The organism is Arthrobacter sp. YAF16 (assembly GCF_052113385.1).
GTDB lineage: Bacteria > Actinomycetota > Actinomycetes > Actinomycetales > Micrococcaceae > Arthrobacter.
This window is the reverse complement of record NZ_JBFRDC010000001.1, coordinates 1133524-1191194: the sequence shown is the minus strand read 5'-3', so window position 1 is coordinate 1191194 and position 57671 is coordinate 1133524. Positions and strand designations below refer to the sequence as shown.

The window sequence follows — 57671 nt, the reverse complement described above, 5'->3', positions numbered from 1 at the left end:
CGGGGCGCGGCCTGCCGGCAGTTCGTCCAGCACCGAGGTCTCCAGGTCGCCGAACACCGTCATCGCCACGGTGCGCGGAATGGGGGTGGCGGTCATGACCAGCAGGTGGGGCGGCTTGCTGGCCTTGGACCGGAGCGCGTCGCGCTGTTCGACGCCGAAGCGGTGCTGTTCGTCCACCACGATCAGTCCGAGGTCGTAGAAGGAGACGTTTTCACTGAGCAGGGCGTGGGTGCCGATCACGATCCCGGCGGTCCCGGAGGCGGCGTCCAGCATGGCCTGTTTCCGTGCTGCGGTGGGCATGGAGCCGGTCAGCAGGGTGACCTGGACGGAATCCGGACCCAGGCCGCCCAGCAGCCCGTCCCGGGAGAGCGGTCCGAGGGTGCGCCGGATGGAGTCGAAGTGCTGCGCCGCGAGCACCTCGGTGGGGGCCAGCAGCGCGGCCTGCCCCCCGGCGTCGACCACCTGCAGCATGGCGCGCAGGGCCACGATCGTCTTGCCCGAGCCCACCTCGCCCTGCAGCAGTCGGTTCATCGGCGAGTCCAGTGCCAGTTCCTCGGAGAGGGTCTTGCCGACGGCGGCCTGGCCAGCGGTCAGGGTGAAGGGCAGTTGCCGGTCGAACGCCGCCAGCAGGCCGTCGGCGGCGGGACGGCGCGCCGTTGCCTCCTCCGCTGCGAGCTGGGCGCGGCGCCGGGCCAGGGCGGACTGCAGCACCAAGGCTTCCTGGTAGCGGAAACGGTCCCGGGCACGCTGCCAGTCCGCGGGGGTCTGCGGGGCATGGATCAGCCGGTAGGCGTCCGCGACGGGCAGGAACTTCTCCCGGGACGCGATCTCGTCGGGAAGCGGGTCCTCGAGGCTGTCCAGCTCGAGCGTGTCCAGCAGTGTGGAGATGACCTTCTGGATGGACCAGCTGGTCAGCTTGGCGGTGGCCGGGTACACGGGGATGGGCATCGCGGCGAGCTTTTCCGGGTCCATCCCGGGCGTGTCCGGATCCTCGTCGAGGAGCAGGAAGTCGGGGTTGGTGAGGCCGAGCGATCCGCCGTAGCGGGTGACCTTGCCGGAGAACATGGCGCGCCGGCCCGGCTGGAGCTCGGCCTTGGCCCGGAAGCCGTTGAAGAAGCTCACCTTGAGGGTGCCGGGAAGGCCGGTAGCCGGGGAACCGGCGTCGTCGGTAATCACGACGTCGGTCAGCGAACCCCGGCGGGCGCGCATGGGCCGGGTGCTGTTGGAGATGACCCGCGCAATCAGGGTCACCTCCTCGTCCAGCGGGACCTCGCTGATCGGGGTCAGCTCGCCGCGGCTCAGGTAGCGGCGCGGGAAGTAGTTCAGCAGGCCGCCGACGGTGGTGATGCCGAGGTGTTTTTCGATGACGGCCGCGGACCGTTTACCGATCCGGCGTTCCAGGCCCAGTTCAAGTTCAGCGTTCATGTCCGTCGAGGTCCGTGGTGCGGGGGCCGGCGTCGGGAACTGCTTCCAAGGGAAGGTCATCCGGGTTACGCGGCAGGGCCAGCTCACTGACGTTGATGTCCGAGGGTTCGCCGAGCGAGCGGATCAGGGCGACGGCGGGCGCGGGGTCGGGCACGTGGACGTGGACCCGCCACCGGTAGGCGCCTTCTTCGTTGGCTTCGCCGCCCACCTGGCTCATGATCACGGACTCGCCCATCTCGTCGAGCCGCTGCCGCATGGTGGCCGCGTCAAGCGGCGAGAGCGTGATGGTGCACATAACTTCCACGCCGTCGTCCCGCGGCATGTCCACGTGGATGTGCGGGGCCTGGACGTCATAGCCGTGCAGCCCGTCGAGCAGCTGGTCCTGCAGCTCCTCGCCGAGCACGGCGGAGCGAAGGCAGTCCAGGATCAGGAGCATCCCGACACCGCCGGCGTCCACCACGTGGGCGGTATGCAGGGCCTCGAGCTGGTCCTCCGTGTGCACCACGGCGGCCAGGGCGGCCTCGACGGCGGCGTCGAGCGCCAGGCCCAGGGTGTGGTTGCTGTCGTCTCCGTCGTGCTCGGCGTCGACGGCGGCAGCAGCGCGGGCTGCCGCTTCCATGACGGAGAGCATGGTGCCGGGCACCGGGTCGCTCAGCGCGGACCAGGCCCGGATCTGGGCCCGGTTCAGGGCGGTGGCGAGCAGGGGTGAACTGAGCCGGGGGTGCCCGGCCAGCGGTTCCGCGGCGGCGCACAGGAAGACGGCGAAGAGCGTGCCGGAGTTGCCGCGCGCCTGCTCCATGGCGGCCTGGCCGGCTTTGGCCAGGACGGCCCCGACGTCGTTCTGGGCCGGGTTGGGCGGGCCCACCACGTGCAGCGCCGCGTCGGCGTCCAGCTGCGGCAGGGCGGCGGTGTCGGTGGCGACATCCTGTAGCGCCCGGGCGGCGGCGCGGACCGTGAGGTAGAGGTTGGTGCCGGTGTCGCCGTCGGCTACCGGAAAGATGTTGATGGCGTTCAGGCGGTCGCTGTGGTTTCCAAGCGTTGTTTCCGCCTTGCCCAACCACCGCTTCATCGCTTGCGCGTTGGCGGCAATCTTAGTCTGCAAAGTGATCCCATCCCACAGTGTCAGCGGGCCTGCCCGCTATGGTGACGCCTGTGCTGTCCGTTGGTGCAGAGGCCTCTACCGAGCCTATCGCAGTGAAACCGTGAGGCAGCTGAACGCCGGCCGGGAAGGCTGCGAGCAGGCCGTGGTCCTCGCCGCCGGCAAGGACCCAGTCCATCGGCTCCGCGCCCAGCAGGGAGGCGGCCGGCTGCAGCGGCACGCCGAGCTCCTTGAGGGCCACTGGGTCCAGGTCCAGCACGGTGTGGCTGGCCGCGGCCATCCGCGCGCCGTCCCGGACCAGGCCGTCGGAAATATCCATCAGGGCGGTGGCGCCGGCCTCCCGGGCCAGCGGCCCTGCCGCGAGCGGCGGGCGGGGGCGGCACTGGGTGTCCATCAGGGTGCGCTGTTCCGAGTTCAGGCCGTCCACGGGGGTACCGGATTCCAGCAACGCCAGGCCGGCCGCAGCGTATCCGGCGGTGCCTGCGAGCGCCAGGGTGTCCCCTGGACGGGCGCCGGAGCGCAGTACCGGGGCCTGGCCGTCCAGCGTGCCGAGGATGGCTACGCTGACGGCGAGTTCGCGTCCGCGGCCGAGGTCCCCGCCGGCCACGGCGCAGTCCGGGGCGCCCAGCTCGCGAATCCCGGAGCTCATCCCGTCCGCGAAGTCCTCCACCCAGGACACAAGGGTGTCCGGGGGCATGGTCAGGCTGACCACCATCGAGGTGGCCCGGGCGCCCATGGCGTTGATGTCACTGAGGTTCTGGGCCGCGGCCTTCCAGCCGACGTCATAGCCGGTGGTCCGGTAGCCGTTGTTCCATTCCAACCGAAAATCCTGGTCCACCACCTGCGTGTCGATGCTCACCACCGTGCGGCCGTCCGGCGCCGCCACGATCGCGGCGTCGTCGCCCGGCCCCAGCAGGAGGGCACTGCTGTCCCCGCCGTGGAGCCGCGGAAAGATCCGGGCAAGGAGTTCGGACTCGGAGAGTTCACCCACGGTCAGGGACTCCGGATTTTGGGGCACGGGCTGCAGCGTTTCAGGCACAGCCCTACGCTACCGCGCAGGGGTGACAACGGCATTTCATGGTTGGAAAGCCACATGCCAGACTCATAGGCATGCCTCGACCGATGCCCCGTGTGCCGCCCGCCCTAGTGCAGGCCCTTGGCTTCACTCTTGGGGCAGTCATACTGTGGCTCATCATCGCGGTCCAACTCTTCGTCAATGTCGACCCGCTGAGCGTGCACCGCACGGACGCCGTCATCATGCTGGGCGGGGCCAGTTCCGAACGGTTGCCGGTGGCCCAGCAGGTCCAGCAGGAAATCGGTGCGCCGATCCTGGCGCTCTCCCATACGGACACGCCTGGGAACAAGACGGCGGACGATTTGTGCAATACGGAGCAGGTCCCCGGCTCGAACCTCGTCTGTTTCCGGCCCGGTGAATACGACACCCGGGGCGAGGCGGAAGCGATCGGCAAGCTCGTCCGGGCCAACGGCTGGAAGTCCATCACGGTGGTGACCTCCAGCTACCACGTCGCCCGCGCCGGCCGCCTGATGGAGCAGTGCACGACGGCGGACGTCCAGATGGTGCCCTCGCACCCTGACTTGTCGCCGAGACAGTGGTTGCGGCGCTTTGTCATCGAGACGGGCGGCCTGCTGGATGTGTCACTGCGGCCGGAGTGCCCGCCGGACGCCCGGTGAGCCCTGGAGGCCCGGTGACACCCGAATGCACGGACCCGGGGCCCGGCGCGTCGCGTCGCGGCGCGTCGCGGGCAGCCTGACCGGACTCGCTCGGGCAGGCCACTCCCGCTACAGCTCGGCGGTGTATTCCTTGAGGCGTTGCCGTGCCGGTGCGGGGTTGAAGCCCGCGGCCGTGATCCGGGATAGGTCCAGCACGCTGTTCTCCGGCCGCGGTGAGACAGATTTCCCGCGGAAGTACTCCTCGGTACTTACCCCGGTGATGGCGTCCCGGGATTTGCCTCGCAGCTCGTAGACCTCGGCAGCGATGTCCGCCCAGGACTGGGGCTCACCGGTGTTTGTGAGGTTGTAGGTGCCGTAGGCCGCGCGGCTCTCCAGCAGGTGCCGGATCCCCGCCGCGATATCTTCCGTGAAGCTGAGGCGTCCGATTTGGTCGTTGACCACCGACGGTTCGATGCCGCGGTCCGCCAGCGACGCCATGGTCCGGACGAAGTTGTTGCCGTCGCCCACCACCCAACTGGTGCGCACGATGTAGTGCCGCGGAACGACGCTGACGACGGCGTCGCCGGCGGCCTTCGACTGCCCGTAGACTCCCAGGGGAGACACCGGTTCGGATTCGTCGTGCGTGCTACGGCTGCCGTCGAAGACGTAGTCGGAAGACACATGGACCAGGGTCAGGTCGTGTTCGACGGCGACCCGGGCGAGCCGGGCGATGGCGGTGACGTTGACCGCCCACGCAGCGGCGCGGCCCTCGGCCGACTCGGCAGCGTCGACCGCGGTGTAGGCGGCGGCGTTGATGATGGCGGAGTAATTCCTCCAGTTCCGCCCGCTGAACGAGTCCTCGCTGCCGAGGTCGAATTCGCTGCGGCCGACGAATTCCACGGACGCGTCGCGGTAGTACTCGCTCCGCAGCGCTTTTCCAAGCTGTCCGTCGGCGCCGAGGATCAGGACCTTCTTTGGCGGCATCGGCGTGACGTCGGCCAGCCGCGGGTGTGCCTTGTCCTTGTCCGAGAGCTCGGCCTCTTCCAGCGGGACCGGCCAGCTGATGGCCGCGGTCTCATCGGCAAGGTTCAGGAACGTGTATTGGCCCTGCGCGTCGGCGGACCAGTGGTCGTTGACCAGATAGGCGTAGGCGGTATTGTCTTCCAGTGTCTGGAAGGCGTTTCCCACTCCCCGGGGAATGAAAATGGCCTGGCTGGGATCCAGCTCGGCGGTGAAGACGGCCCCAAAGGTAGGGCCTTCGCGCAGATCCACCCATGCGCCGAAAATCCGCCCGGTGGCCACGGAAACGAACTTGTCCCATGGTTCGGCGTGGATGCCGCGGGTGGTTCCGGCCGACTCGTTGAACGAGATGTTGTTCTGCACGGGACGGAAGTCCGGCAGGCCCAGCGCCACCATCTTTTCCCTCTGCCAGTTCTCTTTAAACCAGCCCCGGTTGTCACCGTGGACGGGAAGGTCGTAGAGGACGACGCCGGGAATCGGCGTTTCGTGGGCGGTGAGCTTTTTCGAGAACTCGATCGACATGTCCTACTGGCCCTGTTCCTTGTATTTGGCTTCGGTGGCGGCCTTCTGCGGACGCCACCAGTCCTCGTTGTTCCGGTACCAGGCGATGGTGTCTTCGATTCCCGCCTCGAAGTTGGAGAACTGCGGCTCCCAGCCGAGTTCGTCGCGCAGCTTGGCGGAGTCGATCGCGTACCGCAGATCGTGGCCGGGCCGGTCCACCACGTGGTCGTAGGCGTCGGGCGTCTCCCCCATGTGCTTGAGGATCAGCTCGACGACGTCCTTGTTGTTCTTCTCGCCGTCGGCGCCGATCAGGTAGGTCTCGCCAACCCGGCCCTTGGCAATGATCGCCAGGACGGCGGACGAGTGGTCATTGGCGTGGATCCAGTCGCGGACGTTCTCACCCTTGCCGTACAGCTTGGGGCGGATGCCGTCGATCACGTTGGTGATCTGGCGCGGGATGAACTTCTCCACGTGCTGGTACGGGCCGTAGTTGTTGGAGCAGTTGCTGATGGTCGCCTGCAGGCCGAAGGACCGCACCCAGGCCCGGACCAGCAAGTCCGACCCGGCCTTGGTGGAGGAATACGGGCTGGAGGGGTTATACGGGGTATCTTCGGTAAACCGCTCGGGGTCGTCGAGTTCCAGGTCGCCGTAGACCTCGTCGGTGGAGATGTGGTGGAAGCGCTTGTTGTGCTTGCGTGCCGCTTCGATCAGGGTGTACGTCCCGATGATGTTCGTGTCCAGGAACGGGCGGGGGTCGTGCAGCGAGTTGTCATTGTGCGATTCGGCCGCGTAATGAACCACGACGTCGGCGTTGGCCACCAGGCTGTCCACCACTGCGGCGTCGCAGATGTCTCCCTGCACAAACCGGAAGCGCTCCTCCGGCAGGCCTTTGAGGGATTCCAGGTTGCCGGCGTAGCTGAGCTTGTCCAGCACGGTGACATGGCCGTCGGTGTTTTCCATGACGTAATGGACAAAGTTCGAGCCGATAAAGCCGGCGCCGCCGGTGACAAGGAGTTTCTGCATCCGTACAGCCTAACGCGCGCGAAGGGCCGGTTTGCTGGTGGACAAATTGCAGGCAATGATAAGTGCCATGCGTGGAATAATCCTGGCCGGCGGTACCGGCTCCCGACTGCACCCGATCACTCTTGGCTCAAGCAAGCAGCTGGTGCCGGTCTATGACAAGCCGATGATTTATTACCCGCTCTCCACGCTGATCCTCGCCGGCATCCGCGACATTCTCATCATCACCACCCCGCACGACGCCGACCAGTTCCAGCGGCTGCTTGGCGACGGCAGCAAATTCGGGGTGAACATCACCTACAAGCAGCAGCCCAGTCCCGACGGGCTGGCGCAGGCCTTCATCCTTGGCGAGGAGCACATCGGCAACGAGCCGGTAGCGCTGGTCCTGGGCGACAACATTTTTTACGGCCAGGGCATGGGGACCCAGCTCCGCCGCTTCGAAAACATCAAGGGCGGCGCGGTGTTCGGCTATTGGGTCTCAGACCCGGGAGCATACGGCGTTGTCGAGTTCGATGAGAACGGCAAGGCCATCTCGCTTGAGGAAAAGCCGCTCCAACCCCGCAGCAACTACGCAGTTCCCGGCCTGTACTTTTACGACAACAACGTCATAGAGATCGCCAAGAACCTCAAGCCCTCGCCCCGCGGCGAGCTCGAGATCACAGACGTCAACCGCGTCTACCTGGACCGGGGCGAACTCCACGTGGAGATCTTGCCTCGCGGCACTGCCTGGCTTGATACCGGGACGTTCGATTCCCTTAACGACGCTTCGAACTTCATCCGGACGGTGGAGCACCGCCAAGGCCTCAAGATCGGTGCTCCGGAAGAAATTGCCTGGCGCTTGGGATTCCTCAGCGACGGCGAACTCTACGAGCGCGCTGCGCCGCTGGTGAAGAGCGGCTATGGCGCCTACCTTCTGGGCCTGCTCGAAGAGCCTGCTGGCGTCGCAGCGGCGAGGTAGGCCGCAGGATCCGGAATTCGGTTCGAATGCAGATCCAACCGCTGGTGATGTAAGAATTGAGGATGGCCCGGTAGACGTCGTCGACCAAGGCGAGAACGAAACGAGCGAGGAGGACCGACGTTGGAGCATGACGCCGAACAAACTCCGCCGCTCGTTGCGGCGCCCAGGCACCTCCGCCGGAAGCGATTTCGTGCCGACATCCCCGATCCGCTGCTGGTCCCGGACGCCGAGCCATTCCCGTGGGGCCCCCGGCCAGCCGCAAGCGACAAGCCCCGCACTCCCCCGGGTGCCGCGCGCAAGACCAACTACCAGCGTAAGCGGCTCGTCGCCCTTGTCGCTGTCATCGCTGTCTGTCTGGCTGTGCCCGCCCTCGTTGCTACCCTGCTGCTTGCCAGCTAGGAACCATCGGGCCGTCAGCGATGCGATCAAGCACGGCTGCTCGGTGCCATCGATTCCTCGAATCGCACGCATTCCCGTAGCATCGTTGCCGACGTCAACACAAAACTTTGGGGGAATTTTTCATGCTCAAGATCATGCCGATCTTCGGAACCAGGCCCGAAGCCATCAAAATGGCCCCCATCGTAGCTGAGTTGCAGGAATCCCCCCACTTTGACTGCGTTGTCACCGTCACAGGCCAGCACCGCGAGATGCTGGACCAGGTCAACGAGCTTTTCGGCATCGTGCCGGACCATGACCTCGATATCCTGCAGCAGCGCCAGTCTCTCTCCGCCATCATGACGCGCACCATCGACGGCCTGGACCGGCTCTTCACGGGTGACAAACCGGACGCCGTGATCGTTCAGGGCGACACCACGACGTCGACGGCCGGCGCGATCGCGGCTTTCTACCACGGCATCCCCGTCGTCCACGTCGAGGCAGGGCTTCGCAGCGGCGATCTCTTCTCTCCGTTCCCCGAGGAGGCCAACCGGAAGATCACCAGCCAGATCGCCAGCCTGCACCTCGCCCCCACGCCGGTAAGTAAGGCGAACCTGCTGGCCGAGGGCATCAGCGCGGACGACGTGGTGGTCACCGGGAATTCCGTAATCGATGCCTTATTAGCCACTGTAGGCAAGGAGATCCCCTTCACCGACCCGCAGCTCGAAGAACTCGCAGCCTCCGGCCGGCGCATCCTGCTAGTCACCACCCACCGGCGGGAGAATCAGGGCGACGCCATGCGCGGGGTCGGCCGGGCCCTCGCCCGGCTCGCAGATTCCGAACCGGAACTGGTAATCGTCCTGCCGGTGCACAAGAACCCGGCGGTCAGGGAGGCCGTCCTGCCGGCGGTGGAGGGCAAGTCCAATGTAGTGGTGACAGAGCCGCTCCCCTATGGCGAGTTCACCCGGATGCTCTCGCTGGCCCACGTTGTCCTGACCGACTCTGGCGGCGTGCAGGAAGAAGCGCCCAGTCTGGGCAAACCGGTCTTGGTGATGCGGGACAACACCGAGCGGCCCGAGGCTCTCGAGGCAGGCACGGTCAAGCTGATCGGCACGGACGAGGAGCAGATCGTCATTGAGGTGACCCGGCTGCTGCACGACGCTGGCCACTTCGCGGCGATGGCGAACGCGGTAAACCCCTACGGCGACGGCAAAGCCGCCGCCCGGACCGTCGCCGCCATTGAAGAACTGCTGGGCGTCGGCTACCGGATCGCCGAATTTAGCTAGAGGCAGCCTCAACGCTAGGTTGGCTCGCAGGCCCCGCAGGAGCGGCTGCCGGCGACTGGGTGAGTAACCTACGGTTCAGGATCCACGCGCGGTCCCGGATGGCGGCCCAGATTCCACTCAACAGACGGTACCAGCCAAGCAGCGGGTCGCTGGGCTCGCACTCCGCGGCCAGTTGCCGGTAATGCCCGTGCAGTCGCTCGGCGCCCTTGGGCCCGCCTCCATAGGCATACCCAGCCCAGGCCCTGTAAGCCAGCGGGCCGGGGTGAACTAGCGACTTCCGCAGTTCCAATGATGTTTGCGCCAGCGGATCGACGGCGGGACCGGTCTTGGTGATGAGGGCGTCGAACCGGTCGAGCATGTTGTGGGAGAACACGAACATCCTCCGATGCGTTCCTCCGGGCGAATATGTGAATTCCCCAAAAACGGGCCCGGTCGGGCTGTCAAACATGTCGATGCTCACAAACGGCGAATCGACTTCGCGTGAAAGCCGCTGCGCCCACCACAGCATCTCCGGGGCGTGAAGTGGCACTACCGGTGTACCGGGCTTCGTAGTGCCATTCAGGAGATAGTCCCGCCCAAGCCGGAGCGGCCGGAACGACCCATCGAAAAGCACAATTCGCACCGGGCCGGAGTTACGGTCGATCTGCACCACAAGCCCCACGTCGCCGTCGAAGCAGTAGAACTTGTAGTCGAAGGGTATGGCCCCTACGCCCAGCGTGTGAACCACAAGTTCTTCCACAATCCAGCAGCCTTGCTGGTGCCCGAACGATGCAGCCGCCGCGTCCTGGACGCGGACGATTGATTCAACATCCAGGACTTGGAGATTCATGTGGTCAAAATAAGCGCCGGGTCCGGTGCGCTCAAGGATCATGACTCCACGGGAGGACCAGCCGTTGGCCAGTTTCAGCACAAATAAGTCCGGAAGGCCCATCTGGCTGAGGTCCTCCAGGCTGTCCAGCACGGCGAGACGTTCGGGGACCCGCATCCCCAATTGCTCGACGAAAGGATGCGAAATTATCTTCTGCGCCAATTCCTTACGGCGTTCCGTCCCGCGAAGCTTGAATTCCTTTGCTACAAAGGCGAGGAATGGTGATTCTTCATCTACGCGGTCGAATCCTGCCGGATAAGTCTTGTTCAAGTTTTTGCCCCCAATAGCAACTGATAGCCTTGATCGAAGGGAAAGTTGACTCTCAGATCGCGACAGTACGCACTAGCTTATTGACTGCTGCCAAGCCGTCCAAATCGTGGGAAAATTGAAATTGTCCGGGGGCGGGAGCGCTCAAACTTGGCCTCAACGGAGCGAAGTGGGAGCGGAAGTGAAGATGGACCGCAGGGACTTTTTGAGATTGTCGTTGGGAGCGTCAACCGGCTTAGCCCTAACCGCCAGCACGTCGGGACTTGCAGTGGCCAAACCCGGACCTATCGACCAGCGCCGGGTTGCGGCGAACGTGCACGCCGTTCCCCGTGGAGCGCTTAAAGGTATAGGTCTTGCCCTGGGTGACCAGCAAGGGATCAAGCAGCTCGACTCCCTGAATGTGAATTGGTTCTACACGTGGGGCGCAAACTACCCCGACGTGCGCCTGACGCCCGGCTTCGTCCCGATGATCTGGGGCGGAGGGGCAGTCGAACGGGGCGCTGTCGACGACGTCGTGTCTGAGCTGGGTACCACCCACGCGCGGGAACTTCTGGGATTTAATGAGCCGGACCACCCCGAGCAGTCTGCTATGAGTGTGGCGTCTGCGATCAGTTACTGGCCGGAACTGATGGCGTCGGGATTACGGCTGGGGTCCCCCTCGCCAGCAAAGGTGACGGGTATCTGGCTCAAGCAATTCATGGACCAGGTTGCGAAGAAAAAACTTAGGGTGGATTTCATCACGATGCACTCCTACCCGTCCCCGAACTCCAGGGCCTTCCTGAATTCCGTGCAGAACCTTCACAACCGCTACCGCAAGCCCATTTGGATCACGGAGTTTGCGGTGGCGGATTGGGATGCCACGCCCAGCTCGCCCAGCCGCTACTCGGAACAACAGGTCATGACCTTCATGCGCGAGACGGTGGCCGGACTCCGCCGGATGCCGTTTGTCGAGCGTTTCGCGTGGAAAACCCGGGCCGAGGGGGATCCCGTCATGGGGAAGTCTGCGCTTTTCCACACGGACGGGTCCCTGACGCGCGTGGGCCAGCTGTACCGGTCCCTTTAAGCACCCAACACCATTGGCTTCAGCTACGGAACTCACACGACGCACCACATAAGCCCGGCCGAATCAACGACTCGGCCGGGCTTATGTCACTCCCAGTGCTGCGAACCTCTAGATTGCGGCTGCGAGGTCGAGCAGTTCGCTCTTGCGGCCAAGCGAAACAATGTCCCAGCCTGCCGCCCCCCACTTCTCGTGATCCAGGACATTACGTCCGTCAAACATGCGCTTGTGTGCAACGGCTGTCCCCAGTTCGCTAGGGTCCGTGAGGACGAATTCCGGCCACTCGGTCAGCAACATGACCAGATCTGCATCCGCAACGGCTACGTCCATGGAGTCCACGTAGTTCAGCCGAGGATACCGCTTGGCGGCATTCGCGTTGGCAGCCGGGTCATAGACGTTCACGTCCGCACCGCTGTTGTACAGCCTCGCAGCCACGTCCAGTGCCGGCGAATCACGGACATCATCGCTGTTGGGCTTGAAAGCGACGCCAAGAACGGCGACGCGCTTGCCCTCTACTGCGCCCAGCAACGTCTCGGCAACGTGGACCGCTCGGTCGCGGCGACGGAGGTTCACTTCGTCAACCTCATTGAGGAAGCGCATGGTGCTGTCCAGGCCGAGTTCGGAAACCCGGGCTTGGAGAGCCCGGATGTCCTTGGGCAAGCAGCCACCACCAAAACCGATGCCGGCGTTGAGGAAACGCCGCCCGATCCGGTCGTCGAGGCCGATTGCGTCAGCCAGAGTGCGGATGTTGCCGCCGACAGTCTCGGTGACCTCGGAGAAGGCATTAATGAAGGAGATCTTGGTGGCGAGGAACGCGTTGGCCGCAACTTTGACCAGTTCAGCGGTCTCGAAGTCCGTGGTGATAAACGGGGTATCACGGCTGATGGCGTCAGCGTATACCTCTCGCAAAGTGCCCTCGGCGGCATCGGAGTCTACGCCGATGACCAGGCGGTCGGGGCGCAGAGTGTCTTCCACCGCAAAACCCTCGCGCAAAAACTCCGGGTTCCAGGCGAAGTTGACCGTCACGCCGTCGCGCGACTCCTCGGCCACGAGGCCCTTAAGTCGACGTGCAGAGCCCACCGGAACGGTGGACTTTCCGACGATCAGGGAATCCTTGGTGGCGGCCCGGGCAATCGCTGCCACCGATGCGTCCACGTAAGTCATGTCCGCAGCGTGCTCGCCGGCCCGCTGCGGGGTACCGACGGCGATGAAGTGAACGTCACCGAATGCGCCGGCCTCTTCGAACGAGGTAGTGAAGCGCAGGCGGCCCGATTCGGTGTGCTTGCGCAGCAGTTCGGGCAGGCCCGGCTCGTGGATGGGCAACTCTCCCCTGCTGAGGCTGTCGATCTTTTCCTTATCTACGTCGACGCCTAGGACTTCGAAGCCCAGTTCAGCCATGCATGCCGCATGGGTTGCGCCGAGGTAGCCCGTGCCGATTACGGTTAGACGAAGTGACACTAGTCCCCCAGTAGCTGCAGTAAGTTCGTTGTCTGGGCGAAGATCACGCAACCAAACGGGTCCACTATATAGCCTGCTGTTCGATTATCCGGCTCTCCGATGCCCACAAGCGACCGACAGGGTCGACATCCACCTGAACCGCTTCCTCTTGATACAGCTGATTTGCCGGGCAGGTGTCTGTTTCCATGGGAAGCGCCTGAGTCCGGATAGTAGGCTGGAGCGCAATACCCCCATGACGAAGTGAGAGAACCTGCGTGACGACAGCGATTGAGGCTAAGCCTGCCTGGGCCACCTGTAATTTCCCGGTCATGTTAGATGAAAGCGTGACCCAGCGGGTGGTCGCCGGCGCGGTGCTGTCTAGAGCGGAGAGCGGCTCCATCTTTTGGGACAAACCTGCACCCCGCAGTTTCGTCCGGGGCGCCGTCTACGACAGCGCAGGGAAGTTGTGTGCCGACTCTCAGCGGATGGGGGGCGTCAACGCCGACTTGGTAATATCCGTCAACCCACCGATCCTTGCCCAGCGTGAGCGGCTTGACGCTGAGGACACTCGATTGGTCGGTCAGTGGCTCTACGCAGGGTCTTGGATGCACGGATTCGGCCACTTCTTGGTTGAGACACTTCCCACCCTTTGGCCTCTGTTCGAGTCAGGGGCGGAGTTCGATGGGATCGTGGCCCACAGATTCAACTCCCCTCGAACCTACGACTGGCAGTTCGAAATATTGCGGCTTTTAACAGACGTCGAAGTCCACGTCGTCTTGGACACCCCAGCCGTGGCCAGTCAGCTCACCATAGCTACGCGCCCGTACCACTACCAACGCCACATATCGGCCGTAGCTGACAAAGTTTGGACGGCCGTGTCCGAGGCGGCAGGAGGGGCTATCGCTGCGCCCGTGTACCTGTCTCGCACTCTTTTTCACAAGGCACAAGGCGCACACTCGGAACGAGAATTCGCAAACTCCGAGTCGGTCGATGACGTTTTCCGGGAATACGGGTTTGACGTTCTCTTCCCCGAGACGATGTCCGTCACGGATCAAATCCGAGCAGCGCGCTCTGCACCAATTTTGGCCGGGCAATCAGGCTCTGCCTTGCACCTGAGCGTCTTTCAGCAGCCTGGCGGCAAGGTTCTCGAAGTGGGAGACTCTCGAACTAGAGGGAAGATGATCGCCACACAACAGGCAATTTGCGCAATCAAGAAACAGCAGGTTGCGCAAATTCCGTACAAGGCTGATGACGCTGGAAATTTGGATCTTCCCAACCTGCGGAACGCCCTAGCACCCCTAATCTCTTAGGCGGACTTGCGCCTTACACTTTCCACCCAACGGTCCCCCGATGGCGTTGACATCCTATTGAACTTCATGCCGCGAACCGAGTCCCGATACCCCCATCCAGTCGTCCGCGCGGGGCAAGTATGCTCCGACCTCGGGCAATTCTGAGGGCTGCCGGTCGCCGATCCCGCTAGTTGTTCCAATTCCACTCAGGCAAGAAGACCCACTTCTGCCCGGCGAATCCGCCATAGAAGAAGCCGTGGCTCGCAGGAGACGCCGGAATCAGCCTCAATCAAGGCCTCCGGGCCCCGTACGGGAGACAATACGGCGTCGCCTCTCCAACGCCGTAAACGGGCCTTACGAAACTGAGCTCCGGGTCAGGCGCTTCACCCTTGCTATCAGGGCATCCAAAAAACCCGAGGCGGTTCGTGCGCTAAAGTGGGTTGCTGGATATGACTTTCGAGGGGGAACGCATGGTAATTGCCGACTGGAATGTGCGGATCGGTCAGGCCGTGGCCGGGAGCAGGTACGAGAGCTGTGACAATGGGCTCGGAGATGGCAATCGGAGCTTCGCGGCATGACGTCGATTTGTTTCGTTTCTGAAACTGGGCGAAGTGAGAGACCCATCAGCGACCCATCGGTACGGTATCGGTGCTATCACCCTGCTGAGGTGCTGGTTGGCCAGGGCAACTTTGCCTCGGTATACTCGGCAACGCAATTCTACAAAGACCCCAATTTCGATTACGACGTCTATGTATTCCACCGGCCCAACACGGCCCGTGCAAACTTCTTGCCTGTCATCCGTCATCTGCGGAGGGCCGGCAAAACGCTCATCGCCGATTACGACGACCTCATCTTTGGCGACGAGACCATCGCTTTGCAGTCCTCGGCGGCAAAGAACAGGACACTGACACCCGAGAGGGCCATCGCCGCATTCGCAAGCAACCTCTCGGGCCTGCGGGAGTTCGACAAGGTGACGGTCTCGACTGTGCCGCTTGCACAGCGGGTAAAGGAATCTAATCCGGACGCCGAAGTGAACGTCGTACCGAACATCATCCCACCTTCGGTGTTGTCCATCCATGGCGAGCTCGAGACGTACCTCGTGCCGCGCCCGCATACGGCGATTGGCTACTTCGCAGGGACCAAGAGCCATGACCGCGATTTCCCCGTCGTGGCCGATGCGCTGCACCGGGTGTTGATGGAGAACCCCGACTTCACACTGATGATCGTAGGACCGGTCGCGGTCCCGTCTTCACTCGCTGCGCTGCCCAACGTCAGCACGGCGCCCGTAGTTAACTTCTTGCGTCTGCCGGGGCTGATGACGCATTGCAGCACGGTGATCGCCCCATTAGAGATGAGCGACTTCAACGCGTGCAAGTCGCGGGTGAAGTTCCTCGAAGCAGCACTGTCGGGCTGCCGCCTGCTCGCGAGCCCCATCCCGGACATGCACGCCAGCGGATCTGGCCTGGCCCTCATGGAGTCCGCCGACGACTGGTACGAGGCCTTATCCGCGCCCGTGAAATCTGTTGACTACAAGCCCCAGGCGGCGGAGAACTTCGATTTCCTTCGTAGCACCTCCCACGTGGACGGTCTGACGACATTATGGAGTGAATCATGAGAGTCCTCATCTACGTTGAGCCGCATCCGATCCGGGACAGCCAGGCAACGTTCAAGGACATAGCTCGGGACTTCCTTCCGCTACTCGCGGGGTCCACGTCGGATTTCGACGTTCGCATGTATACCACGCGTGCCCTGGTGGGCGCCCTCGGAGACAAGGCCCTGGCCGGGTTGGAAAAGCGCCTCATTCGGGCGAGTCCCGCTGAGGAAGTTCTGTTCGCCGAGCATCTCTGCGACTGGGAGACCGAGGGCACCCCGGCATGGTTGAATCTTATGGCGGGTGGAGATGTCGCCGACGACTACGTCGAGATCCTGCACCGCGTCTGGAGTGTCTTCCCCTACGACATCATCGTCCATTGGGGTGAGAATGGCGCCGTGACGCGATTCGTCGAGGAGCGGCCCGTGACGCGCATTGCGATGGAGCTCGGCTGCACCCGTGCCCCGTTCCTTCAGAGCGTTGTCATGGACCCGTTCGGCACTAACGGCAATGCGATCGTCCCCCGGCTGTCGGTGGAGGACCTGCGCGGGATCGTCGGCGACAACCCTATGACTGCCGCCGAGACACTCTACGGCTACTCGGCGAACATCGAGGCCCTGCCCTACGAACAACAGTTCCTACCCCTCGAGGGTGGGGACTGGCCCGCCCGGGTCCTCGGCACCGCCCGGAAAATAGCGTTCCTCCCGCTCCAGCTCCACGACGACGCCAACCTCTTGCGTTTCTCCAAGTACGAGACAGTCGAAGACGTCGTCCTCGACGTCGTGCCTAAGCTCGCGGCCGCTGGTTACCTGACCGTCATCAAGACACATCCTGGTGCCAAGATCCGGCAACAGTCCAACCTTGCCTTCTCCCTGGCCCGGGCCGCGTTACGCCCTTGGGCGGACGACGTTGTGTGGCTGGATGCTACAAAGGCGGAGTACAAAAATGCCCAGCTGGTTGCGCTGGCCGATCTGGTGGTGACGGTCAACAGCTCCGTTGGGTTCGAGTCGCTGTACTTTGACAAAGTCGTTTCCGTGCTGGGCGACGCTGGCTACAAGCCTACGGGCCTGTTCCCCGACCTCGACGAGGCGATCTCCGACGCCTTCGACCTGCCGACCTACCGATACGGGATCGGCCTGCTTCGCCGCTTCATGCTCGGCGGATACCTGGCGAAAGACGCCGTTCGCGGCGACTTCCACGCCTTCCAGAGCGCTGCTGTCACCATCGACGCGGCGCGCCGTGGCTACGACGGCGACGCCGTCGCCATTGCAAAGCGCATCTATCAAGCGTTCAGCTTGGCCAGGGAGCACCAGAGCCGTGCGCGAATGGTGAAGGGGGGCTCCGTACCCGGATCGAACGAGTTCGGCTTGCCTAACCTGATGCCGGCGCGCCCCCCAGCGCTCGAGCCGACGTTAGCCGACATCTCGCGCGCCGGGTACTCCGGCCCGGCCCGCAGACTCCTGGCCCTAGTCGGTGCAGTTGACGCCGACAGCTTCCGCAAAGCCCTGCTGACGGCGTTCGCCGATCCGAAGACCGCGGAGAAGTACGTCCGCGCCGCGCGAATCGTCGACGAGTCGTTCTATCTCACCACGCATAGCGACGTCGCCAAAGCGGGGAAGGATCCAGTCCATCACTGGGCGCGCTACGGTCTACGCGAAGGACGCAAGCCTAGGCGTGGTCTCAACGTCGGCTCGGTCGATCGACTGGTCGACGAGCTGGTCGCCGCCGCTGAACCGGTGCTCGGCGGCATCCCCGATTTTCCCGACTTCCCGTTAGATCACGATGCCGAAACTCGCCGTCAAGCCAGCCTCGCCGCGATCCGGAGTGGCCTCGACACGCGAGGAAACAAGCTGGCCGTCGTCGCGCATCTGTATTATCGCGATCTCGTCCCGGAGATCCTCGAGAGGCTAGCGAACATCCCCGAGGGGTTCGACCTCGTGGTGACGATGCCCGACTGGGGCAACCGCCACATCGCGGAACAGGTCCGCGCGGTCTATCCAAACGCGCTGCTCTACCCGGTGGTTAACCGCGGCCGCGACATTGGACCATTCCTCGACGTGCTACCCGCGATTCTCGAGCACGACTACGATGCGATCCTTCACCTGCAGACCAAGGCCGGCTACTTCCATGCCGGCCGCCTGCGCCGCGACCTCGGTGAGCTGTGGCGCGGCGAGGCGTTGGACGCTCTGCTCGGCAGCCCTGCTCGTGTGGCGGCGATCCTCGACGCCTTCCGGACAGACCCCGCTGTCCGCGAGGTCGGGCCGCAGCCGCACTACCTCTCACTCACAAAGTACCCGTACCACGACGGGGGCGAACTCGGTGAGTCGCTCCTAGGTGCGACCCCCGATGAGGGGTTCTTCGCTGGGACGATGTTCTGGGCCCGGCCGGACGTCTTGCGCCCGCTCGTAAGCCGGGGTGCACTCACCTTGACGAGCTTCGCCGAGGAGACCGGCGCGAACGACGGTGCGTTGGCCCACCTTGTGGAACGCCTGTTCGGCCACGCGGCACTGGTCGACGGCGGCGTGATCCTCGGCGCACCCGTCGACCCGGCCGAGCCCCTTATCACGGACCTCCAGCCTCTGGCGGTCACGATCCATGAACATATGGAAACCGCCCTCGCGGCGAAGCAGGCGGCGCGCAAGACGCGCGCGCGGGGGGCACTGGCATGGTAGGTAATCCGCCGAGCGTCGCGCTGGTCGCTGGACCATCCCATCTCGTTCGCTGGAGCCAGCACGTACGGGACGGGGTCGTTGAGTCACCATTGGAATGGGGCCGATTCATTGGGATCGGGGGTGCGCCGATATGGCACGCGTCGCTTTTGAAGCAGGCAACAGACGTAGCAGGCCCTGAGGGAGATGTTGCCGTCCTCGTCGGCGACTTCCGGTTCGGGAACGGCATCCTCCTAGAGGACCCGGTGCCTTCCGACACCCTGCTGGACGGGTTTCTCGCCATCGCATCCGGAGCGATGACCCTTGAGCATGACCGGGCCATGCTGCAGCGTGGCGTGGCAGGGTTGCGCGCCTGGCATGAGACTTTCGGAGCCCGCGCACGGTACGTGCTTTGGGATGCCTTCGGTAGGCAGGTCCATGATCGCCTCGCGGGTCGACACATCGTAGAGAAGCCCTATCGGCACCCGGTGTTCAACTACGACGAAATCGTCGCTGCGCTCCCCGGGCTCGACATCATTGACTTGTCGCCGCTTCTGCTCCTGCCGATGCACGAAGTGCAACGTCTGTTCATCGACACCAGCAACCATCCGTCGCAGATCGGGTACCGGCTGCTCAACGGACTGATCTTCGACGACCTCGGCGCGCTCGAGGCTTATAACCGCGCCGTGGAGACGTCCGAAGCTGAGTTACTGGAGCTAGCGCGCGGACTGACCCAAGCTGCGGGGCGAAGGGTGCTGCTCACTGGCCGTTCGGTGTGGCTGGACACGCTCTCGCAATACCTCGGCGCGACAGGCGCCCAGCGGCTGGCCGAGGCCGGATTGATATTGGCTCCGCTCGACCGCGTGCCGGGTCAGCGCCCCCCGGCGCAGATGGTGAAGGACGTGGATCTGTCGCAGTGCGCTTTCGCCGTCGTGTCAGCGGGTGGAGTTGACTTGTCGCGACAGCTAGCAAGCGCGTTCGGGACTAATGCGTCGCGCTGGGCAGGCGCACCGGCCATTGACTGGGAGAGCGCGACGGAGGCCGCGATCCAAGATCGAGGCGAGACGCCCGCGTTCACGCGTGTCGACAAGAGCCTTCCCGTGCGCGACGATGCAGTCCCCCCCGGCCTCGATCCATCGCATGTCGAGTTCGGTCCCGGCGGCATGCCCTCATGGACAGGCATCACGGGACTGCTGCGATGCATCGTCGACGACGGGTTGTGGCGACTCATCCCCGAGGAGCTCTGGAGGATCGAGAGCGAGGTGCTCATCACCAAGAGCGGTGTGGCATTCCTCGCCGGCGGCAGCCACGAGCCGCTCAAGCACGCGACCGGTGAGCTGCGCCCTTCGATGGCATCGCTACTGTCATTCTCGGAGAACGTCGAGGCGCGAGCCAGCCACACCGAGGCGCGCGGCATCCGCTACGCACACGTGGTGTTCCCCGACAAGCAGTCTGTGCTGGTCGACGAATTCCCGTTCGAGCCCGTCGTCAGGCTCGGCCGGACCTACCTCGATCACGCGTCGTCCGATGCCGCCTCACACATCATCTATCCGGCTGCCGACCTCCAGTCGATCGACGGCTCCTGCATGCCTCTCGACTCGCACCTGTCCGACACAGGATCGTGGGTCGTACTCCGCCACATGCTCGAGGCCGTCGGCGTCGATGCGCCCGCTGCCCTGACGGCGATCGAGCGGCGCATCACGAAACCGCGGCGCTGGCCGGGCGACCTCGGCAGCAAGCTTATGCCTCAACTCTTCCAGGAGGTGCTGCACCTCGACCCGGACTGGGAGTTCACTGAGCTCAGTAGCGGAGGCGGCTTCAACGACGGGATGATCGATATCCTATTCAGCCCGGACGCGCCAGTCGATAGGACTGTGCTCCTCTTCGGCGATTCGTTCTTCCGCATGATGCTGAAGCACCTCAGCGGCGTCTTCACTCGCGTCATCTGCCTGCGGACCAGGTTCTACCATCGAGAGATGGTAGAACTTATCGAACCAGACATCGTATTTACGGGCAACGCTGAACGCTACCTGTCTCGGGTCGACTCCGACGATGAGGCAATCGCCTTCATGCTCTACCGCCAGGTGCGCGGCACCACCGAACATTTCGAACCCGAGTTCCTGGACGCCTGGCGTAGTGTCACGTCACCGCGCACCGCGAAGTCCAAGACATATTTAGTGGATCATCGAGTCGCGAAGGAGAAGGAAGTGCCGCGGTTGCCTGTCGGAGACGCCGAGTGGGCGATGACGGAGGCTCCGTCTGGCCACGTAGGAACTCAGGCGGTCCACAGTTCTCGGGCCCGAGCGTGCTACGACGCAGCTCCGTTCTTGAGCCTCAAGCACACTACGTACTTCTCCGTCTACGACCATCTGTTCTCTCGCTTCGTCGGCAAGGCCCCGGTGATCGTCGAGGTGGGAGTCCTCAACGGCGGCTCGCTGTACATGTGGCGTGAGTTTTTCGGGCCAGATGCCCGGATAATAGGTGTCGACCTCAACCCTGAGGCTGTTTGGCTGCGCGAGGAGGGCTTCGAGATCCACATCGGCGATCAGTCCGACCCGCAGTTCTGGGAGGAATTCTTCCGCCAGGTCGGCGACGTCGATATCTTCCTCGACGACGGCGGACACACGTATCCCCAGCAGATCGTCACCGCGGCATCGGCGCTCGACCACATCCGGAACGAGGGGCTGTTGGTTGTCGAGGACACGCACACGTCGTATATGACGGAGTTCGGGGGCCCAAGCAACACCTCCTTCGTGAGCTGGGCACTCAATCTGGTGCACGGCGTCAACCACCGTTTCTCCGCATTCGTCGAGGACCACGACCCGGAGTTGCGGGTGTGGACAGTGCAGTTCTTCGAATCGATCGTCGCGTTCCACGTCGACCGCCCACTCGCGACCGTCGTATCCCAGTCCACAATGAACGACGGCGAGGGTCGCGACGCTCAAGATTTCCGCTACCGCTCCGAGCACACCATGACCGACGATGAGCTGAGGGTCTACTTCAAGCACTGACCAAGTCGAGACGCGGCCAAGGTCTGCCCCGCTTCAGCGGCGGGGGGAGGGCTGGTTGGTCACCACGCCGAGCACCTTCTCGCCGTCGGCGACGAGCACAGACGAGATCCGACGGCTTTCCATGAGCGCGAAGGCGTCCTCCATCCGCGTGGTCGGGGCGACCATCGTAGGTGTCGTTGTCATGATGTCTGCTGCCACGAGCGAGAAGAAGGCGTCGCCATAGGCCTGCACGGCCCGACGAATGTCGCCGTCGGTGATGATAGCGGGGCCGCTCGGCGTGGACACGAGAGCGATGCCGAGCTGGCTCTTGGTTATATGTCGGATGACCTCGAGGATTCGGTCGGTAGGCGAAACCCACGGAAGGTTGCTCTTAATCATCACGTCGGTCACCAGCTCAAGGAGACGTCGCCCGAGCGACCCCCCCGGGTGTAAACGGGCGAAGTTCTCAGGCGCGAAGCCGCGCGCTTCCATAAGAGCAACCGCGAGCGCATCGCCCATCGCAAGCGCGGCAGTTGTGGAGGACGTCGGCGCGAGGTTCAGCGAGCATGCCTCCTTAGCGACCGAGACATCCAGGTGAAAGGTCGAGTGGCTCGCGAGGGTCGAGGTGGGGTTCCCCGTCATCGCGAGGATCCGATTACCGTTGTCGAGCAGGAAAGGCAGCAGAGCGACGAGCTCCTGCGTCTCGCCGGAATTGCTGATGCCGAGGAAGTAATCGGCTTCCGTAGCCATCCCGAGGTCGCCGTGGAGTGCTTCGGCTGGGTGCATGAAGAAACTCGGCGTGCCAGTGCTCGCGAGGGTCGCGGCGATCTTGCTCCCGATAAGACCCGACTTGCCCATCCCGCACACGATCACGCGGCCCGAGGAAACGAGGATGTCCTCGACTGCCCCTTCGAAATCAGCGCCCACGCGCTCGATGAGGTCGGCTACGCCCTGCGCCTCGGCGGCGAGTACCCTGCGGCCGGCTTCCGCGTGCTTTCGTGCCGGGCTTACTGTGGCGTCACTGAACGACATGGCTGCTCGTCATCGTTTCTACTAGGGGTCTGTACATGTCCTCCAGGCTCAGCCCGCGTGCTGCGAGCACATGCTCCGCAGCCTCGCGGGCGACGCCACGCCCGCCTGGGCGGGTAAGCACGACGTCGGCGGCGGCGAGCACGACGGGGTGGGCATCGCTGGGCGCGTAGAACCGGCCCACGATACCCGCAAGCGGCAGGTCGACAACGTCGTCGCCGACGTACGCAACCTCTTCGCTGGAGATCCCCTGGTCCGCCGTGATGGACGCGAGCGCCTCGGACTTGCCTAGCGTACCGGTCACCGCGACATCGAAGCCGAGCTGCTTGATCCGTGCGTCGAGCGGCGCGCTCGTCTTCCCTGACAGCACGCCGCAACGGATCCCATGTACATGTAGGAGCGATACAGCGAGCCCGTCCTGCACGTGGAAGCCCTTGACCGCCTCGCCGGACCCATCCATCCAGATGGTGCCGTCGGTAAGCACTCCGTCGACATCGAACAGGACGAGTTCGATCACGCGATATCCAGTACGGGGAATGATTTAACGAGATCGTCGATCGCCTTGACCTGCCCGAGGAACCCTTCGAGCGCGCTCAGCGGCAACGCGCTCGGGCCGTCGCACCTTGCATTGTCCGGGTCCGCGTGCGCCTCAACAAACAGCCCGGCGATGCCGAGCGCCATGCCGGAGCGGGCGAGCTCGACGGCCTGACGCCGCCGCCCTCCGGAAGCGGCCGCGCCCGCCTCGCGGCGCTGCAGGCTATGCGTGACATCGAAAATCGCGGGCGCTCCGCCGCACGCCTCGACCATCTCACGGAAGCCAAGCATGTCTACCACGAGGTTGTCGTAGCCGAACTGCGACCCACGCTCACACAAAATCACCTGCTCGTTACCAGCCTCTGCCAACTTGCGCTGGATGTGGGCCATCTGACTCGGGCTCAAGAACTGCGGCTTTTTGACGTTGATGGGACGACCCGTCTTCGCGAGCGCCACGACGAGGTCCGTCTGGCGGGCGAGGAACGCCGGTAGCTGCAGGACATCCGCCACCTCAGCGACGGGAGCGGCCTGCGCGGGCTCGTGGACGTCAGTGATTACCGGGATGCCGAACTCCGACTTGACGGCGGCGAAAATCTTTAGGCCTTCGTCAAGCCCGACGCCACGGTATGAGTCGACTGAGGAGCGGTTCGCCTTGTCGAAGGATGCCTTGAATACCAGCGGCATATCGAGCTTGGTGGTCACCTCGACATAGCGTGACGCGGCTCGGAGTGTCGAATCGAGGTCTTCGATGACGTTGATCCCACCGAAGACCACGCAGGGGCGATCATTGGACACAGAAATGTTCGGCCCTACGGCCACGGTTTTCGACATGCACCGATCCTACTAGACTAAATCTATCTCCCGTTCGCGATTATTGAGGATGTCCATTTATGCGAGCTCTCGCCGTTATTCCCGCCCGATACTTAAGCACCCGGCTTGAGGGCAAACCGCTGCTCGAATTGGGCGGGCGAACCGTAGTGCAGAGGGTATGGGATGCGACGATCGCCAGCGGTGAATTTGACGACGTCGTCGTTGCGACGGACGACGAACGGATCTTCGAGGCCGTGCAGGGGTTCGGCGGCGATGCCGTGATGACGTCACCGTCGCTGGCAAACGGAAGCGAGCGGGTCGCCGCAGCGGCCGACTTGATGCCCGGAGAGTACGACGTCGTCGCGAACGTCCAAGGGGACCAGCCGTTCGTGTCCCAGGCCGCGCTCAGCGCGTTGCTCGCCCCGTTCCGTGAGGGTGAGACTGCAGACATGACGACGGTGGGGATGCCGCTCCAGCCCGGGCTCGCCGACGATCCCAATACGGTCAAGATTGTCACCGATGCGCATGGCCGGGCTCTGTACTTCTCCCGCTCCCTCATCCCGGCGAACCCGCGCGGAGTCGACCACCCGTATCTTCAACACCTAGGGCTGTACGCCTTCCGTCGCGATGTGCTGCGCCGGTTCCCGACGCTGACGCCCACGCCGCTGGAGCGGGCAGAGAACCTCGAGCAGCTCCGTGCGCTCGAACATGGCCTCGTCATTGTCGCCCGCGTCGCCGAGAGCAGCAGCATCGAGATCAACACCCCTGAGGACTACGAGCGCGCCCAGGCCTGGGTGAGCGAGCACGAAGGTGCGCAGTCCTGACCGAACGAAGGACCGAATCGAGCGCTGGCCTGTAAATTTCAGCAGCTCTTGTGACACAAGCAGAACGGCTCGCTCGTCAGCACCGCCGACTTCGGACTGCACCTCGTGCCTAAGGACTAGCAGGAGCAAACGATCTATGGCAACGAACGGCGTCCACCCGGGAGAATGGGACGCGGGCCCTACCGTGGAGCAGGGGAGCACCGCAATAGTCGATGAGTGCGGTTGTCAACTTCGACTCACTGGATCCTCAGTTCGAAAATCAGCCTACCTTGCACGCCCGCGCCGCGGTCGCGCCTCTTTCGACGAAGGCAAAATCATCGATGTCCGTGAGCGAGACCTAAGAGGCGGGTCGCGTGGACTGTCTGTGTTCCAGAGCTGCCTTCAGGAGTATTCCGGCCCGAATGTCGAAGTTATGTTCATCCCTGATTATCCGGCTGATGGACGCCATCTCAGCATCATCCGGGAAGCGACTGGGATCGTTAAGGATCGCATTAAGCTCCGCCGCCGATGTGTACGTTTGTACTGCCCCCTTGAAGATCTCATCGATGCCGTCGACGGCGTCGCTAATCACACGGGCACCGGAGGCCACGGCGTCGTAAAGACGATTGTTGGCGAACCCCCACCGAGCCATGTCCTCAAAGTGGTCGTTGAGGACCACCCGGGAAGAACTGTAGACCCTGGATAAGTCATTGTTGTCGACGAAATCAGCCACGACCATGTGTGGCGGAATGAATCGATCCCAGCGAGGTCCCCACACGTTTACGGTTTGGCCAAGTTTTAGGCAGTCGGCGACAATCTTACGACCGATGGGTTTCCGCGGCCCACCGACGAAGGACAAGCCGTAGAGCGGCTCTTGGCCAGCACCCAAATGGGGCCGGAATCGACGGGGGTTTGTAGCTTGCGGCAGGTAACGCGCCTCGATCCCCCAGTGATTTTGCACGTAGTCGCACCACACTCGGGAGGCACCGAAAACGACGTCGAAACCGAGGAGTTCCTCTCGAGTAATCATGTCCGGTCGGCTGATCGCCCACAAGATATTCGTCTTACCTGGCTGGGGACGACAAGAGTGCAGTCCGCGAATGACTACCACGACGTCATCCAGGTGGTTTGACGGCCTGGAGAATGCCATCGCCCTGTCGACCACGACCTCTTGCCCGCGAGCAGTGAGTGCCTCCGCTAGATCCGCAGCGTAAGGGACATCGCCCCAGCGATCACCACCGATGGTGAAGTCAGCGCCGATCTTGATCGCCCAGCGAAGGCTGGGTTCCGAACCCGTTCTTGTGCTCCGCCTAGCGAGAACTGGGACCACAGGCTGCAGGTCTGGATGCCGGGGCGAAGTAAACCCCACAACCTCTAGGTCAACGTCCCTGTAGTGGGCCTCCACCGATCTGGCGGGCTCCACAGGAGGGCTTAGCCACTCGGCATCTGCCGCGGCTAGAGGGGGCCGCTCCCCGAACTCATCTGCTGAGTGGTCTACGGCGAGGGCGGACGTCTCAACAACAAACTCCCCCGCAGCAGATGCGTTGAGTCGCCTCAGGAAATCAGTCACCGCGGCCTCACCCGCAAAGATCGGATTGAAACGTCCCAGGTGCTCAAAGCTATCCGCCCGGACCACGAAGGCGGACGTTGCCAGTTCGTCGATCCCTCTGCCGCTGTGACGGCGGGCATCGGCGACGTTTAATCCCTGGAACAGAGGAATAGCGAGACTGTTGCTGCGGCCGACGGCGCCCGCGGATACGACGATACCGGCGGGATCAGTCAGCAGCGGCTGCGCCGCCACGACAGCTGGATCCTCGAGTTGCCCAATGAGCTTCGTCAGAGTGCCTTCGCGGATCTCAACGCTTTCCTTAGTGAAGAGCAGAAGCGGGCCGGCCGCATGGGCCGAGCCAATATTGTAGGCAATAGCCTCGGTGTATCGCCTGGGAAGTTTGATGTACTTGAGCCCAGGTATGCCTGCGAGGGCGGCACGGAGACGCATGGACGGACGAAAGCCCTGAAGTTCGTCCAGAACAACAAATTCGGACAAACCAGAGCCGGCCGTCTCTTGGATTCTGCTGACATTCTTAATCGCGAGCTCGACTTTGTCTGTGACGCGCATGATCACGGACAGCGAAGGAGAGTTCAGCGGCTGGGTGAGGCCATCAGGAAAAAACCTATCTTGCACATTCTTGCCAAGAACCGCGTACTCCCAGTTCCCCGATTCCCGCCGAGTGATCCGGTCCTCATTCTGATCGTCCACATAGTCGCATCCGATAAAAGGAAAGTACTCTATGCCGGTCGTCTTAGTTATTCGAAGGACAAGGTCATAGTCAACCCACCGGCGAAGAGACGGGTCAAACCCGCCCAACTCTCGGACGAGAGAGGTCTTCGCTACGAGAACGTTGAGATCTACGTAGTTCCGGACCAGCAACTGGTCTGCCGTGATCGGCTGGCCGGTATACTCCTCTCGGGCGTTGAGCATGCGGACGGCGGAGTAGGCGGCCTTCCCGCCGGAGGCAGCTAGCCCCGCGCACATGTTCCGAAGAAAGTCGGGGCGCCAGGTGTTATCGGAGTCAAGGAACGCCACGAACTCGCCCCTGCATTCCTCAATCCCACGGTTGCGCGCCGCACAGACCCCCAGATGATCCGCCTCGACCAAACGTATCCGTCCGTCGACGCTGGCGAACGATTTCACGACGTCACGCGTGCCGTCCGTACTACCATCGTCGACGACGATGAGCTCCCAGGATTCCAGGGTCTGCTGGCGCACCGATTCGATGGCATCTGCGACCGCTGCTTCCCGGTTCCACGCAGGCATGATGATGCTAACCAGCATGCCCGATGCAGGCGGAACCACAGGCACGTCGTCGACGCTTTCGAGCCACTCATTTTCTGCGGTTTCCGACCATGCCGACAGCCGCAGCGGCTTCTTCCCCAACTCATAGGCTTTGGACATCTGGGCATGGGAAATAAGTAGTGATCGAACTTCCGGCCAGGTGGGCGTTGTGCCGGGCAGATTGTTAGGAACGGGAAGGAGTCGCTCCTTATTGGGGCGGTACCGGGACAGCAAGACCGACCCCTCGGAGCCTGGTTCCGTGAGTCGAGAGGGATCAAAAAGCCATGACCAAGAGTGCTCACGCGACTCCGGGCTCCGGAGGTATGTGAGCAGGAACTCCACATCGCCAGCCTTGTAACGATCGCGCACGTGCGCGGGAAACATTCCCAAATCGAAGAGGGGGTGGAAGCTGAGACCGCTCTTCATGCCATATTGAACGAAGTGGCGCGCAGCAATCTGCTTCGACTCGAAGTCCCTCCCGCACTCAGCGGCGTAGTACTCTGCGTCGAATACCTCGGTGTTGAGGAGCCGTTGACTCCGAGTCGGAGCTTTCACGGTGGAGCTTGGGACACTCATCTGCAAAAATATTCCTTCTCATCGCTCTCAGCGCCACAGGGACTCTCGCATCGCTACGGCAAGGCGCTTGGACCGTCCAGTCGGCAGCGGACACCCGAGAGGATTCCTGTGTTCGATGCAACCAAGCCACGGCGTGGCCTACGCCTGGGCGGACTCGGGCCAAATCCGTGCGGCTCGTCGCGTCTCAAAGTCTACCGGCCCCCGGCGCCAACCTCCGCACAGGTGATTCCTCTGGGCAATGCTGGGAAACAACTGCGCCATTCCTGCGGCAATACCGCCTATCTCGGCACGGTCACCGTGCTAATTTGACTCTGGTTACCACCGTTAGCGGCCGGAAGCCCGATGATTCCATCGCCGCTTCCGCCGCAAGGTGGACGGCTATCAAGTATTCCAGAAAGGTCGTTATGGACCGCCGTAAGTTTCTCACGATCCCCCTTGCCGCGATGGCGGCCCCGGGCGCACTCCTCGCGGCGAACGCCTTACCAGCGCAGGCGGCCCTTCTACAGCCTGGAATGGCAATGTCCCCGACTGTGCTGCCGGCTGTCAAGGCATTGAAGGGCGTGAGCCACGCCGGTACTGATGCCTTGGCTCTCCGGCAGATCAGGAGTCTGAACCTCAGCTGGTACTACTCCTGGGGCTCGAAGTACACCGTGACAACATCGCCCGGCTTCGTGCCGATGATCCGGAGCGCCAAAGCCTTGGATCAGGGGGCCATCAAATACGCCGCAAGTCAGTTGCCTCTCACCAAGTCAAAGAACCTTCTAGGGTTTAATGAGCCGGACGTCCGGTCCCAGGCGAACATGACCGTAGACCAGGCGATCAGCCTGTGGCCCAAACTTCAGGCAACCGGACTGAGGCTCGGATCGCCCGCGACGGCGAAGCCCTCAAGCCTGTGGCTGGAGGAATTTATGTCCAAGGCCAAGAAACGTGGACTCCGCGTCGATTTCGTGACCATGCATTGCTACGCGTGGCCAAACGTCCAGGACTTCCTGAACAAGGTGACCATGCTGCACGAGAAGTATGGCAAGCCTGTGTGGGTGACGGAGTATGCAGTTGCGGACTGGAGCGCAACCTCAACCCGTCCCAGCCGCTACAGCAGGGCCCAGACCAACGACTTCATGCGGGCGACCGTAGCCGGCATGCGTCAAATGCCGTTCGTTGAGCGATTCGCGTGGAAGACACGCTCCATCAGCGACCCGGTCATGGGGCACTCTGCCCTCTACAACTCGGACGGCACCCTGACTAGCACAGGTCGGCTTTACGCCTCCCTCTGAGCCCACGCGGGTTGCCCGGTCACCGTTGAACATGTTCGCTCCGAGACGCGGCCGCGTCTCGGAGCGAACATTTCCGGCCTAAGAGCTGAGATCTTTCAAGGCGGGGGCCAACTCGAGGGTCGCCGCCTCGAAGGCCGACCTGCTGGCTCTCACTGCTTCCGGCAGCGCCATGAAGGTCTTGAAGAGATTGCGGGAGTTGTACGCCACCATCGACGGCATGGCCAGATCGGCTTCAGACATGGACACACTCCCCCAGGTTCCCATCCTGTGCTCCCAGTAGAAGATGTCATTAGGGTCATAGCCCATGATGGATTCCGTGGTGAGGGAGGCCCTTTCCATCATGTCCTCAAAAAAGTTGCGGGTGATGCGCGAACCGGCGTTGACGTCATAAGYATTTGAGATCTGCTGAACGTTGACTTTGGTAATCCGCTTGTCCTGGCTCTGATAGAAGCCACGCATGACCTCGCCGCCGAAGCCGCGGATGAAGAGTCCGTCCCGCACCTTCTCCCCTGTCGATGCCAAGCGCCCGAGCCACGGCGAACCCGGACCCCGATAATAGGCAGTCGCCCGTCGGAACGCCTCCGATAGAGCATCGTCCGTCTGATTGAGCGTGAGGCGGTTGTGGATGGGCCAGACCTGCGCTTCCAATCCATAGGTTCCAGCGATCTCCGACGCCCTACGAGCGTCCGGCGAGCCGGTCAAATTGGCACTTTCGCTACGTACGTAGGTGAAGATGACCGGGTTGCTGTCCTTCGTGGCGGCAAAAACGCCCCGGCTATCCGTGCCGGCTGTCAAACCCAGCACCGGCCGCCGTCCATTGATCGCCAAGTACCCGCGGAGACCGTGCAGGTGGGCCACCAAGGCTGCAGTGGCTTCCTCGTTACTGGTCTCTGCTCCGATCTGTTCCCGCGGCCAGAATCGCTCTACCGCTTGCTGCGGCATGATCAACTTGGTATTGGGCGTCAGCTGAACCACGTGGTCGTAGGGCGTCGCGACTCCGGGCAGGTACTTCACATCCCGCTGCTGGTAATTGCGGGAAGTAAGAAAAGGCACGAAGAAGTCAGCGAAGCGCGCGCCGATGAGATCAGCCACGATCTCGGCGTGTGACGCTGCAATGGGCGCGCCGGCGGTGGAATAAAAGACCGACCTGGACCCCATCGCGTCCTGATAGATCTCGGTCCTGCCGTCCGACTGGACAATCAGCGCGAACCTACCCGCCAGACGGTCGAGAACAGCGTAAAAATCATCGTCATTGGCTACAGCGTCCAGGAGGGCTGCCAGGACATCGCTCTCCTGATAGAGTCCCCTCTCCGGGTCAAAAGCCAGTCCCACCAGCGCGAGATGCCGCCCGTTCGCGGCAGCAGTGACGAACCTGGTTTCCGGATGCAGCGTCAGGTATGCATCGCCCAAGGGCACCGACGTCCAGCCTGCCAACGAAGGTGCTTCAGCCGGTGACTTAGACACGACGAAGCCGTTCCTGTACAACAAGCGGTCCAGCTCCGCATTGGTGGAAAGGGAGGGCAGTAATGTCATCGTGGTCCTAGCTCTGCTTCACGTACCGGATCGGCGGGCCTAAGACGGAGCTCCCGGCCATAGAAGTTCAAATGCGCCTGTTGGATATGGGAGATGAAGTACCCCCGCGAGGGAGGTGCATGTTCGTTTTCGTAGCGCTCAGCCACAAGATTTACTTTCCGTCGCGGGTCGAAGCCGCCCTTGTCCGGGTTGACACCGTTCGCTAATGCGAAAGGCACATAATGGGCCTCGAAATGGAACTGGTCCCCGGTGTTTTGAACAAGGTGCACAAAGTTGACGGGGCGTAACTCTCGATAGAGTTTCCGCAAATTAACCCTGGTCCCGAAATCTTGCTCGACTTGCTCATAGGACTTGTGCCGGGGAAAGGCGGCTGATGCTAACGCCTTTCGTTGGGCCAGATGATAGCCGCCAATGGTGGTCTGCGGCGAGAAGGCTACGGCCACGGAGTTGGGAATCCTGCGGGACAGAGCAAGTGCGCCATAGCCGCCAGCGCTGCTACCGACGCAGACCACACTCGAGTAGCCACCGGCAGCGATGATCTGGTTGACGACCGTCGCGTACTCGGCCACGAGGTCTTGGCCTTCCGTGCCGACATACCAGCCGATTTCCAGGGAGTTGTTAATCTCGAGAGTGCTGTCGGACAAGTAAAGACGGGCCGCGTCCAGACGATTGAGGGTCCGACGCCATTCGAACCGGGGCACCCTAAACCGGCCACGGTCCATTGCCCCGTGCAGTGAAATCACCAGCGTGCCGCTGTTCGCCGGCTCGAAGAGCATCCTCAGTGGCAGTCCACCGGAGACATCCGGCTCAAAGACGATGTGAGTATCCTGCATCGGAAGCGAGGTGACTGATGCCCCCGACGCCACAGTCAGCTTTGCGACGCCGTTATCCGAATCCCACTCAGCGGCCTGGTTCCAGTCGATTGGGACGGGCCGCGCCGCCGTTGCGCCGAGTTCGGCAGTCGCCCGCGGCGCAGTTCTAGCCTTCGCCAACGGCCGGCACGAACTCCAGAACTTCGCTGTCCGGAACCTCCACTTCAACCGGGTTGCCAAGGGACCGTTCCAGAACGGCGGCCACGTCAGAGTCCTCCGAAGCCCACTGAACGGCTCCGCCAAAGATCGCGCCAAGGTTGCGGGCGACGGTCGTAACGGCATATGCGTGTGCTCCAGTGTGCGGGTTGAAAGGAGGCTCGGAAGCTCGAACCATTATAGTGTCCGCTGTATGTCCGCCCCGTAATTCACGCGTGAACTGGAAGCTGGTGGGGTCGTAAACCTTGACGATCCGGGAACGAACATCGTCGGTCAGTTCCACCCGGGTCAGCCGTTGCGCGGCGAATTCGTCCAACAATTCCTCGCTGAAAGATGTGTCAAACGAAATGGTGTTCAGGATGCTGGGTATATGCATCATCCCGAGCCTTCGTCCCGCCGACCGCGCTTCGTCGATGTCGTGCCACATCGCCGACGCGCGCTCCCTAGTGGCTCCAAAGTCCCCGACAAAGAGCACGTCTAGTTCAACCCGCTCTGGCCGGGCGGGCAGGAATCTCGCGGGCGCCGGGAAGGCACGCCGAACAGAGGGAAAGTCCAGGAAGCCGCTGTGGCGGCCGCGGCGGATCTGGCGGTGCCAATGCTCGTAGGCGGCCCGGTAGGCCACCCGGTCAGGCGAGCGGTAGCCCATCCGGAAGTCCTCCATGGACAGGTTGGTGGAGCCCACCAGCGACAGCGTCAGCGGTGCTTGGGTGACTTCAAGAACTTCCTCGTCGTTCACCAGGATTTGGTACCTAAGAATGAACTCGGTGTCTGCCGCTTTTCGAACGGCATCCCAGTAGCCCAAGCGCTCCCTGATGACGCTTACCGGAAACATCGCCGAGACGTGGGCGGGAGTTACGTAGGCTCCCCTCCAGCCCCGGTAGTGGAACATTAGATCCTCGCCTACACGAGACCACGGTGCGGAGACGAGGCGGTGGTCCTCCTGCCTGATGGCCGCCGCCACCAACATTTCGACCTTTTGAGGGTGCTGCCAGTCGTCCCCGTCGAAGATGGTGATGAATTCGCCGGCGGCCAAGGAGTATCCGATATTACGGGAGGTGTAGGCGCCCGAGTTCGGCTTATTGCGCACAACTTTTACCCGCGGGTCCGCAAGTTTCCACTTCCCAAGCCGGTCCGTAAAAGCGTCTCCGGAACCGTCGTCAACGATGATGACTTCGATATTCCGGTAGCTCTGAGCAAGCGCGGACTCGATCGCCAGATCGGTAGATGCGTCTGGGCGGAAGACCGGCATCACGATCGTTACCAGCGGCCCTTCGTTCACAGCCGGTACGAGATCAGTGGACAGCCGGAGGAAGGCCGGCTCAGCGCCGTCTTTGAGCCGAATCGGTGCGAGGCCAGCGGCTTCGTACATGGCATTGATCTCCGCCATCCATTCGTCTTCCGTGCGGGACGGGTGACGGAAAGGATTCTTTGCGTTGGCCCTGTAGAGATGGAGATCGTTGGGATTCTTGGTATCGGCGTCGTAGAGGCCCTCGAGTTCCAGGGTCTGATCGCCACGTCCCGTCTGCGCCAGGGCATCAAGGAAAAACTCACTGCGGCGTTTGCCTTGGAAGTGTTTCGGACCCAGCTTGCCGTAGACATACTGATAGATCGTGCTGGCGTTAAGAATGTCGTCCTTGCGGAGGTTTTGCCGGTAGCAGGTGTCCGCCAGTAGGAGCAGCCTGCCCTTGGCGGTCGAGTCCAGGATGCTGAGGATCGATTCCTGTGCCAGGCCGCCCAGCCGGAATAGCTCGAGGACATGTTCCATCTGCTGCCAGTCCCAGCGACCTGACGTCACGCTTCGGGCAAGCACGTCCCGGCCGTCAAAGGAGCGGAATTTCGTCAGCCGTTGAACCAGTCTGGCAGGCGGGATATTTGCGCCCGTACCCCACCAATGGGCAGGCCCCACACCCCCGGCTTCCTTCCGCTCCGGAGCGGGGATCGGTAAGGGTGCTGACACTATGGCCGCTCGTCGGGCCTGCCGTAGCGCAGTATCCATCCTTCCCAGTCCAGCTAGCAGGGCTACAGCCACCAGTAACAGGGCCGGGACCAGGATGAACACGGAGTGGAAGTAGGCCCCCGCGAGAGCTGTGAAGAACAGAACAGCCATCCCCGCCGCCGCGGCCTTCTTCTTCGGCGCAAGCTTCCTGGCTCTGCGGATGAGCTGTCTGATGTTCAAGTTATTCCCCCGGGGTGGCATCGAGTTGTTCATCGACTTGCAAGTGCCTGCTACTGGGAGACACTCGAAAATGGCTGCGGAAGGCTTGGGCGCGGGCGCCCGTGGCGCCCTTCCTTACGTCAAGCTGTGGCGGCGGCCGGAAGCCGTCCCATTGCTCCGCAACACTCTGCAGGAAGGTGCTGTCTTCCGGATTCCAAGTATGGCCGCCGTGAGAATCCGCGCCGGAGTGGCGGTGCATCATGTAGTTCTGGCCGTGCGAGCGGTAAATGAGTCCGCCAGCGGCCTGGACAGCGAGGAGGAGGCATCGGTCAACGGCGCGGTGCACAGGCCTCCATCCGCCAAGCTGGCGAAGCTCGTCCCGGCCCAGCATCATGGTGCCGCCGGCCACGTGGTCCGAGTACTGCTCGCCGAGCGGAGGCCGGCGGGTGGTGATATCCAGACTCTCCAGGTACACGAACTCAACTTGCGAGCCCACCAAGGTGGCACCGCTGTAGTCCTTGGCGTGAACGAGGTCGCGCAGGTGGTGCGGGCCGTACCAGTCGTCGTCGTCCATCTTGCAGACCAGATCGCCGCTGGCGGCGTTGACGCCGACGTTCAGCACCTCGCCAAAGATCATGTCCGCCGGGACGGAGCGCACCAACAGCTCGCCGGGGTACGTCTGGATGGCGCGCTGGACCTCCGGATGTTCCGCGTCGAAGCCGTGAAGCACCACCACCACCTCCACGGATTTCCAGCTCTGGCGTGCCAGCCGTTCCAGGGCGGACACCAGCTTCTCGGGCCGGCGGGTAGCCAGCACCGCGCTCACGGAGGGCAGCGGGAGTGGTGGTTTGCCCAGCTCGCCCAGCACGGTGTTCCAAACGGCCTTCGGGCTGTAAAGATCCAATGCTGCCCGCCGAAGCCCAATCGACTTCGATTCCCTCAATACCGGCGGGTCGGCGGCGTCGAAAGCGTCAAGGTGTTCCAGGAGTTGATCACCGAGCAGGGTCCGAACTGGGGCAGCCAAATTCCGCGCCAGGAGGGGCACTCCGGCGACAGCCAGCTGGCTCAGACGCCGGGCCAGCTCCCAGTCCAGCCCGCCGAAGCTGTCGCCATCTACCTCAAGGTAGTCATGCGGCCGCAGGGCGGCGAGGTCCGATTCGTGCAGGACTCCCCCGGCGAGCTCGAACGGCTCGAGCGGCCGCGCAGGCTTGTCCGGGTACGGCAGGAAACCCATCGGTGAAACAACTGCGGTGTCAACAGGAGGCAGTACCGTCCCCGTCGGAGTCCATACTGGCGGGGTTACCCGCCCAGGGTGGACCGGGATGTGTCCGCCCAGCTGCTGCGTGAGCTTCCTGTCCCCCACGAGTACGTCTACGGGATAGATGTCATCCGACTCGGGCTGCAGCAGCGCCTCGGTCATGAAGCTGCCCAGGGTGTCCCCGGCCAGCCAAGCGAGGTCAGCTGGCTCTGTGAAGCCCACGCGCAGTCCCCCCAGCACAGGCGGACGGTTGGCTGGCGACGCACAACGCAGTGCCGCGACGGCGGCAGCATGGACATTCACCCATTTGCCCCCTTCGACTACAACCGCGAGGCCGAGCCCCGGCACGGTCAGCGCGGAAGTGCCAGCCTTGACCTGGAGGCTGCGCGGAGTCCAGGCCGGCATGTCCTCCGCCGGGAAGAGTCCTCGAATGACAAGCACAAAGCGATGCGCCCGTCCCTCGCTGCGGAATAACGGCAGCAGGACCCGGGCCTCGGCCAGCGATTCCGCCTGCACAACATAGCTGTCCCACCATAACTGTTCCGCCGCAACGCCGTGTTCCCAGTCGGAGCCTGCTGTTGGATCGCGGTGCTCCCAGTCCGTGCGGGCATAGTCCAAACCCAGATCCAACGCCAGCTTCGCCATGGGGTACGCCGCCGAGCCCACCGACACGCTCTTGATCTGCATGCTGTTAGCTCCCGCCCCGGCCGGTGCGGGCTTTGAGGCGGACCAGAATGTAGGCAGGACCTTTCCGGGCGATCGCTCGGGCCCGGGAAAGGCCGCGGTTCGGCGCAAACCCCTGCTCCAGGCGGCGGCGCTCCATCTCGGACTTCCTCAATTTTGCTTCCAGCTGCCGAATCCGCTCCTCGTAGTCTTGACGGGTGGCACTGTCCGAAAGGTCCCTCACCACGATGTTGAGGTCAAGGGCTGCGGCAGCGCCCTTGCGCAAATGCAGTTTGGGCTTGGGACGTCGAAAGTCGTGCAGGCCCAGTGCGTTCCCCGATACCCAACGCTCGCCACCGGCCTTGCGCGCAGACTTTTCCGGGTCGCCTTGCTCCGACAGCCTCCGGAGGGTGTCCGTCTCCCAAAGTTCAATCGCACCGGGCTGACCATCCACCAGTGCCCGTAGCACCAGCGCCTCCGACTGCTTCAGGCTCTCGATCATTGCCTCGAGCGAATGCAAGCCCAAGGCCGTTCCGGCGCTGAGCACCAAGGTAAAGCGGGCCTCGAGGAGATCAGTTCCGTCAGTGCCGACGAACGAAAACCGCCGGTCGGTGGCGAGCCATTGCTCCAGCTGGGGCCGGGCGCCGGCCCCACCAAGGATGGCTACGGCGAAATCCTGGTTAGCGGAGCCGAAAAGCGATGCGACGGTCCCCGCAATCTCCAAGTCCGACGACTTTGCGGCCTGGACCAGGACCCTGACAAGGGGCGTTTCGCGTCGCGGGGTGTGCAGGGCTTTTAGGACAAAACCAGCCTGGCGGAGTTGCTCTTCGATCGGCGCTGAAACGCTCTGGGCTCGCCTATCCACCGGCGCTGGCTCCCACGGGAATGTGCTGGAGGCTGGCTTCCGCAACGTCCGGCTGGTTCCAGATGCCCTTAGTATCGATGACCTGCTTGCCTTCCAGGGACGCCGGGTCAACGGTCAGGAAGTCATCGTGATCGACCAGGAGCAGCACCAGGTCTGCTGCTGCTATAGCTTCGTCCTGGCCGTGAAGCCTGGAGAGGCCGGACCCGGCAAGCGCAGCTGGGAGCTCCTCCACGTGGGGGTCGACAACCAGGATGGTGCTCGCCTGCAGCTGCTTCACGAGTTCCTGCACGATCGTCACGGACGGCGACTCGCGGACGTCGTCGATATTGGCTTTAAAGGCCAGGCCCAGGACCGCAACGGTGGCGCCCGGCTTATCAGCGAGGGCCCCCACTGCCTGCCGGACAACGTGGTATGGCTTGGAATCGTTAACCTCCCGGGCGGTACGGATCAAGCCGGCGTGCTCCGGGACGGCGTCCACAATGAACCATGGATCCACGGCAATGCAGTGCCCGCCGACTCCGGGACCGGGGCGCAGCACGTTGACCCGCGGGTGGTGGTTCGCCATTTCGATCAGCTTCCACACGTCGATGCCCAGCTTGTCGCAAATGATTGACAGTTCATTGGCGAAGGCGATGTTGACGTCACGGAAAGTGTTCTCCACCAGCTTGGTCATCTCGGCGGTAGTAGCATCCGTCAGCAGGATTTGTCCCTGGCAGATGACTTCGTAGAGCCGCTTGGCCAGCTGTGCGCCTTCCTCCGTGAGGCCGCCAATGACGCGGTCATTCGTGACGATTTCGATCATGATACGTCCAGGCAGCACGCGTTCCGGGGAGTGCACCACGTGCACCTGCCCGTGGCCCCCGGCTGCGTCGAGGGACAGGTCCGGGCGGAGTTCCATGAGGTAGGAACCCAAGCGCTCCGTGGTTCCCGGAGGGGACGTCGATTCCAGGACCACGAGTTCGCCGCCTCGGAGCTTCGGCGCCAGCGCCTCAGCGGCGCTGCGGAGGTAGGAAAGGTCAGCGCCCTTGCCCTCGGCCAGCGGTGTGGGCACAGCGATGATGTACGCATCCGCGGCCGGCACCGTGGTCATGGCCACCAAGTATCCCAGGCTGACCGCGCCGGAGACCACCACAGCCATGTCGGGCTCCACAAAGGGCACTTCGCCGCGGTTGACGGCGTCAACGGTCGCCTGCTTAACATCGACGCCGGCCACGTGCTTGCCCTTGGCGGCAAAACTGGCCGCCGTGGGCAGGCCGATGTAGCCGAGTCCGATGACCGCAACATCAAAAATCGTCTCGTCCATGTCTCCCCTAAACAGAAATGTGGTCTTCGGGCGAACCGAAGAACTGAATCTTTGAAGAAGCCAAGAGCTCTTCATTGGTAATGGGCCAGGTGTGCGACGAAACGTCAGCGCTGCGCATCTGGCAGTAGTTGAATCGGTCCGCCGAGTAGATCCGGCCACCCGCCTCGATCACGTCGCTCAGGAAGCGCGAATCTTCTCCGCGTTGCAGCGGCTCGAAAGGAAGACGTCGGAACGTGTCCGTGGCAGTGAAAATCGTGGGCCCGGAGACGGCTTCGACGTATCGGTGCTCCAGCTGCGGGTTGCGCAGGATGGTCGCCCCTGCGCCGGCAAGGTGCATGTAATGCGCCCGCTTGCCCACCACTTCGGCTTCTGAGTACATCAGGGCGTGGGCCTGGTCGCCCAGGTAGAGCGGGCTGTAAACATCGTCGTCGTCCCATTTGGTGGCGAACCGGCCGTCCGCGCCCGCCACCAGGGCATTAAGGCACTCTCCGAGCGTCGTCTGCTGCGGTTCCTGGAGTACGACGACGTCGGCAAGCCCGGCTGCCAGGCACTGTCGCCGGAACGCGCCGGCGTCCAGCTGGAAACCATGGGCGAGGTAGACCAGCTGGACATCGACGCCCTGCTGGGCGGAAACACCGGATAGGACATGGTCCAGCTGCTGCGGCCGGAAACTCGATACCAGGACGGATACCTGGGGCCTGGCTGCCGGTGAGGACAACGCAGGCTGTGCGGCCCCCGCGATGGCCTGCGCCCGGTGGCTGTACGTGTGCTCGGCCCAGATCCTGCGCTGGGCCTTGTGGACGAGGCGTTGTGCATAGTCCGGGTTGGCGGTGAGGGCTTTCAGCAGGTGGGTGGCAGCCTCGCGGGTGTCTGCCGTGGGGATCTCGCCCTCCGGGAAGAATTCCGTGATGGCCGCGCTGGGCGTTGACACCACGCATGTCCCGGCCGCCGTAATCTCGAATATCCTCCGGGCGCACATCGATGGCGAGTCCGTAACCGAGTTGACGTTAAGGAACACCTTGTACGCCTTGTAGGCGGTGAGCATCTGCTTATAGGACAGCGACCCCACCACATGCTTCTTGAGAAGTCCGGGAAACTGGTACTGCGGCTCCCCGCCGAGCTGTCGCGAAAAGATCTCGAACCCCGGACGCTTGCCCACCGTCGCGTCCACGGCGGCACCCAGCAAGTAATCCATCTGCCGCCGGCGGTCCTCATACTTGTGGGCAAAATACATCCCGGCGAAGGCGATCTCCCGGCCATGCCAACCGTGCCGGGGCCTGACGGGGTTGTGGATCCGCGGTTGCGCTGCGAACGGCAGCACGGACACCCTGCTGTGGCCCAGGTCCGACCGGTAGCGCGGGAGCATGTTCGCGTCGGTGGTGAAGACGTGGTCGAACAGTCTGGCGGCGGGGAGGAAGTCCTCGTAATGCGGCGGATCCTCCTTGTTCCAGAAGACCGCCGGCAGTCCGGCCGCCCGGCAGCCTGCGATCAATTGCCGGAAAGCGGGGGATGGGCCCGCAGTGCTGGTGATTTTGCCCCGCCACAGCCCGGCGTTCCCGGACCAGGCGGACTCGACAACGACGAAGTCCAGCCCCTCGTCCCGGAGCTGGACCTCCCAGCTGTCGGGCCTGAGCGCGACGACCGTCCATTCTGCCGCGAACGCCGCCGCAGAGAAATCATCCATTATGATGCCGACGCGGAGCTGCGGGTTGCGCGGCTCCCCAGTACCGATGGACGTTTCCCGAAAGATTAGGCGGCGGCCCCGTCCCAGCCCGCGCCACGCGCCCTCCGCGCCGCGGACGCCAGCCAGGCTGGCCTCCTCGCGTTCGGATCCACTGCGGTGGAGGTAGCTTTTGACCTGTCCCATGCCGCCTTGGCGGGCATGCCACAGGGCGCGGCGCCAGTAGGCGGCTTTGTCTCGAAATCCCATGGCTTAGCGGGACCGCTTCCAGCCGTTGGGCAGCAGCGTGGTCCGCATTTCCGGCAGACTGGCCATCAGCTCGGCGCGGATCTTTCGGCCATAGTCGGCGTTGCCCTCGTTCATGCGCCAGATGAAGTTCTTGTACTCCTTGGCCACTTCTTCGGGGGTTCCGTCCATGATGAAGTCGCCCTTGTCGATCCAGATGGCTCGGTTGCACATGTCGGTAATCGTCCCCAGGCTGTGGCTGACCACAAACACGGTTCCCGCCTGGTTAGTCACTTGCTCCATGCGCTTTTTGGAGCGGTCCTTGAACTGCGCGTCACCGGTATTGAGGGCTTCGTCCACGAGGAGGATCTCCGGGTCCACGGCCGCGGCGATCGCAAAGCGGAGACGGGCACCCATGCCCGAGGAATACGATTTCATCGGGTGGTAGATCTCGTGTTCCAAGCCGGACATTTCAACGATGTCATCGAACTTCGCATCAACTTCAGCGTGGCTCATCCCCATCGCCAAACAACCTAAGCGGATATTCTGTGCGCCAGACATGGAAGTGATCAGGGCCGCGTTGACACCGAGCAGAACCGGATTGCTGGCGGCATAAACCGTACCCTCGTCCGGAATGATCAGGCCCGCCAGAACCTTCATCAGGGTGCTCTTGCCGGAGCCGTTGCGGCCGATGACGCCAATGGAGTCCCCTTGATGGGCCACGAAGGACACTTTGCTCAGCGCCGTCGTCCGCACCTGGGCATCGCCGCGGCGGGAGGCCCGCCATGCCTTCAGTCCGGACGTCGGAGCATTTGTCCTTCCTCCTGACTGATTTTTGGTCCGGTAAACGACCGATATTTCGTCCACCACCACGGTGGGATCCGTCAGCGGCTTTCCGGATACCTTCGAAACCTCAGACACGTCCATATCGCTCCTCTCCGCGCCAGAAAACTATGATCCCCACAGCCACCGACGCCAGTGCCCAGATGGACAATACAGCCCACGTGCGCCAGGAAGGAGTGGTGTCGTACAGCACCGAGTCACGGATGATCTTGATGACCAGGTATACGGGGTTGTAATCCATGATGGCGCGGAGTGCCGGGTGATTGTCGAAGCGGTCCTCCGCGAAGAAGACGGCAGAGGCGTACATCCACAGGCGCATCACGAAGGAGAGCAACATCCCGAGGTCTGGAATTCTAAGAATGATCGGGGCAAGCAGCATCCCTATTCCCAGATTGAAAAAGAACTGCAGTGCAATCGCCGGGAAGATCAGCAGCCAGCGCCAGGAGATGACCTCGGAAGGGGCCGTAAAGATGATGAAAAGCAGCATGACGATGGTCACCGGGATGTTCGACAACAGTTCCCGGACATTAACCGCCAGGGGCAGTGCAGCTCGCGGAAACTGGAAGGCCCGGATCATGGACGTGTTGCTGGTCAGCGACTTCGCCCCACTAGTGATGGAACGGGTGCTCATCTGAAAGGTGAACGTTCCAATCAGCAGGTAGCCGATAAAATTGTCGATGCCCTTGCTTGTACCCAGCAACATGCCAAAGATCAGGTAGAAACTCAACCCGTTCAGCAATGGGGTGATTACCAGCCACGCAATTCCCAGGTTGGTCTTGTCGTGGCCGCTGGCAACGCGGGCTCGGGCATCAAAGTAAATAAAACTCCGCCGGTCCCAAAGCTGCACTAAGTAGTCCAGCAGATCGGGCCGTTGGCCCACCTTGCTCAGCCGGGCGAGGTTGACGGGCACAGAGACGGTGGGGGCCTCGGCCTGTTCCTTGATGCTCATCAGATGGTCACTCCCAGCTTTCCCAGCTCCGCTGCCAAGGCCACCACGTTGGCAGCCCATGTTCTTTCCCGCAATACCCGGGACCGGCCCGCCGCGCCCATTTGCTCCACAAGCTCAGGGTCCGACAGCAATTCCCTAATTGCCTCGGACAACGCCACCGGATCGTCAGCTGTGACCAAGCGTCCGGTCAACCCGTCCTCGACAATCTCCGCCAGCGCCGGGAGCCTGCTCGCCACCACCGGGCGGGCACAGGCCAATGCTTCCACGGGTTTGAGGGGCGTCACGGACCGGGTCACTTCAAGATCCTTGCGTGGCACCACAAAAATATCCAAAGCCTGGTGGTAGCGCACCGCCTGCTCGCGCGGTACCCGCCCGGTAAAGATGATGCGGTCGCCATAGCCTGACTGGCGTGCTTGAACCTCGAGCGCGGGGCGGGAGACACCGTCTCCTACGATCAGCAGCTTGAGGTGCGGAAATTGAGAAGCCAGCAGTGCAAACGCGTCGATAAGGCAGTCGAGACCCTCATAGGCTACCAAACTGCTGACCGTGCCGATGTACTGTCCGCCACCGTTGAGCCCAAGCTCACGGCGGGCGCTGTCGGCATCCAGCGGCTCCTTAAGGAAGTCACCGCCTACAGCGTTCGGCGCAATCAGCACCTTTGCTTCCGGGATGCCGGCAGCCACGATGTTGGCCTTCATGGCACCACCCAAGGTGACCACCAGGTCAGCATCCCGCATGACCTCGGCCTCGCGTTCCTGGAACAGTCGGTAGCGTTCGCTCTCCTTGGCCTCCGCACCCCGCGTCGAGGCCCAGGTGTCGGCCAGCTGCCCGCGCACCTCATACACCCAGGGAATGCCCACGGCCTGGGCAACGGCGCGGACCACTAGGGCGTTGACGTAGTGCGTGGTGGTGTGCAGCACGCTGGGCTTGAATTTCAGCACGATGTCCAGCAGCTCTTCGGCCTGCTGCTGCAGCCGCGCATCCATGGTTGCTGACAGCTTTGCCGGAAGGAGCCGCCGATAACGGACACCGTCCACCACATCGAACGGCTTCGCGAAAATCTTGCCGACCTGGACCGGGTAGCCCAGTCTGGTCACGGCCAGGACGTCCCAGCCTGCAGCCTGCTGAGCGGCAAGGATGGAGTGTGACCGTTGCGCGTACCCGTTGGCGGTGTGCGGCAGGGAGTTGGTCAACAGATGCAGCACCCGCCCGGGGACGGGACTGCATTCCGTAGGCTTCAGGTCCGGCGCGGCCAGCCCGGCAAGGACGTCCCGCTCTGCTGCGAGCCGTGCCCGCTGCCCCCGCGCGCCGTGCCCCGCGCCGTCGCGCACAGCGTCCTCCAGCACCGAGACGGCGTCGCTCAACGCGCCGTCGTACCAAAAGCGGCGCGCGCGTGCCTGGGCCAGACCGTTAGCACCTGCCGCGCATTCCAGGAATCCGTCCACGAGGCCGGGCAGCTGGGCGGCGAGGGCGACGTCGGCGAGCCGGCGGGCGCGCTCCCCCGTCGCTGCGGTTGCGGCGGCGAGGGAAAGCCGCCGCTGCACGTCGGCGCCGGCTCCGCCCACCAGGGCGGCGAGGAGAACGGGAAGTGCAGCGGAATTCCGAGGAGCGAGACGGGTGACCGCTGCGGAGAGCGGGCCCACGAGGCGCGCCGGCAGGCGCCGGCTCAGCTGAAGGAGCAGTAGCAGTGGATCGTCGGTCAGGTGGCTGCTGGCCACCCCGGCGGCCAGCCGGAAATTACGGTAGAGCTGGGTCATCGGGAAGAGACCGTCTCCCGGCTCAGCAGTTCCTCGATCAGCCCCATGTACCGATCCGCCAGCAGGGAATAGTCGGCATGTTCCTTGACCCACTGCCGGCTGGTCTCGTCCCGCACCAGACGGGAGCGGTCTGCGGCCAGCTCGCGCCACAGTTCCGCCACAGCCTCCGCACCGCTGGGCACAATGTCGCCGGCCTGGGCATCAGTGATTATGCGGGCGGCTTCGCCAATGACGATTGCCGTGACGTGGCGGCCCAGGGACAGGACTTCGTAAGTCTTGGACGGCACAGTCGTTTCAAACGACTTCCAGTCATCCCGGAGCGAGACGATGCAGGTGTCGGCCGAGGCGTAGCGCTCCATCACGGCCGGGCCATGCAGGGACGGATGGAAGGTCACCGGGGCGTTGAGCTCGCGCGCCAGTTTTTGTAGCGCTGGCTTTCGTGTCCCGTCACCCACCAGGTGCAGGTGCATGGAGTCCCCTACTAGCGCGCTGGCTCGGATCACCACTTCCAACCGCTGGCTCGCGCCGTGGTTGCCGAGGTACAAGGCCTCAAAAGTGTCACGCTCCGGCTCCGGCGGCCCCAGGACCGGGATGGTGTCCACATGCAACCCGTTGCTGACCGTGGCGACGTTCCTAATGCCGCGTCCGCGCAGGGTCTCGGCGAATCCTTCGGTGACCGTAACTACCATGTCGGCTCGATGCTGGATTAAATCGACGGCCACCTCTACGACGCTCTTGACGCGTCCCTTCACCATGCGCGAGTCACGGGCAAGGTCTGGCCAGGCGTCCCGCATCTCCACGATCAAAGGAACCCTGCGGAGGCGGGCCAGAAGGTAGCCAGCGGCAAGGATCGGCAGGCTCGGCGCGGTGGCGACGACGACGTCGGGCCGCGGCGTCAACAGTCCGAGCGGCACTGTCATGACGGCAGAGAAACAATGATCGAGAAAGCGTGCCAGCTGGGAGTTGCCATGCGGCAGGTAGGGGACGCGCCGGATCTGCTCAGAGAACTGGCCCTTCTGCCGCCGGAACGCACGGCCTGCCAGCTTGGCAGGTAGGTCGCGCCGTCCGGACGGCGCGTGGGCCACGGGCGTAATCACATTGACGTCCCAGCCAGTGGCACAGAATTCCTTCAGCAGGGCCGTCCAGCGGCGCTGGGGCGGGCTGCTCTCCGGCCAATAGGAATGCACCAACAGGCTGACGCGAATGGGCCGGGCCGCTGGCGCAGGAGTTTCGAACGGATTCGGGCGGACTGCCCGGGCCATGCTAGCGACCGCCCTTGGAGGTCACGCGGCCCCTCGCACCCAAGGCGCGGAAGTAGGCAAAGCCCGCCGCCAGCAGGACCAGAACGGTTACCAGCTGCACGCCGAAAGGGCTGCCGGTTGCCGCGGCGACTGCTGCCTGGATCACCGGGGAGGATTGGGTTACCTGGTTGGCCTGGGCCGGCTCCGGCGCGGAAGTCTTGGATGGGGCAGCCGACGCCGGCGCGGTCGAGGCGCTAGCCGAAGGAGTCACCGTAGGCGTGCTTTCCTCGACGGCCTCGGTCGGTGCCTCCGCGGGAACCACGGGCGCCACCGGCTCGGGCGCCGGGCCGACCGGTGCGGCGGGAATGACGACCGGCGCGGCCGGCACCGGATTTGCGGGCGGAACGGCCGGACGTGCAGGTACGGACGGGGCCGGCTGCGGAAACACCGGCCCGGCGGGCGCGGTGGGGGCGGGGTCCGGCGCAGGAGCTGGTTCTGAAGGAGCCGGAGCGGGATCGGAAGGCGCCGGATCCACGATCACGATGGGATCAGGGGCAGGCGTGCCATCACCTTCCGCGTGTGCGGGGGCGACAGCCAGGCTGAGGGCGAGAGCGGCGGCCGCGCCAAGCGCCGCCGTCCTAAGTGCAGTCCGGTAACCGCCGCAGCGTGACGTCTTCAAATGTTCCCCCAAAGCAAAATCCTGTTCGGTACGTCGTAAGTTCAGCGTCGTACTTTACGTCGGGGCCGCAGTTCAGAGTCGGCACCGATAGCATCCTACCGGCTTCCCGGCAATTCACTGAACAATGGCGCGTTGCTAGGAACCCGACCCGATGGACTTGATGAAGTTCTCGAGCGTGTCCCCACGCAGGGCCGCGGCTACCTTGGCAATGGCGGCGTCGTCCCGCAGTACGATGGACTGTCCGTCTGCCGAAGTACCGATGCCCGCGGTGGGGAGGGTGAAACTGGCCACGTCTGCCGTCCGGACGTTGCGCAGCCCCACCGCCAGGGAGGCCACCGCAGCCGCGTCGAGAGACTTGTCGACACTGACGTACGGCGAGACGGTATCCACCAGGCTGCTGATCCTGACCGGATTGGTCAGCGTCTCGGCCGTGAGGAACTTCGACATGAGTGCCTTCAGGAATAGCTGCTGGTTCTTGACGCGCTGGTAATCGCCGTCGCTGAAGGCTTTGCGCTCACGAACGAAGGCCAAGGCCTGTTCACCGCTGAGCTGCTGCTTTCCCGCGGCGAACGAGAACTGCTTGGTATTGAAAGCCGTTGGCACGTTGACGTTGACGCCGCCCAGGGCGTCGGTCATCGCCTTGAATCCTTCAAAATCGACCACGGCGACGTGGTCGAGCCGGGTGTCGAACATGCCTTCCAGAGTCTGGACGACCAACGGAATACCGCCCAGTGCCATGGCAGCGTTCATCTTTGCCTCCCCGTGTCCGGGAATCTGCACCCAGGTGTCGCGCATGATGGACATCATGTAGATGTTCTTGCGGTCTGCCGGGATATGCACCCACATCATGGTGTCCGAGCGCTGGTCCGAGGGACCGCCGGCTTCCGCGTCGCCGAGAGTTGCGGCGCGGCTGTCGCTGCCAAGCAGCAGCAGGTTTACGGCGTCGGTTTTAGTTTCGGCCGGGCGCGCAGATTCCGCCGGAAAGGCCTGCTCGATCTTTTGCGACTTGGAGTTGAAGCTGTTCGCCAGATTGAAGGCGTAAACCCCTGCACCCACGGCTACGACGAGAAAGAACGCGACGACACCGAGGAGGACGTTGCGTGCAGTCTTCTTCTTCCTGGTGCGGGACCGCTGGGCGTCCTCGTAGGGAGCCTGGTCTTCAGTTTCAACGGGCATGAGTGCGTCCCCAACTCTTGTAACGGCGAACAGATATAGCTCGGCCCATTGTGCCATGTACTCGTGGATGTTCTGGTTCGGATGGACCTTCAGCGCCGGGATAGGCTGGAGGGATGCAGCTCCCGCACGGTTCCCCGCGTCCGCCTCGCCTTTTGGCAATCGCAACCGTCGCCGTAGCCGGGCTCGTGCTCAGCGCTTGTTCCCCCGTCGTCGACGTCACGCCTGCCAAGGACGCAGCGAACGCCGCCTGCGCGCCCATGATGTTGGCGCTGCCAGACAGCCTTGGCGATGCGAAACTGCGCAAAACCAACAGTCAGGCGACGGCGGCGTGGGGCGATCCGTCACTGGTGGTCCTGCGCTGCGGCGTCAACGTCCCCGGCCCCACCACGGACCGTTGCGTCAGCGTCAACGGCGTCGACTGGGTGATCAAGGAAGGCAACCCGGTGTGGACGCTGACCACGTTCGGGCGCGAACCCGCCACGGAAATCCTGATGGACCCCAACAAGATCAGCTCGGCCACCGTGCTGGCAGAGCTCGCCGCCCCGGCCGCGAAGATCAAGGCAACCCGGAAATGCGTGGGCCAAGAGGATCTGCAGAACCTGCCGACCGGCAAGTAATCCCGTCGGCAGCTAAGCCCGCCTGCGCAAGGCCTAGCGCAGGCCGGTCTTGCGGTGCAGGGCCAGATAGATCAGCTCGTCGATCAGCTCCGCGTAGCCCAGCCCCGAGGCCTTCCACATCTGCGGGTACATGCTCTTCGGCGTGAAGCCGGGCATGGTGTTGATCTCGTTGATGATCAGTTCACCCTCGGGCGTGTAGAAGAAGTCCACGCGGCTGAGTCCCTCGGCGCCGACGGCGTCGAAAGCGACCGCCGCGAGCTCGCGGACCCGGGCGATGGCCTCGTCGGGGAGGTCGGCCGGGCAGCTGAGCGCGGCGGCGTCGTCCTCCACATACTTGGCGTTGAAGTCGTAGAAGTCGTGGCCGCCGCCGGCAACCGAAATTTCGCCCGGCATGGATGTGCGGGGCGCGTCGGTCCCGCGACCTTCCAGCACGGCGCATTCGATCTCGCGGCCGACGATGCCGGCCTCGATCACGAGCTTGGGATCGTGTTCCCGGGCAGCCTCAATCGCGGCGTCCAGTTGCTCGAGCGAGTCCACCTTGGAGATGCCCATCGAGGAGCCGGCCCGCGCGGGCTTGACGAAGACCGGGAAGCCGAGCTGGTCCACGCGCTTGCGCACCAGCTCAGGGTCGGTGAGCCACTGCCGGTCCGTCACCGTGATGTAGGGACCCACACGCAGGCCGGCGGACTCGAAGACCACCTTCATGTAGTGCTTGTCCATCCCAACGGCTGAAGCCAGGACGCCGGCGCCCACGTAGCGGGTGTCGGAGAGCTCCAGGAGACCCTGGATGGTGCCGTCCTCGCCGAACGGCCCGTGCAGCAGCGGGAAGACCACGTCCACTGAGCCCAGCTCCTGCGGGACCTGGTTCGGAGAGGCCACAATCAGCTGGTGTTCTCCGCTGATCTCGGCCAGCGTCACGGTCTGGTCCGACGGCGCCACTTCCGGCAGCGAGGAGGCGGAGAGCGACCAATCATTGGTGTCTCCCGAGGCCAGTACCCACTGGCCGGTCTTGGCGATCCCAATCGGGATCACCTCGTACTTGGTCTGGTCAATCGCGCCGAGGACACCGGCCGCTGTGACGCAGCTGACCGCGTGCTCACTGGAGCGGCCGCCGAACAGCACCGCCACCCGGGGCCTGGACCGGCCGGACCGGGCTTCTGGAGTCAAGTTCATTTCCGACACTCTTAGTAATCGCCTTCGGATTTCAGGTCCCGGGACAGCAGCAGCGGTCCCAGTTCGTCTACGGACAGTTTTCCGGCCAGCACCGCGACGACGGCGGCGGTGATGGGCATCTCGACGCCCAGCTTGCCGGCAAGCTCGTGCACGGCCTGCGCCGACTTGATGCCTTCGGCGGTCTGCGTCATTTCGGCCGTGACCTGCTCCAGGCTCAGGCCGGTGCCCAGCAGCCGTCCGGCTGTGTGGTTCCGCGACAGCGCGGAGGAACAGGTGGCGACGAGGTCGCCCAGACCGGCAAGACCCGCCATGGTCCGGGCTTCGCCGCCGAGGGCCAGCGTCAGCCGGGACGTTTCGGCGAGGCCGCGGGTGATCACGGAAGCCTTGGTGTTGTCGCCCATCTGCTTGCCTTCGCAGATGCCGACGGCCAGCGCAATGATGTTCTTGACGATGCCGCCGATTTCGACGCCCACCACATCCGACGTCGTGTAGGGCCGGAAGTAGGGTGCCGTGCAGCTGCGGGCCATCCAGCCCGCCGCCGCAGCGTCGGCGCACGCGACGACCGACGCCGTCGGCTCCTCCCGGGCAATCTCCATGGCCAGGTTGGGGCCGGAAACCACGGCCACCCGCTCGGCGGGGATGTCCAGCTCCTCGCAGATCACCTCGCTCATGCGGGCGTCCGAGTGCAGTTCCAAGCCCTTCATCAGGGAAACCACCAGCGCGCCGGGCCCGATCAGGTCCTTCCATTCGCGCAGCTGGAGCCGCAGGGTCTGGGCCGGGACGGCGAGGACCACGAGGTCGGCGCCGCTAAGTACCTCGGCGACGTCGGTGGAGGCGGTGATGCTGGCAGGCAGGGCGATGCCCTTGAGGTACTGCTCGTTGCGGTGCTCGCTGTTGATCTGGTCCACGACGGCGGCACGGCGGCCCCAGAGGCGGATGCTGCGCTCAACGCCGTAGGCGGTGGCCGCGTCGGCGAGGATTTTCGCGAAGGTCGTCCCCCAGGACCCGGCGCCGAGCACGGCGACGCACGTGGCCGAGTCAGTGGCTTCCTGGGTGGGGAGCTCCACCGTCACTTGGCACCGCCCGTGGCAGTGCCACTGTCCGGGGTAGTTTCCGGGGCCGCGCCGGGCTTCCCGCCGCGTTCGATGAAGCGCCCGTGGGTGGACTGGTTGTGCGCTGAGGGGTCCCAGCGCACCAGCGGCGGCTGTCCCCCGCGCAGCGTTGCCAGCAACTCTGTGATGGCGTCCATGATCACGTTGGTCGCTTCGCTCAGCGTCGCCTTGTCCAGGGGCCGTCCGGCGAAGGCACTCAGGTCCACCGGGTCGCCCACCAGCACGCGCGAGGTCTTCCGGGGAAACACGTGGAAGCGCTTGGCATAGCGCGGAAAGACTTCATGCGCTCCCCAATGGGCCATCGGGACCACCGGGATGCCGCTTTCCAGCGCCATCCGGGCAGCACCGGTGTGGCCCTTCATTGGCCACAGCTCCGGATCGCGCGTCAGCGTGCCCTCGGGGTAGATGATGATGGCGCCGCCCTCGTCCACGACTTCCTTGGCGACCTGCAGCGAACGGTTGGCACCCGCCGTCGACCGCTCCACCGGCACCTGCTTGGTGTTGCGCAGCACCGAACCCAGTACCGGGACCTTGAACAGGCTGCCCTTGGCCAGGAAGTGCGGCATCCGGTTCTGGTTATAGAGCATGTGCCCGATCACCAGCGGATCGATCTCGGTGCAGTGGTTGGGCGCGGCAATGAAACCGCCGGCGGGAAGTTTCTCCAGCCCCTCCCACTTCTTGTTCATCAGCAGGTTCATGACGGGCCGGACAATTCCGGCCACGATGACAAAGGTGATGTGGCTCTTGGCCGTTTCCTTCACGTGGTCCCCGCTACCGGGCCGACGTGATGTCGAAATCGGCGCCCAGGCCCGCGAGCTTCTCGGTGAAACGCTCGTAGCCGCGGTTGATGATGTCGATGCCGGTGACCCGCGAGGTGCCGGTGGCGGCCAGGGCCGCGATGAGGTGGCTGAAGCCGCCGCGCAGGTCGGGCACGTCGATGTCGGCGCCCTTGAGCTGCGTGGGGCCGGAGATGACGGCGGAATGCAGGAAGTTGCGCTGGCCGAACCGGCACGGGACACTGCCAAGGCATTCGCGGTGGACCTGAATGCTGGCGCCCATCCGGATCAGGGCGTCGGTGAAGCCGAAGCGGTTCTCGTACACGGTCTCGTGCACGATCGAGACGCCCTCGGCCTGGGTGAGTGCCACCACCAGGGGCTGCTGCCAGTCGGTCATGAAGCCGGGGTGCACATCGGTTTCCAGCACCAGCGGGTTGAGCTTTCCGCCGGGGTGGTAGAAGCGGATGCCGTCCTCGCCGATGTCCATGCCGCCGCCCACCTTGCGGTAGGTGTTCAAGAACGTCATCATGTCGCGCTGGGTGGCGCCTTCGACGAAGATGTCGCCGCGGGTCACCAGGGCGGCGGAGGCCCAGGACGCGGACTCGTTGCGGTCGGAGAGGGCCCGGTGGTTGTAGCCGCCCAGATCCTGCACGCCCTCGATCCGGATGGTGCGGTCGGTCTGGACGCTGATGATGGCGCCCATCTTCTGCAGCACGGCGATGAGGTCCACAATTTCGGGTTCGGTGGCCGCACCCGAGAGTTCGGTGATGCCCTCGGCCCGGGTTGCGCTCAGCAAGACCTGTTCAGTGGCCCCAACCGACGGGTAGGGCAGCGCGATCTTGGCGCCCTTGAGGCCGTTCGGGGCGGAGATGTGGATGCCGCCCGGGCGCTTCTCCACGACGGCGCCAAACTGGCGCAGCACGTTGAGGTGGTAGTCGATCGGACGGTCGCCGATCTTGCAGCCGCCAAGGTCCGGGATGAAGGCCTCGCCGATGGCGTGGATCAGGGGTCCGCAGAGCAGGATCGGGATGCGCGAGTCGCCGGCGTGCGCGTCGATGGCCGTGTGCGAGGCCGTCTTGGCGTTGGTCGGGTCCAACGTCAGGTCCCCGGTGACCGGGTCCTTGTCCACCGTGACGCCGTGGAGCTGGAGCAGGCTGGTGACAACCTCAACGTCCTTAATTTCGGGGACGTTGCGCAACACGGACGGCTCATTGCCCAGCAGGGCAGCAACCATCGCCTTGGGGACAAGATTCTTGGCCCCCCGAACGGTGACGCGGCCGGTCAGCGGGACGCCTCCGCGGATTGTCAGAACACTACTCATTTACTAGTTTCCTCACGACTACTCGCCCCCAAATCCTTACAAAGGCTCCAGCTAAGCATAGGAGCTAGCGTTACCGATCTGAAATACGGCGCGGTTCAGGGCGGCTTGATCCACTCGTCCGCGGCTGACTGCCCTTCGCTCAGTTCGCCGTCGTTCCGGCATTGAGACGCGCTACTGCCGTCGACAACGCTGTGGCAAAACCGCACCACGCGGCATAGGGGGCAAGAGCCACTCCTGCGCGGCGGTCCAGGCGGTATGTCCGCCGCACCAGATCGACGCTGCTCGCCGTCAGCACGGCGCACTCCGCCGCTGCCAACCATGGCCGGCGGGCGCGCCAGAATAGCCAGCTCCACGACGCATTGAGGACGAGATTGGCTGCCAAAGCGGAGCGGTATGCAGTTAGTTCCTGTTGCCTCGTGGCGCTGCCGGCGCCATCGGCCCCGTCGCTGCTATCCAGCGCGACGGCGGAGCTCACGGCGAGGTCCGCATAGAGTGCTGTCCACACGACCGGAAACGCGATGGCGGGCGGCTGCCAATCAGGTTTGCGGAGCCTCCTGTACCAGGCACCATCGGGGTCAGTCGCCACTCCACCGGCTGCCGCCGTCGCGGCCGTCGCAGCCGCCGTCCACACCACGGTCATGAGTTTCATAGCTACTCCTTCTTGCTCCGGGTCGCTTTCTGCGGGATGTCCTCTCCGGGGCAAGGTCTCCCCCGGGCACGGTCTTCCCGTATGGCCGATGATACGTCCCTCGCAGGGACCGCTGGCTTGGCCACCCGCCACTCTGCACTAAAAGTGTCAGAGGTGGCCGATAGCGTGTTTTTATGGACGGCAAGCAAGGGCCCGACGTGGCTCTGACGGACAGCGTAACGGTCGCGGACCTTGCGCGGATCCTGGCCGGAATCCCGGCCCCGGCCAGCGCCGCGGCCCTCATCGACGAAACACGCGAGCTGGAGGACCTGAAGTCAGCCCTGGCCGTCCGGCAGGCCCGGGACGCCGTCGCCTTCGACCTGTCCCAGCGCCGCGAACAATCCCTGGCCGGCGTTCCCGCCGACCAACTCGGCACCGGCGTCGGCGCGCAGCTCGCCCTCGCCCGCCGCGAATCCCCCGCCAAAGGCGGGAGACTCCTCGGCCTGGCCAACGCCCTCGTCACCGAAATGCCGCACACCCTCGCCGCCCTGGAAACCGGCCAGCTCAACGAATGGCGCGCCACCCTCCTGGTCCGCGAAACCGCCTGCCTGTCCCCCGCCGACCGGGCCGCCGTCGACGAGGAACTCGCCCCCGACGCCGGGACCTTCGACGGCGCGGGCGACCGCGCCATCGTCGCCGCGGCCCGTGCCGCCGCGTACCGGCGGGACCCGCGCTCCATCACCGGGCGCGTCGGCCACGCCGAAACCGAACGCCACGTCAGCCTCCGCCCGGCCCCGGACACCATGTGCTACCTCACCGCCCTGCTGCCGGTCGCGGAGGGAGTGGCCGTGCACGCGGCGCTCACCAGGCACGCAGACGCTGCCCGGGCCGCCGGGGATCCCCGTTCCCGGGGCCAGCTGATGGCCGATGCCCTGGTCGAACGCACCACCGGCAAAGCCGGCGGGATCAGCGGCATCGACATCCAGCTCATCATGACCGACCGCACCCTCTTCCAGGCCGACAGCGAACCCGCCCGCCTCCCCGGCTACGGCATCGTCCCCGCAGGCTGGGCCCGAAGTCTACTCAAAGACTTCGGTGGCGCAGCCCCGGGCGGCTCTAGCGACGAACGCGCCTTCGCCCTCTGGGTCCGCAGGCTCTTCACCGCGCCGGCCACCGGCGAACTCGTGGCCATGGATTCCCGCGCCCGGATCTTCCCCGCAGGGCTGCGCCGCTTAATCCAGGCCCGGGACGACACCTGCCGGACCCCCTACTGCGACGCCCCCATCCGCCACCTGGACCACATCATCCCCTGGCACACCGGCGGCGCCACCACAGCAGCCAACGGCGCCGGGCTCTGCGAAGCCTGCAACCACACCAAAGAAACCCCCGGCTGGAACGCACAACCCCGCCCCGGACCCCGGCACACCCTCCAACTAACGACGCCGACCGGCCACAGCTACCACTCCACCGCCCCGCCGCTGCCGGGAACCGGCGTCCCCTGCCGGCCGCAACCGCGCTCCGGCGAGGACAGGGACACCATCGACCCTCCAAAGCCTCCGCTCCAGGACAGAAAGCTCAGGCACCGGGCCAAGGCCATCATGGTCGTCCGCCTTGCGACGCGACCGGCTGCATGAAGTCGCCGCCCGGCCACGGCGTTGTCTGGTCATTTGCGTCCGTGGTTGGTCGAAGGCCCCCTTGTCCACGGCAGGGGGTGCTGGGCTATCGTGGGGCCATGCCAAGCCAACTAGCCACCATTGCAATCGACGCCGTCCGGCCAAAGGTGGTGGCCGACTTCTGGTGCGCCGTCCTCGACTGGCATGTTATCGAAGACGATAGCGACATCATCAGCATCGCGCCCCGGGACAAGTCCCGGCTTTCCATCGATGTGATCGCAGTGCCCGAGAGCAAGACGGTCAAGAACCGGCTGCACTTCGACCTGCGGGCTGACGGTGTATCCACCGCTGAGGAGCTGGAACGCCTGCTCGCCCTCGGGGCGCGGCGCACGGACGTGGGCCAGGGCCCGGACGTGAGCTGGGTGGTACTGGCTGATCCCGAGGGCAACGAGTTCTGCCTGCTGTCCAGAACAGTCCAGGACGTCGAACACTAGCTACCCTCGCGCGTACCAGAGCAAGGCGGCGTAGAGGTCGCGGGCCGTCCGGTAGTAAGCGCGGTGAGTGGGCTCCCGGTCGATCAGTAAAGACACGGCTCGCCGGTTGAACACCGAATCGAACTCCCCCCTCGGCAGTCCGGTGATGATTTCCTTGAGGCCATCACGGATACTCGGGAACTGCGTAACAAGGCGGGGACTCATGCGAAGCGCCACTGCCCGTTCTATGTCCGCCGGGCTGGGACGGACACTGCTCAGGCTGCTCGCATTGTCCGGCTGCATCTTTTTCGCGTCGTCGTAGATCGGGCGTTCCGAGCTTTTGAACGGCTTCCGCCCAGGTACGCCCCGTAGGTCGCTATAGGCGCCGGCGAACCTATCTGTGTCAAAGGGCAATAAAGACAAGCCGGGGGACATGCGCTCAATGAGGTCCATGCCGATGACGTTGGCATGTCGCATCTTTCCGTCAATACGCAGGCCAAGTGATGCGCCGGCTGGAGAGTAGAGGGGATCAAACCGTGCGGCGACGGCTGAAACCGACCGTGAGATCTCGCCGACGTAGTAGCGGTTTCGCCGGTTCATATACACGAAGTCCAGGCGGGCATCCGGTCGGACACCGCTGGCCGCCGCTGATTCCAGAACGTCTGCAAGCTGGCGCTGAGCCCTTAGCAGGAACTTTTCCGAGGTCAGGCGACGGCGGGCGTCACCGCCGAAAGCGAGACGGCCGAACATCCGCTCGGCGGCGTCGCGCACGGTGCCGAAATGAGGGTCACCCTTGTCATAGAACGAGCGGAATAGCTCACCGTATCCCCCGCTCGCGATTGCTGTTTCGGTCGGTGCATTTCCAGGGTGCGCCACACCGGAGATAATCCCCGAGGTGAGCTGAAAGGGCCAAAGCAACTGGTCCTCCAAGGTGACTGGAGAAGTCCGTATGTCCAATCCGTTGTGATTTGTCATCGTCAGTCCGAACTCGACCGCGAGGCTTTCGGCTACCATCTTGTCCGGTTCGGTTGGTCCACCCGAGCAATAGAAAGCGAACTCAGACTGTTGACCGCCGGCCAGAACGGCGGCCAAAACTACTCGGGAATCCACGCCGCCGGTCAAGTGGGCAATTTTTCGCGAATGTTCCGACTCTCTCAAAGCGGAAACATTACTTTCGATCTCTCCCTGTGCGACTTCAAGGGAGTCATCGTAAGACATAGTGGACTCGAAGAATTCGCCCTTTTGCGGATATTCCCGAACAACAACGCCGGCCGGTGAAATTTCGATGTAGGAGAACTGGGGCACGGTAACAATGTCTTCGTAACTGGACTCAACCAGGCCGCCACTGCCCGTAGCCACATAGGCGGCCACGTATTCCAGGGATTTCTTGGGCCCGGCGCCGATGAGATCCAGGAACGACACTAGTGCTGCCAGATCCGACGAGACAGCATGCCCCTCGTCGCCTTTCCAAACAAAGACCAAACCGCCGCCCAGCGGATCAGGAAGAACGCTGAGCCGCCGTGCGGCAGGCTCCAGGATATATAACGTGAGCGAGCCCCTGAGATCCTGGCCAAGCTCGTTGAGGGAGGCCCTTGGATTCCGCTCGACGACCTCGGAGGCCAGACGGGTGCTGGTGATGAGTCTTCCGCGCAACACACCAGTGCCGTGGGCACCCACAACGACCCGCCCAGAGGCCGCGTCCCCGGCCTTGTCACCAATTAGGTAGGTGTTCGGGAAAACCCTGTAGCTCTCCGTAACGGCCCGGCGCACGGTTGAATGAAATACAACCGGGACTGACGGCACGTTGTTCTCAATTCATTTCCGGGACAGGACGCCTAAACATAACGTATTACTAAACAGTTTTGTTAAACCCTGAGCTTCTTCTAGCCTCGACTTACGTCACGGGTCCCGGCCAGCACGATAAGACTGCTTGAATTCCCGCTTCACGACAGCTTGGCTGGCAGCGTCGTGGGCTTGAACGACGGCCTCGTGGCCTCGTAAGCGGTGATGTCTTCCTCGTGCTGGAGGGTCAGGCCGATGTCGTCCAGTCCCTCGAGCAGGCGCCAGCGGGTGTAGTCGTCGATTTCGAACGGCGCGACCACGTTGCCGCATTCGACCGTTTTGGAGACCAGGTCAACCCTGACCTCGGTGCCGGGAGCGTTTTCCAGCACTTTCCAGATCAGTTCGATGTCGTCCTGCGCCAGTTCGGCGGCCAGTAATCCCTGCTTGCCCGAGTTGCCGCGGAAGATGTCGGCGAAGCGGGAGGACAGCACGGCCTTGAAGCCATAGTCCTTCAGCGCCCAGACGGCGTGCTCGCGTGAGGAGCCCGTGCCGAAGTCCGGTCCGGCGACCAGCACGGAGCCGGCGCTGAACGGTTCCTGGTTCAGGATGAACGCCGGGTCCTTGCGCCAGGCCGAGAACAGTGCGTCCTCGAACCCTGTCCGGGTGATGCGCTTGAGGTAGACGGCGGGGATGATCTGGTCAGTGTCGACGTTGCTCTGGCGCAGCGGGACACCGATTCCGGTGTGGGTGGTGAACTTTTCCATGGCGGATCCTTCGTGGCTGTGTGGATCGGTGCAGTCGGGGTGGGCGCTACACCGAGGCGGAACGGCGGCCAGCGGATGCGGACACAGGGTCCAGGTCCGACGGCGAGCTCAGCGTGCCGCGGACCGCCGTCGCCGCTGCCACGACGGGCGAGACGAGGTGGGTGCGTCCGCCCTTGCCCTGGCGTCCTTCGAAGTTGCGGTTGGATGTGGAGGCGCAACGCTCCCCCACCTCCAGCTGGTCCGGGTTCATGCCCAGGCACATTGAGCAGCCGGCAAAGCGCCACTCCGCACCGAAGTCGGTGAAGACTTTGTCCAGTCCCTCGGCCTCTGCCTCGAGCCGGACGCGGGCGGAACCGGGCACCACCAGCATCCGGATGTCCGGGTCCTTGGTCCGGCCGCGGATGATGTCCGCCGCCGCCCGGAGGTCCTCCATCCGGGAGTTGGTGCAGGAGCCCAGGAATACGGTATCGACCCGGATGTCCTTCATTGGCGTGCCGGCTTCAAGGCCCATGTACTGCAGCGCGCGTTCCGCGGCGGCCTTGGCGTTCTCGTCGCCGAAGTCAGCGGGCGAGGGCACCTTGGCGGACAGGGAAACACCCTGGCCCGGGTTGGTCCCCCACGTCACGAACGGTTCCAGCGTGTCGGCGTCGAGGTCCACCTCGGCGTCGAACGTCGCGTCGTCGTCGGTC

45 protein-coding genes (2 of these 45 only partly in view) are annotated in these 57671 nt (G+C 63.9%); 13 read left to right on the top strand and 32 right to left on the bottom strand.

The features are described from left to right. The 3 genes in view from AB4Y91_RS05530 to AB4Y91_RS05520 are tightly spaced (at most 22 nt apart) and all read right to left on the bottom strand, a layout consistent with a single transcriptional unit that may run on beyond the window. Positions 1 to 1425, bottom strand: the 5' portion of a protein-coding gene (locus AB4Y91_RS05530) for an ATP-dependent DNA helicase RecG (RefSeq protein WP_441417489.1). It extends 810 nt beyond the left edge of the window; the window shows 1425 of its 2235 coding nt (coding positions 1-1425); its start codon is at positions 1423 to 1425; its stop codon lies off the left edge, out of view. Further along, a complete protein-coding gene (locus AB4Y91_RS05525; protein ID WP_441417865.1) occupies positions 1415 to 2494 on the bottom strand; it encodes a DAK2 domain-containing protein in 1080 nt (359 codons plus the stop codon). Before AB4Y91_RS05525 ends, AB4Y91_RS05530 begins: the two co-directional genes overlap by 11 nt. Positions 2495 to 2516: 22 nt before the next feature. After that, positions 2517 to 3542, bottom strand: coding sequence for a thiamine-phosphate kinase (locus tag AB4Y91_RS05520; RefSeq protein ID WP_441417864.1), 1026 nt, complete (start codon positions 3540 to 3542; stop codon positions 2517 to 2519). A 92-nt stretch (positions 3543 to 3634) separates the two neighbouring features. On the opposite strand from AB4Y91_RS05520, the gene AB4Y91_RS05515 reads away from it, so the two are divergent. Further along, on the top strand, positions 3635 to 4216 hold the full coding sequence (locus AB4Y91_RS05515; RefSeq protein ID WP_441417488.1) for a YdcF family protein: 582 nt from the start codon (positions 3635 to 3637) through the stop codon (positions 4214 to 4216). Positions 4217 to 4324: 108 nt separating this feature from the next. On the opposite strand, the gene AB4Y91_RS05510 is transcribed toward AB4Y91_RS05515, so the two are convergent. Further along, a complete protein-coding gene (locus AB4Y91_RS05510; protein ID WP_441417487.1) occupies positions 4325 to 5737 on the bottom strand; it encodes a sugar nucleotide-binding protein in 1413 nt (470 codons plus the stop codon). Between the two features lie 3 nt (positions 5738 to 5740). Next, complete coding sequence (gene rfbB / locus AB4Y91_RS05505; RefSeq protein ID WP_441417486.1) at positions 5741 to 6739, bottom strand: dTDP-glucose 4,6-dehydratase; 999 nt, start codon at positions 6737 to 6739, stop codon at positions 5741 to 5743. A 67-nt stretch (positions 6740 to 6806) separates the two neighbouring features. On the opposite strand from rfbB, the gene rfbA reads away from it, so the two are divergent. Both rfbA and wecB read left to right on the top strand, forming a co-directional pair. Then, positions 6807 to 7694 carry a glucose-1-phosphate thymidylyltransferase RfbA gene (gene rfbA / locus AB4Y91_RS05500; protein ID WP_441417485.1) on the top strand — a complete coding sequence of 296 codons (888 nt, stop codon included), beginning with the start codon at positions 6807 to 6809 and terminating at the stop codon, positions 7692 to 7694. A 521-nt stretch (positions 7695 to 8215) separates the two neighbouring features. Further along, positions 8216 to 9355 carry a non-hydrolyzing UDP-N-acetylglucosamine 2-epimerase gene (gene wecB / locus AB4Y91_RS05495; protein ID WP_441417484.1) on the top strand — a complete coding sequence of 380 codons (1140 nt, stop codon included), beginning with the start codon at positions 8216 to 8218 and terminating at the stop codon, positions 9353 to 9355. Here the strand turns inward: wecB and AB4Y91_RS05490 are convergent. Continuing rightward, positions 9348 to 10493 carry an ATP-grasp fold amidoligase family protein gene (locus AB4Y91_RS05490; protein WP_441417483.1) on the bottom strand — a complete coding sequence of 382 codons (1146 nt, stop codon included), beginning with the start codon at positions 10491 to 10493 and terminating at the stop codon, positions 9348 to 9350. The genes wecB and AB4Y91_RS05490 overlap by 8 nt on opposite strands. A gap of 184 nt (positions 10494 to 10677) precedes the next feature. On the opposite strand from AB4Y91_RS05490, the gene AB4Y91_RS05485 reads away from it, so the two are divergent. Then, a complete protein-coding gene (locus tag AB4Y91_RS05485) occupies positions 10678 to 11553 on the top strand; it encodes a glycosyl hydrolase (RefSeq protein WP_441417863.1) in 876 nt (291 codons plus the stop codon). A gap of 108 nt (positions 11554 to 11661) precedes the next feature. Here the strand turns inward: AB4Y91_RS05485 and AB4Y91_RS05480 are convergent, their stop codons facing one another. Further along, positions 11662 to 13008, bottom strand: coding sequence for a UDP-glucose dehydrogenase family protein (locus AB4Y91_RS05480; RefSeq protein ID WP_441417482.1), 1347 nt, complete (start codon positions 13006 to 13008; stop codon positions 11662 to 11664). 254 nt (positions 13009 to 13262) lie between these two features. Between AB4Y91_RS05480 and AB4Y91_RS05475 the strand changes: the two genes are divergently transcribed. The 4 genes from AB4Y91_RS05475 to AB4Y91_RS05460 all read left to right on the top strand — a co-directional run bounded on the left by AB4Y91_RS05475 (position 13263) and on the right by AB4Y91_RS05460 (position 21526). Further along, positions 13263 to 14297 carry a glycosyltransferase family 61 protein gene (locus AB4Y91_RS05475; RefSeq protein ID WP_441417481.1) on the top strand — a complete coding sequence of 345 codons (1035 nt, stop codon included), beginning with the start codon at positions 13263 to 13265 and terminating at the stop codon, positions 14295 to 14297. Positions 14298 to 14943: 646 nt separating this feature from the next. After that, the gene (locus tag AB4Y91_RS05470; protein WP_441417480.1) at positions 14944 to 15891 is read left to right on the top strand and encodes a hypothetical protein; all 948 of its coding nucleotides are present in this window, start codon (positions 14944 to 14946) and stop codon (positions 15889 to 15891) included. Further along, a complete protein-coding gene (locus AB4Y91_RS05465; protein WP_441417479.1) occupies positions 15888 to 18539 on the top strand; it encodes a rhamnan synthesis F family protein in 2652 nt (883 codons plus the stop codon). Before AB4Y91_RS05470 ends, AB4Y91_RS05465 begins: the two co-directional genes overlap by 4 nt. 242 nt (positions 18540 to 18781) lie before the next feature. Beyond that, positions 18782 to 21526 (top strand): hypothetical protein, encoded by a 2745-nt coding sequence (locus AB4Y91_RS05460; RefSeq protein WP_441417478.1) that lies wholly within the window; start codon positions 18782 to 18784, stop codon positions 21524 to 21526. Between the two features lie 33 nt (positions 21527 to 21559). Here the strand turns inward: AB4Y91_RS05460 and AB4Y91_RS05455 are convergent, their stop codons facing one another. From AB4Y91_RS05455 to kdsA, 3 genes are read right to left on the bottom strand one after another with little or no spacing between them, the layout of a single operon-like run. Continuing rightward, entirely contained in the window at positions 21560 to 22537 is a 978-nt protein-coding gene (locus AB4Y91_RS05455) for a KpsF/GutQ family sugar-phosphate isomerase (protein ID WP_441417477.1), read from the bottom strand. Continuing rightward, a complete protein-coding gene (locus AB4Y91_RS05450) occupies positions 22524 to 23051 on the bottom strand; it encodes a KdsC family phosphatase (RefSeq protein ID WP_441417476.1) in 528 nt (175 codons plus the stop codon). Before AB4Y91_RS05450 ends, AB4Y91_RS05455 begins: the two co-directional genes overlap by 14 nt. After that, on the bottom strand, positions 23048 to 23899 hold the full coding sequence (gene kdsA / locus AB4Y91_RS05445; protein WP_441417475.1) for a 3-deoxy-8-phosphooctulonate synthase: 852 nt from the start codon (positions 23897 to 23899) through the stop codon (positions 23048 to 23050). Before kdsA ends, AB4Y91_RS05450 begins: the two co-directional genes overlap by 4 nt. Positions 23900 to 23958: 59 nt before the next feature. On the opposite strand from kdsA, the gene kdsB reads away from it, so the two are divergent. Next, on the top strand, positions 23959 to 24702 hold the full coding sequence (gene kdsB / locus AB4Y91_RS05440; RefSeq protein WP_441417474.1) for a 3-deoxy-manno-octulosonate cytidylyltransferase: 744 nt from the start codon (positions 23959 to 23961) through the stop codon (positions 24700 to 24702). Positions 24703 to 25039: 337 nt separating this feature from the next. Here kdsB and AB4Y91_RS05435 read toward each other — a convergent pair whose 3' ends face one another. Then, positions 25040 to 28093, bottom strand: coding sequence for a glycosyltransferase (locus AB4Y91_RS05435; RefSeq protein ID WP_441417473.1), 3054 nt, complete (start codon positions 28091 to 28093; stop codon positions 25040 to 25042). A 305-nt stretch (positions 28094 to 28398) separates the two neighbouring features. On the opposite strand from AB4Y91_RS05435, the gene AB4Y91_RS05430 reads away from it, so the two are divergent. Next, on the top strand, positions 28399 to 29367 hold the full coding sequence (locus AB4Y91_RS05430) for a glycosyl hydrolase (protein ID WP_441417472.1): 969 nt from the start codon (positions 28399 to 28401) through the stop codon (positions 29365 to 29367). Positions 29368 to 29445: 78 nt separating this feature from the next. Here AB4Y91_RS05430 and AB4Y91_RS05425 read toward each other — a convergent pair whose 3' ends face one another. From AB4Y91_RS05425 to AB4Y91_RS05365, 13 genes are all read right to left on the bottom strand, one after another. Then, a complete protein-coding gene (locus AB4Y91_RS05425) occupies positions 29446 to 30900 on the bottom strand; it encodes a hypothetical protein (RefSeq protein WP_441417471.1) in 1455 nt (484 codons plus the stop codon). Continuing rightward, entirely contained in the window at positions 30897 to 31733 is an 837-nt protein-coding gene (locus AB4Y91_RS05420) for a hypothetical protein (RefSeq protein WP_441417470.1), read from the bottom strand. Before AB4Y91_RS05420 ends, AB4Y91_RS05425 begins: the two co-directional genes overlap by 4 nt. A gap of 145 nt (positions 31734 to 31878) precedes the next feature. Continuing rightward, positions 31879 to 34104, bottom strand: a complete 2226-nt coding sequence (locus tag AB4Y91_RS05415; RefSeq protein WP_441417469.1) for a glycosyltransferase family 2 protein — start codon at positions 34102 to 34104, stop codon at positions 31879 to 31881. Position 34105: 1 nt separating this feature from the next. Next, positions 34106 to 36028, bottom strand: coding sequence for a glycosyltransferase (locus AB4Y91_RS05410; RefSeq protein WP_441417468.1), 1923 nt, complete (start codon positions 36026 to 36028; stop codon positions 34106 to 34108). Positions 36029 to 36032: 4 nt separating this feature from the next. Further along, positions 36033 to 36728 carry a hypothetical protein gene (locus tag AB4Y91_RS05405; RefSeq protein ID WP_441417467.1) on the bottom strand — a complete coding sequence of 232 codons (696 nt, stop codon included), beginning with the start codon at positions 36726 to 36728 and terminating at the stop codon, positions 36033 to 36035. Positions 36729 to 36861: 133 nt separating this feature from the next. Beyond that, positions 36862 to 38172 carry a UDP-N-acetyl-D-mannosamine dehydrogenase gene (gene wecC / locus AB4Y91_RS05400; protein WP_441417466.1) on the bottom strand — a complete coding sequence of 437 codons (1311 nt, stop codon included), beginning with the start codon at positions 38170 to 38172 and terminating at the stop codon, positions 36862 to 36864. Positions 38173 to 38179: 7 nt separating this feature from the next. Continuing rightward, positions 38180 to 40039 carry a glycosyltransferase family protein gene (locus AB4Y91_RS05395; RefSeq protein WP_441417465.1) on the bottom strand — a complete coding sequence of 620 codons (1860 nt, stop codon included), beginning with the start codon at positions 40037 to 40039 and terminating at the stop codon, positions 38180 to 38182. A 66-nt stretch (positions 40040 to 40105) separates the two neighbouring features. Further along, positions 40106 to 40999: an ABC transporter ATP-binding protein gene (locus AB4Y91_RS05390; RefSeq protein ID WP_441417464.1), complete on the bottom strand. Its 894-nt coding sequence runs from the start codon at positions 40997 to 40999 to the stop codon at positions 40106 to 40108. Continuing rightward, positions 40992 to 41870 (bottom strand): ABC transporter permease, encoded by an 879-nt coding sequence (locus AB4Y91_RS05385; RefSeq protein WP_441417463.1) that lies wholly within the window; start codon positions 41868 to 41870, stop codon positions 40992 to 40994. Before AB4Y91_RS05385 ends, AB4Y91_RS05390 begins: the two co-directional genes overlap by 8 nt. After that, positions 41870 to 43627: a glycosyltransferase family 4 protein gene (locus AB4Y91_RS05380; RefSeq protein ID WP_441417462.1), complete on the bottom strand. Its 1758-nt coding sequence runs from the start codon at positions 43625 to 43627 to the stop codon at positions 41870 to 41872. Before AB4Y91_RS05380 ends, AB4Y91_RS05385 begins: the two co-directional genes overlap by 1 nt. Next, entirely contained in the window at positions 43624 to 44889 is a 1266-nt protein-coding gene (locus AB4Y91_RS05375) for a glycosyltransferase family 4 protein (protein WP_441417461.1), read from the bottom strand. Before AB4Y91_RS05375 ends, AB4Y91_RS05380 begins: the two co-directional genes overlap by 4 nt. A gap of 1 nt (position 44890) precedes the next feature. After that, complete coding sequence (locus AB4Y91_RS05370) at positions 44891 to 45256, bottom strand: hypothetical protein (protein ID WP_441417460.1); 366 nt, start codon at positions 45254 to 45256, stop codon at positions 44891 to 44893. 426 nt (positions 45257 to 45682) lie between these two features. Further along, on the bottom strand, positions 45683 to 46723 hold the full coding sequence (locus tag AB4Y91_RS05365; protein ID WP_441417459.1) for an LCP family protein: 1041 nt from the start codon (positions 46721 to 46723) through the stop codon (positions 45683 to 45685). 113 nt (positions 46724 to 46836) lie between these two features. Between AB4Y91_RS05365 and AB4Y91_RS05360 the strand changes: the two genes are divergently transcribed. Next, positions 46837 to 47340 carry a DUF3515 family protein gene (locus AB4Y91_RS05360; protein WP_441417458.1) on the top strand — a complete coding sequence of 168 codons (504 nt, stop codon included), beginning with the start codon at positions 46837 to 46839 and terminating at the stop codon, positions 47338 to 47340. 33 nt (positions 47341 to 47373) lie between these two features. On the opposite strand, the gene AB4Y91_RS05355 is transcribed toward AB4Y91_RS05360, so the two are convergent. The 5 genes from AB4Y91_RS05355 to AB4Y91_RS05335 form a co-directional block, all read right to left on the bottom strand. Then, entirely contained in the window at positions 47374 to 48513 is a 1140-nt protein-coding gene (locus tag AB4Y91_RS05355) for a D-alanine--D-alanine ligase family protein (RefSeq protein WP_441417457.1), read from the bottom strand. 11 nt (positions 48514 to 48524) lie between these two features. Continuing rightward, positions 48525 to 49586: an NAD(P)H-dependent glycerol-3-phosphate dehydrogenase gene (locus tag AB4Y91_RS05350; protein WP_441417456.1), complete on the bottom strand. Its 1062-nt coding sequence runs from the start codon at positions 49584 to 49586 to the stop codon at positions 48525 to 48527. Beyond that, on the bottom strand, positions 49583 to 50386 hold the full coding sequence (locus tag AB4Y91_RS05345; RefSeq protein WP_441417455.1) for a lysophospholipid acyltransferase family protein: 804 nt from the start codon (positions 50384 to 50386) through the stop codon (positions 49583 to 49585). The genes AB4Y91_RS05350 and AB4Y91_RS05345 overlap by 4 nt, the downstream gene beginning before the upstream one ends. A 10-nt stretch (positions 50387 to 50396) precedes the next feature. Then, positions 50397 to 51722 carry a UDP-N-acetylglucosamine 1-carboxyvinyltransferase gene (gene murA, locus AB4Y91_RS05340; protein ID WP_175323955.1) on the bottom strand — a complete coding sequence of 442 codons (1326 nt, stop codon included), beginning with the start codon at positions 51720 to 51722 and terminating at the stop codon, positions 50397 to 50399. Between the two features lie 139 nt (positions 51723 to 51861). Further along, a complete protein-coding gene (locus tag AB4Y91_RS05335) occupies positions 51862 to 52371 on the bottom strand; it encodes a TspO/MBR family protein (RefSeq protein WP_441417454.1) in 510 nt (169 codons plus the stop codon). Between the two features lie 173 nt (positions 52372 to 52544). Here AB4Y91_RS05335 and AB4Y91_RS05330 point away from each other — a divergent pair, with 173 nt between their 5' ends. Further along, positions 52545 to 53984, top strand: a complete 1440-nt coding sequence (locus AB4Y91_RS05330) for an HNH endonuclease (protein ID WP_441417453.1) — start codon at positions 52545 to 52547, stop codon at positions 53982 to 53984. A 98-nt stretch (positions 53985 to 54082) separates the two neighbouring features. Then, positions 54083 to 54457 carry a VOC family protein gene (locus AB4Y91_RS05325; protein ID WP_441417452.1) on the top strand — a complete coding sequence of 125 codons (375 nt, stop codon included), beginning with the start codon at positions 54083 to 54085 and terminating at the stop codon, positions 54455 to 54457. Here AB4Y91_RS05325 and AB4Y91_RS05320 read toward each other — a convergent pair whose 3' ends face one another. The 3 genes from AB4Y91_RS05320 to leuC all read right to left on the bottom strand — a co-directional run. Beyond that, a complete protein-coding gene (locus AB4Y91_RS05320; RefSeq protein WP_441417451.1) occupies positions 54458 to 56206 on the bottom strand; it encodes a hypothetical protein in 1749 nt (582 codons plus the stop codon). Positions 56207 to 56379: 173 nt separating this feature from the next. Beyond that, positions 56380 to 56982 carry a 3-isopropylmalate dehydratase small subunit gene (gene leuD / locus AB4Y91_RS05315; protein ID WP_441417450.1) on the bottom strand — a complete coding sequence of 201 codons (603 nt, stop codon included), beginning with the start codon at positions 56980 to 56982 and terminating at the stop codon, positions 56380 to 56382. Positions 56983 to 57028: 46 nt separating this feature from the next. Then, positions 57029 to 57671, bottom strand: partial view of a 3-isopropylmalate dehydratase large subunit gene (gene leuC / locus AB4Y91_RS05310; RefSeq protein ID WP_441417449.1) — the final stretch only. 812 nt of this gene lie beyond the right edge of the window; 643 of the gene's 1455 nt are visible here — the last part of the coding sequence; its start codon lies off the right edge, out of view; the stop codon is at positions 57029 to 57031.

Coding starts and splice junctions, on each gene's coding strand:
- AB4Y91_RS05525 (WP_441417865.1), bottom strand. CDS start 2,494: ATGAAGCGGTGGTTGGGCAAGGCGGAAACAACGCTTGGAAACCACAGC.
- AB4Y91_RS05515 (WP_441417488.1), top strand. CDS start 3,635: ATGCCTCGACCGATGCCCCGTGTGCCGCCCGCCCTAGTGCAGGCCCTT.
- AB4Y91_RS05510 (WP_441417487.1), bottom strand. CDS start 5,737: ATGTCGATCGAGTTCTCGAAAAAGCTCACCGCCCACGAAACGCCGATT.
- rfbB (WP_441417486.1), bottom strand. CDS start 6,739: ATGCAGAAACTCCTTGTCACCGGCGGCGCCGGCTTTATCGGCTCGAAC.
- rfbA (WP_441417485.1), top strand. CDS start 6,807: ATGCGTGGAATAATCCTGGCCGGCGGTACCGGCTCCCGACTGCACCCG.
- wecB (WP_441417484.1), top strand. CDS start 8,216: ATGCTCAAGATCATGCCGATCTTCGGAACCAGGCCCGAAGCCATCAAA.
- AB4Y91_RS05485 (WP_441417863.1), top strand. CDS start 10,678: ATGGACCGCAGGGACTTTTTGAGATTGTCGTTGGGAGCGTCAACCGGC.
- AB4Y91_RS05465 (WP_441417479.1), top strand. CDS start 15,888: ATGAGAGTCCTCATCTACGTTGAGCCGCATCCGATCCGGGACAGCCAG.
- AB4Y91_RS05455 (WP_441417477.1), bottom strand. CDS start 22,537: ATGTCGTTCAGTGACGCCACAGTAAGCCCGGCACGAAAGCACGCGGAA.
- kdsA (WP_441417475.1), bottom strand. CDS start 23,899: ATGTCGAAAACCGTGGCCGTAGGGCCGAACATTTCTGTGTCCAATGAT.
- kdsB (WP_441417474.1), top strand. CDS start 23,959: ATGCGAGCTCTCGCCGTTATTCCCGCCCGATACTTAAGCACCCGGCTT.
- AB4Y91_RS05435 (WP_441417473.1), bottom strand. CDS start 28,093: ATGAGTGTCCCAAGCTCCACCGTGAAAGCTCCGACTCGGAGTCAACGG.
- AB4Y91_RS05420 (WP_441417470.1), bottom strand. CDS start 31,733: ATGCAGGATACTCACATCGTCTTTGAGCCGGATGTCTCCGGTGGACTG.
- AB4Y91_RS05410 (WP_441417468.1), bottom strand. CDS start 36,028: ATGCAGATCAAGAGCGTGTCGGTGGGCTCGGCGGCGTACCCCATGGCG.
- wecC (WP_441417466.1), bottom strand. CDS start 38,172: ATGGACGAGACGATTTTTGATGTTGCGGTCATCGGACTCGGCTACATC.
- AB4Y91_RS05395 (WP_441417465.1), bottom strand. CDS start 40,039: ATGGGACAGGTCAAAAGCTACCTCCACCGCAGTGGATCCGAACGCGAG.
- AB4Y91_RS05385 (WP_441417463.1), bottom strand. CDS start 41,870: ATGAGCATCAAGGAACAGGCCGAGGCCCCCACCGTCTCTGTGCCCGTC.
- AB4Y91_RS05380 (WP_441417462.1), bottom strand. CDS start 43,627: ATGACCCAGCTCTACCGTAATTTCCGGCTGGCCGCCGGGGTGGCCAGC.
- AB4Y91_RS05375 (WP_441417461.1), bottom strand. CDS start 44,889: ATGGCCCGGGCAGTCCGCCCGAATCCGTTCGAAACTCCTGCGCCAGCG.
- AB4Y91_RS05365 (WP_441417459.1), bottom strand. CDS start 46,723: ATGCCCGTTGAAACTGAAGACCAGGCTCCCTACGAGGACGCCCAGCGG.
- AB4Y91_RS05360 (WP_441417458.1), top strand. CDS start 46,837: ATGCAGCTCCCGCACGGTTCCCCGCGTCCGCCTCGCCTTTTGGCAATC.
- AB4Y91_RS05355 (WP_441417457.1), bottom strand. CDS start 48,513: ATGAACTTGACTCCAGAAGCCCGGTCCGGCCGGTCCAGGCCCCGGGTG.
- murA (WP_175323955.1), bottom strand. CDS start 51,722: ATGAGTAGTGTTCTGACAATCCGCGGAGGCGTCCCGCTGACCGGCCGC.
- AB4Y91_RS05335 (WP_441417454.1), bottom strand. CDS start 52,371: ATGAAACTCATGACCGTGGTGTGGACGGCGGCTGCGACGGCCGCGACG.
- AB4Y91_RS05330 (WP_441417453.1), top strand. CDS start 52,545: ATGGACGGCAAGCAAGGGCCCGACGTGGCTCTGACGGACAGCGTAACG.
- AB4Y91_RS05325 (WP_441417452.1), top strand. CDS start 54,083: ATGCCAAGCCAACTAGCCACCATTGCAATCGACGCCGTCCGGCCAAAG.
- leuD (WP_441417450.1), bottom strand. CDS start 56,982: ATGGAAAAGTTCACCACCCACACCGGAATCGGTGTCCCGCTGCGCCAG.